This is a genomic window from Glaciimonas sp. GG7 (genome assembly GCF_052976905.1).
Genome location: NZ_JBRIIQ010000004.1, coordinates 57,672 through 102,434 on the forward strand (window position 1 = coordinate 57,672; position 44,763 = coordinate 102,434).

Below are 44,763 nucleotides of genomic sequence, written 5' to 3' on the forward strand. Positions count from 1 at the left end.
CAACTGTATGACGTGACGGTTGTGAGCGATGGCAGAATCGGTTCATTGCCGATGGTCATGCCGTATTTGATTCGCAGTGCGTTTAGCGACTTCCCGGGCAAAAGTGGCGTTCCGCGCCGGGTTGAGCTGAAAATAAAGAACGACAAATGAAGACGTAAAAAAGCGCATCGCACACTCAAGTGTGCAATGCGCTTTTTCTTATGCGCCTAAATTTGCTTCAATAGTCGCTTCTTTAAGAGTAAAACCACTCGCTGGCAAAGGTAATAAAACCAACCAAAATCACCATGAGCACTAACACAATCAACAAGCGACCAAACTTTGGCGTGCCGTCAGTGCCGGTCGGCTGTTCCTCTGGATGGCCCATCGGATTATCTTCACTGGCCATCTCTTGCTGGTTATTCGGGTGGTTTATTTTGTCGCTCATAGTTGCGTTACTCTAAAAAGAATTAAGGGATAAGGATGGTGGAGCCTGTGGTTTTACGTGCTTCCAAATCAATATGGGCCTGTGCCACATTTTCGAGAGCATACCGCTGATTGATCTCAATCTTGATTTTTTGGCTGACAATCATCTGAAATAAATCGGCCGCAGCAGCATCTAGCTCGGCCCTGGTCGCGACGTAACTTGGCAATGATGGTCGGGTGATGTAGAGCGACCCGCGTGAGGCCAGTTCATTGAGGCTAAACGGTGGGACCGGTCCTGACGCATTGCCAAAACTGACCATCGTGCCCAGCGGTGAGAGGCAATCCAGTGAACTGATGAAGGTATCCTTGCCGACCGAATCGAATACCACCGGCACGCCCTTGCCATTGGTAATTTCTTTGACGCGCTCAACGATATTTTGCGTCTTTGAATTGATGATATGCGTGCAACCGGCTGCCAACGCTAGCGCGCCTTTTTCATCCGAACTGACGGTCCCGATCATATTCACGCCGAGGGCACGCGCCCACTGTGCGGCGATCAAGCCGACGCCACCAGCGGCGGCGTGAAACAGAATCGTCTCACCGCCCTTAAGCGGAAATGTCCTGCGAAACAAATATTGCGCTGTCAAACCTTGCAACATTGCAGCGGCCGCCGTATCGAAAGAAATCGCATCCGGGAGCTTGACCAACGACGTCACTGGCATCACGCGGGCTTCTGAATAAGCGCCGTTCGGGCGACCTGCGTAGGCAACCCGGTCGCCAGGTGCGAAGTCTCTTACATCTGGGCCGACAGCTTCAATGACACCGGCAGCCTCTTGCCCCAAACCGCCGGGCAACGGCTGCGGATACAGGCCGGTGCGGAAATAGACGTCAATATAATTCAACCCGCATGCGGCATGCCGAATCCTGACTTCACCCGGCCCCGGATCACCGACTTCTACGTTGACATATTCCATCACCTCAGGGCCACCGGTTTTGTTGATTCTGATTGCTTTTACCATCATTGTTCTCGATTCAAAATGAATAGCTGATTTGTAGGATTGATGTTTAAGGTGCGTTTAAGGTGTGTTTAAGCGTTACTTCTTCTTTTTCGAAATTAAATAAATCCCGACCAATACCAAGCCAGTTCCGGCCAGTTGGATGCCCGTAATCGGTTCTTGCAAAATGATTGCTCCCAGAAATAGCGTTGAAACAGGCCCCACCATGCCAGCCTGCGCAGAACTCGCTGCACCGATACGCGCCACCGCGATCATGGTTAAAAACACTGGCAATACTGTGCACAAGACGGCATTAACAATCGATAATCCGTACACCGCTGTCGGCTGAGACAGCGCCGACACCGGGCGCAGAATGAAAAATTGCACCAGACACGCCACGCAAGAAATACACATCGCATACGCCACTAAGCGCATCGCCCCGACCCGGCTAACCAGCTCGCCGGACAGCAACAGATACAGCGAATAGCTAATCGCCGCCCCCAGCACCAGTGCGCTACCTAAACCGATGTTCGCGCCGCCAAGTCGGACATCGTGCAAAAACACGAGGACCGTGCCTAAATAAGAAAGCCCCAACGCGCCCCACTCCAACCAGGTAACACGCCGCTTGTAGAAGAAAAACGACAGTAATAAAACGAACGATGGGGTCAAAAACAAAATCAGGCGCTCTAACCCGGCAGAGATATATTGCAAGCCAAGAAAGTCGAGAAAGCTCGATAGGTAGTAACCGATCAACCCGAGCACGACAATCCGAATCCGGTCACGATTCGACAGCGGCAGCTCAGTCTTCGCCTTCCACACGGCCACCGCAGCAAACAACGGAAACGCAAACAGCATGCGAAACATGATGAGCGTGACAGCATCAACGTCGTAGCGATAAATCAGCTTTGCCACGATCGCCTTGGCAGAGAAAAGAACTGCGCCAACTATCCCGATGGCCAGACCGGTAAGGTAAATTTTGCGCTCGACTGACGGTAACGCAATCGCGGCGGGAGGTGAGGTAGTTGTCATTGCAGAATTGTAATGGGTATGAACGGATTGTGTTTTGAGCGCTTAATTTATGAAAAATGATCAGAATCAAGAGGCGTAAAAAGACTGTAAAAACGGCACTAAAGCCAAATTTTGAGAGGGTGCAATATGATAAAATGCGCCTCTGATTTAGCTAACCAACGCAAGAAAGAACCATCATGGCTGGACACAGTAAATGGGCCAATATCAAGCACAAAAAGGCTGCCACCGACGCCAAACGTGGCAAAGTATGGACCCGCTTGATCAAAGAAATCACGGTCGCCGCCCGTATGGGCGGTAGCGACCCTGACACAAATCCACGCTTGCGCCTCGCGGTCGACAAAGCCGGTGACGCCAATATGCCCAAGGACAACGTGGTGCGCGCAACGCAGCGTGGCGCGGGTGAACTCGATGGCGTCAATTACGAAGAAATCCGCTATGAAGGCTATGGCATCAACGGCGCGGCGATCATCGTCGAGTGCATGACCGATAACAAAATCCGCACTGTGGCCGAAGTCCGTCATGCGTTTTCCAAAAACGGCGGCAATATGGGCACCGAAGGTTCGGTCGCCTTCATGTTCAAACATTGCGGTCAGTTGCTGTTTGCGCCGGGCACGGATGAAGACAAGTTGATGGAAGCCGCTCTTGAAGCTGGCGCTGACGACGTCATTACCGACGAAGAAGGCGGGATGGAAGTGCTGTGTGCGCCGTTTGAATTTTCGGTGGTCAAAGCAAAGCTTGAAAAAGCCGGATTCAAGGCTGAAATGGCAGAAATCATCATGAAGCCAGCAACCGAAACGATGTTTTCGGGTGACGATGCGATCAAAATGCAAAAATTGCTGGATGCGTTGGAAAATCTTGACGACGTGCAAGAGGTATTCAGCAACGCCATTATTGAAGATCAGCATTAAATCTAACGGACGCCTCTGAACACTGTAGCCACACCGCAGCGTCGGATTATCGAGGTTTGCGCCTGGCAGGTTCTTCAAGGTAGCAAAGCCACAATCAGACTCAATCAGTCTCACTCAGTATAAAAGCGATATCCCATGAAAATTTTAGTCGTCGGCTCCGGTGGCCGTGAACATGCGCTGGCGTGGAAAATCGCCCAGTCGCCACGTATCCAAACCGTCTTTCTTGCCCCTGGCAATGGTGGTACTGCACTCGATTCCCGGCTTCAAAATATTGATATTACCGACTATTCGGCATTGGCTGATTTTGTTGAGCAAGAGCGCATTGCACTCACCGTGGTCGGCCCTGAAACGCCGCTCGCTGGCGGCATCGTCAATATATTCCGCGATCGTGGCCTGAAAATTTTCGGCCCCACTAAAGAAGCAGCCCAACTCGAAAGCTCCAAGGATTTCGCTAAAGCCTTCATGCAACGCCACCATATCCCTACGGCTGAGTATCAAACATTTACCGATGTCGAAGCCGCGCATCGCTATCTGGATCAAAAAGGTGCGCCCATCGTCATCAAGGCCGATGGCTTAGTCGCCGGTAAAGGCGTGGTCGTTGCGATGACATCCGAAGAAGCGCATGCAGCCGTCGATATGATGCTGGCCGACAACAAATTTGGTACGGCTGGCGCACGCGTGGTGATCGAAGACTTTCTGACGGGCGAAGAAGCCAGTTTCATTGTGATGGTCGATGGCCGAAATATCCTGGCACTGGCAACCAGTCAGGATCACAAACGTCTAAAGGATGACGATCAGGGCCCTAATACCGGTGGCATGGGTGCGTATTCCCCGGCCCCCATCGTGACCCCGGCGGTCCACGCACGCGTGATGCGCGACATCATTACCCCGACTATCCAAGGCATGGCAAAAGAAGGAATTCCCTTCACTGGCTTTCTGTATGCCGGGCTGATGATTGACGATAAAGGCATGCCGAAGACTATCGAATTCAATTGCCGTATGGGCGATCCTGAGACGCAACCCATCATGGCGCGCCTGAAAACCGATCTATTGATGGTGATGGAACATGCCGTCAATAACACGCTCGATACAGTCGAACTGGAATGGGATCGCCGTACCGCGCTCGGCGTGGTGATGGCGGCAGGCGGTTATCCCGATGCGCCACGCAAAGACGATCTGATTTCCGGCATTCCGCCTGAAACCGCAGATACTGTGACCTTTCATGCCGGTACGACCCTGACCGGAACCAAGCTGACTACCTCTGGCGGTCGGGTGTTATGCGTCGTTGGTATGGGTGACAGCGTGAAAGTTGCCCAAAAACATGCCTACAACGTGGTCGATACTATTCATTTTAGTGGCGCACAATTTCGTCGCGATATTGGTTGGCGTGCAGTTAAACGGCCGAGCTGATCCTTTGGCCGACCTTGCCATTGCGCTATCGTGGAGCGCCTTGGCAAGGTACAATCCGCCCTCTGACTGACATTGATTTAGGTGATGCGCGCACATCGATGCGCTTTTTTTATTGTTTGTAAGCCCTTTGTACGCTTTTTTGTACGCCATGGAATGACATCAACTACCCCAACCGCAGGCGCGGTGAAATCCTATCTACTTGATCTACAAGCGCGCATCGTCGCAGCGCTGGAGCATATTGACGGAAAATCGTTCGGCACCGATAGCTGGGAACGCGCAGAAGGCGGCGGCGGTATTTCGCGCATTATTGAAGAAGGCAATGTCTTTGAGCGCGGCGGTGTCGGCTTTTCCCATGTCATGGGTAAAACCCTGCCAGCGTCGGCTGCAGCCAATCGCCCGGAAATCGCCGGACGCCAGTGGGAAGCGATGGGCGTCTCGGTTGTCATGCATCCGCGCAACCCGCACGCCCCGACGGTGCACATGAATGTGCGCTTTTTCACCGCAATAGCCGAAGGCCAGGAGCCGATTTGGTGGTTTGGCGGCGGCATGGATCTGACGCCTTATTACGGCTCGGAGGACGATACCCGGCACTTTCATCGTACTTGCCGCGATGCGCTGGCCCCATTCGATACCGATGCGGATAAACATACCGATCAAGCCTTATACCCGCGCTTCAAGAAATGGTGCGATGACTATTTCTACTTAAAACATCGCCAGGAGCCACGCGGCGTCGGCGGCATATTTTTTGATGATTTCAATCACCGCGACTTTGTACAAAGCTTCGCGATGCTGCAAAGTGTCGGCAATAGTTTCATCCCTGCCTATGTCCCGATTTTGGAAAATCGCAAAGATACGCCATTCACCGAAGAACAACGGGATTTTCAAGCCTATCGTCGCGGACGCTATGTTGAATTCAATCTAGTGTATGATCGCGGCACTTTGTTCGGCTTGCAATCCGGTGGTCGCACAGAATCGATCCTGATGTCGATGCCGCCTGTGGTCAAATGGCGCTACAACTGGCAACCTGCAGCAGGCAGCGCGGAAGCGAAGCTGTACTCGGACTTCCTGATTCATCGAGATTGGGTCTGACATGCAACCCGATCAACATCCACGGTGCTGTATCGCAGTACTGGGCGGCAGTTTTGACCCGGTGCACAACGGTCATGTGGCTCTGGCGAAATACTTTGTAACGTTACTGACGCCAGATCTCTTACGCGTTATACCGACAGGTAATCCCTGGCAAAAGCATGGTTTGGAAGCTGGTGCGGTGGATCGGGTCGAAATGGTCCGACGCGCTTTTAGCGGACAAGCCGTTGAGGTCGTCATAGATCAGCAGGAAATCGAGCGGCAAACGGCGACGTTCACCATTGACACGCTGCAATCGCTACGGACTGAACTGGGTCCGCACGCATCCATCATTTTTTTAATGGGGGCTGACCAGTTACAACATCTGAATACTTGGCAGGGTTGGGACAAACTGTTCAATTATGCGCATCTGGGAGTTGCCTCCCGGCCCGGCTTTGCGCTCGATGCATCACAGGTACCGCCCGAGGTCACGCGCGAATTTACGCGCCGCGCAGCGACCCCAGAGCAGATTCGCCAGAGTCCGCATGGTTTGACTTATCTGGCGGAAAACCTATTTGTAGACATATCGGCAACAGAAATTCGTAGTGCATTGCACGCTGGCAATCATCCAGATTTGCTGGTCCCGGCAGCGGTGCTAGACTATATTGAACAACACCATCTTTATAAGAATTAAATGGAAATCAAAAAACTGCAAGGCCTCGTCATTGATGCTCTCGAAGACGTCAAAGCGCAAGAAATCCGCGTCTTTGATACATCCCATCTGACGAGCCTGTTTGACCGCATCGTGGTCGCCTCCGGCACCTCGAACCGCCAAACCAAGGCGCTCGCCGCATCCGTGCGCGACAAAGTCAAAGAAAACGGCGGCCATATTCTGAGCGTCGAAGGCGAAGGCACTGGCGAGTGGGTACTGGTCGACTTAGGCGACATGGTGGTTCACATCATGCAACCAGCGATTCGCGCGTATTACCGTCTGGAAGAAATCTGGGGCGAAAAAGAAGTCAAGTTTGGCGCTGCCAAACGGATTACTGACCGCACCGTCACTGCAGACGATGCTGCGCCGAAAAAAGTTTCGCGCCATTTGACAACTTCGCAAGCACTCGCGCCTGAAGTAGACGCCCCGCTGAAAAAAGCCCCACGCAAGAAGCCGGTAAAAACCGATGGCGCATCAAAAGCCGTCGGCAAAACCATCAAGGTTTCAGCCTCAAAAAGCGTGACGACCAAAAATGCTGCGCACAAAGCGTCTATTACGCCGAAAAAACCGTCTGTCAGAAAAGCGCCAACGACCGCCAAGCGCGCACCGGCAAAACCTAAAGACGCTGAGTAATAGCCTCACATGCAGCTCATCATCGCTGCGGTCGGCCATAAAATGCCGGCCTGGATTGAGACCGGATTCGGCGAGTATGCTAAACGCATGCCGCCGGATTGCCGGATCATCCTCAAGGAAATCAAACCGGTTGAACGCTCTGGCAGTAAAACAGCAGAAACGGCGATGGCACTCGAACGTAGCCGAATTGAAGCCGTATTGCCAAAAGGCGTACGCATCATTGCGCTCGACGAGCACGGCAAAGATCTGACCTCTATGCAGCTATCGCAGCAATTAACGCAATGGCAACGCGATGGTCGCGACATCGCCTTCATCATTGGCGGTGCCGATGGACTTGACCCGGAATTTAAAGCCAAAGCAGATACGCTGCTACGTATTTCCAGCTTGACACTCCCGCACGGAATAGTGCGCGTATTACTTGCCGAGCAACTTTATCGCGCTTGGTCAATCACCCAAAATCATCCGTATCACCGAATATAAATTTGCCGTGCGTAACTTTGCCATTGGTCGATACAAAATGATGTAAATTGGGCTAGGTACTTCGGGTCTACTTCGTTTAGCAAGAACACTTGGAAAACATTGCAACCCAAGCCATGACAAACCCGCATCAGAAAATATATCTTGCGTCCCAAAGTCCTCGCAGACGCGATTTATTACGTCAGATCGGCGTCGATTTTGAACTACTCCTATTACGCGACAAAGCAGCACGCGGACCGGATATCAGTGAAGCGGTTCTGGAACACGAAACCCCAACCGTATATGTAGCCCGCGTGACACTGGAAAAAGCCGCCTTCGCGCTCAAGGCGATGCATTGGCGCAAGCTACCTGTACACCCGATTCTGGCCGCCGACACCACCGTGACCATAGACGGAAAAATACTCGGCAAACCCAGCGATGCAGCCGAGGCCACCGATATGCTGCAACGCCTGTCGGGACGCACGCATCAAGTTCTGACCAACGTTGTTGTCCTGCATCAGGAACAGTGCTTGCAAATCACGCACACCTCGGAAGTCGTCTTTCAACCATTGAGCGAGCAAATGATCCGCGCTTACTGCGCTACCACTGAGCCTTATGACAAAGCTGGCGCCTATGGTATTCAAGGCATCGCCGCAGTCTTCATTAAATCCATTAACGGCAGCCATTCTGGCATCATGGGCTTGCCCCTGTTCGAGACGGCACAACTACTACAACAAGCAGGGATCCGTATTTTATGAGCGAAGACATCCTCGTCAACATCACCCCGCAAGAAACCCGGGTTGCCCTGATTTTTCAAGGTGCAGTGCAAGAACTGCACATTGAGCGCACCTTGTCACGCGGCCTGGCCGGCAATATCTATCTGGGCAAAGTCGTGCGCGTACTGCCCGGAATGCAATCGGCCTTCATCGATATCGGCCTGGAACGCGCCGCCTTTCTACACGTCGCCGATATCTGGGAGTCCCGCGCACGCGGGTTGACGACTGACAGTCCGCCACCGATACAAACACCGATTGAAAAGTTGCTGTTCGACGGTCAACCGTTGATGGTACAGGTTGTCAAAGATCCCATCGGCACCAAAGGCGCGCGATTATCTACTCAGATTTCTATCGCTGGTCGTATGCTGGTGTATTTACCGCAAGACAGCCATATCGGGATATCGCAACGCATTGAGAACGAAGCCGAAAGAGAATTGCTGCGCAGCAAAGTCCAACAGTTTCTTCCGGCGGAGGAAAAAGGCGGCTTTATCATCCGCACGATGGCCGAAGATGCATCCGACACTGATCTGCAAATGGATATTGAATATCTACGCAAAACCTGGTCATCGATCACGCTACTGGCAAAGAGCCGCCCGGCCCCAACCTTGCTGCATCAGGATTTAAGTCTCGCGCAACGCGTACTGCGTGATTTTGTGGATGACAAAACTACCAGTATTCAGGTTGACTCACGCGAGAACTTTCAAAAACTCCAGGAATTTGCCGCCATTTATACCCCTTCGGTGACGGCACGCTTATTACACTACACCGGCGAAAGACCGCTATTTGACTTGTATGGCGTGGAAGACGAAATTCTCAATGCACTGAGTCGGCGCGTGCCGCTCAAGTCAGGCGGCTACCTGATCGTCGACCAGACCGAAGCAATGACGACCATCGACGTCAATACCGGCAGTTTCGTCAATGGTCGCAATTTTGACGACACCATCTTCAAAACCAATCTGGAAGCCGCACACGCCATCGCCCGCCAGCTCCGCTTACGTAATCTGGGCGGCATCATCATTCTCGACTTCATCGACATGGAAAATGTCGAACATAAAACCGCCGTATTGTCCGAGTTAAACAAAGCCCTGTTACGCGACCGCACCAAAAAATCGGTATCCGATTTTTCCGCGCTAGGCTTAGTTGAAATGACTCGCAAACGCACGCGTGAATCATTGGCGCACATCCTCTGCGAGCCCTGCCCGGTCTGCAACGGTAAAGGCCAGGTCAAAACCGCACGCACCCTCTGCTATGAAATTTTGCGCGAAGTACTGCGCGAAGCCAAACAATTCAACCCGCGTGAATTCAGAATTCTGGCCTCGCAAGTGGTGGTGGATATGTTTCTGGAAGAAGAGTCGCAACATCTGGCGATGCTCGGTGATTTCATCCGTAAGCCAATTTCATTGCAGGTGGAAACTGTATATCCACAAGAGCAGTACGACATTATTTTGATGTAGGTTTTCAGGACAAATCAATGCACACCCATTTAAATGACATTCCTCAATTGCCCGCAGAAAAAGAAACCGACTCTTTTCATATCGCATTTTGTGTTGATGACCATTATTGCCGCAGCATGGGCGCGACCATCACGTCAATTATCCATCACAATCCTGGTACCACTTTTACGTTTCATGTATTTGCCTTTTCGATTTCCGAAGATAATCGCCAACGCTTTAATCAGTTAGCGAGCAAGTTTGGCGTGGCGACGCATATTCATATTATTGATCCGGTCATCTTTAAACCATTTGCGCATATCTCGCAATTTTCTTATTACTCACCGACTATTTTCACGCGCCTGTTAATTCCATCGACTTTGCGTGGAATAACCGACAAGGTTCTTTATCTGGACGCGGATATTTTGTGTATGGGAAGCATCGCCGAATTAATACAAATGGATTTTGGCAATAGTGCGGCGATTGTTGTCCCCGATGCAGACGAAACCACGCGCAGACGCTGCGCCGCGTTACAACTATCGTCGCAGCGCTATTTCAATTCCGGCGTGATGTATATGAACGTTGACGTATGGGAATCCCAACAAATTACTGAGAAAACTATCCACGCGATACTGGAAAATGGCAAAAATTATCGCTTCCCGGATCAGGATGCACTCAATGTCGTATTAGAAGGAAAAGTGCAGTTTATCGATAGGAAATGGAATTTTTTATACGATCTGATCCACGATCTCGAAAAGGATAAGCGCCAGATGCGCGCTATCGGCGATGTCGGATTTATTCACTTTGCTGGCGCGGTAAAACCTTGGAATAATTGGTGTCTGCACGCGTCAAGAGACTTGTTTGTCAAGCACCACGCCGTTTCGCCTTGGGCTGATGTCGCGCTTGATGCCGCACCAAGGAATTATAAAGAAATGCGCATGTTTTCTCGTTTTTTGATGAAACGTGGCCAGGTATTTAGCAGCTTTAAGTGGTTTATAAAATATTTGATAGCTAGATAGATGAACCATCTGTCTACATTACTAAACTACTTACTATTCAACTTTAAAATGGCATTAACAAGTTCACATATATTAATATGCCGCACCGATAATATCGGTGATGTCATATTAACGCTGCCGATTGCTGCTCGCATAAAACAACAATATCCGTCGATCAAGATAAGCTTTCTCTGTCGGGCCTATGCCGCATCTGTGGTACGGCATTGCAGCAGTGTCGATGAAGTCATAGAGGTCGAAGATATTTTGTCTGATGCCGCCGCCTATTTTGCCCAGTCAGACATCGACACCATCATATTTTCCCAACCGGATCAACATTTGGCGCGTGCGGCATTCAAAGCGCGCATTCCAAATCGCATTGGTAATTCTCGTCATAAGCTCTATCAATTACTGTATTGCAATCGCCGGGTACGTTTTAAGAAAGGGAACTCTGAGCACCACGAGGCGCAATTCAATTTTGAGTTTTTACGCCCCTTCGGCCTCAATGATATTCCTGAGATCACCGAAATTCCGGCCTTATACAGCTTCAACATTCCCGAAAATATCGAGATTAAGCAACTGTTAGCGCAATATCCATTCAATATCATCTTGCATACCAAGTCGAATGGACACGGCCGTGAATGGCCGATCGCGCATTATTTGACGCTCGCCAGGCAACTAAGCAAGGACAAGAATATCCAGTTATGGCTCACAGGAAGTGCCGCAGAAGGACAATGGCTCGCAGAAAATGCGGTAGAACTATTGGCATTGCCGAATGTGAGCAATGTTTGCGGCAGATTCACCCTTGATGAGCTCACCACCTTCATTAAGGCAGCCGATGGTTTAATCGCCAGCGGCACAGGACCGCTACATATCTCGGCGGCAATCGGGCAGCGCACGCTCGGTTTATTTCCACCGATTCGGCCCATGCATCCAGGAAGATGGGCGCCTGTCGGCACACAAGCTCAAACCCTATGCATACCAAGCAATTGCAGCGGTTGTAAAGACGCTGAAGCTGAGAATTGCGCCTGTATGAAAAACATTGCTCCTGCCACCGTTGAAAAAATAGTTTTGCAATGGTACAAGGAAGCGGCGCCAGTAGTTCTCTGATGAATGACTGTATTTAGCGCATCTTTGGTAAAGCTGCAATGACTTGGTCAACGGTAATCGCCTTGACCCAATCCCTGCGATTAAGCGCAGTAACGACTGTGCTGTTTTCTTTATCTATCGGCGCCCACTCTGGATTTTTTTGACGCATCAACGCAATCACCGGAACATGCACAGCGTTGGCCAGATGCATCACTGCAGTTTCAACAGAGATGATGACATCACACTCCGTCAATACCGCTGGCAATTGGAAGAAATTCTCCTGAGCACTAAACAATTGAAAACGATCTAATTTTTTATGATCGAAAAATGCTCTGGCCGTACGCATTTGCTCCGGTACAACGTTCATTACAATATCTGTATTACGCCAGTCGCCTTGCGCTCTTAATGCCGTAACCAGTTCCAGTACATGCTCTAAGGGCCAGCATCGTTTCCTGGTTTTTGCGTACGGATTAATAAAGACTAACCGGGTTGACGACGCCCCAATTTCACGTGCAAATCCCCATTCGATTAACTGCTGCTTTGCATATTGTTTCCATCGATCAGGAATCTCAACGAATGGCATGCGCGATGACGGCGTCGTTACAATCCCAAACAAGCGATTAAACCAAGCCGCATAAATATCGCTAATATGCAGTCCCGGCTGTGATGCTTCGTCAGGATCCAGGGCGCCATTTAATTTGCGATAGGCTAAATGTTTATGCACCGCAAAAAAACTTGCCGATTTTTTCATGCCGACCACAAACCCGCGTGGACTGATTTCACGCGCCATCGATGCATACATCGGCGGACGTAGAGTCGAGAGCGAAACAACCAACGGATAAGCTTCTTGTTGCGCTTCTTTGATCGATTGATGAAATAACGCCGGACTATACGTTTGCTTGTACAGCTTGGCGACAAACGGACATGCTGCTACCCAGTCATATAAAGCGTATTTTTTTAAATGTTCCCAACTTTCAACCCGATTTGTTCGCCGTACTTCATCGATCCAGATATGAATTTTAATGTGCGGATAAGCTTCTGAAAAAGACTGAAAACAATTTTGCAGATAAGTAAAATCACCTAAGGCAAGATGTGCGATAAACAGAATTTTGTCTGCCTTCTTTATTAATACATCGCTGGGAACCAGTTGTGTGAGCATGAAAAATTCTATGTACAGGTAATCGATTGATCTGATTGATCTCGGGCGAAAATGCCAAGATCGTGCGAATTACATCTGAATTACATCTCTATATTCGTCGTTTCCCGAGAAAACTGAAGTCGATATAAATTAGCGTAAGCGCCCTGCTTGTCGAGCAACTCATCGTGCGTTCCGATCTCGACTATGCTGCCGCCAGAGAGCACCACAATGCGGCTGGCACGCTCAATGGTGGAGAGCCGATGGGCGATCACGAACGTGGTCCGGCCTTCCATGAGTTGATCCAGCGCAGCTTGCACTGCACGTTCGGATTCGCTATCGAGGGCTGAGGTTGCCTCATCCAGAATCAAAATTGGCGCGTCTTTGTAGATTGCCCTCGCCATCGCCAGACGCTGGCGTTGACCGCCGGACAGGCGCGAGCCGTTATCGCCAATCTGCGTCTCTAATCCCTCCGGCAAACTGGCAATCATATCGGTCAGATATGCGGCCTCTGCAGCCGCCTCAATACGCTCCTGATTTGGCGCGCTGTCACCGTAAGCAATATTGGCGGCGATGGTGTCGTTAAACAAAATCACGTTTTGGCTCACCATCGCAATTTGCGCACGTAAGCTGATGAGGGATATGTCTTCGATCGCCTCCCCATCGAGCAAAATTTTCCCTTCGGTTACCTTATAAAATCCGGGTATCAAATTCACCAGCGTGGATTTTCCACCGCCCGACATTCCTACAAATGCAATCGTTTCACCCGGTGCGACGCTGAGGTTAATGCCATTTAATGCTCGCGCCTCTTGACCCGGATAAGAAAAACTGACGTCAACAAGATCGATTCTGCCGTGCGCACGTTGATCAAGCTGTTTGCCACTACTGCGTTCAACTGTGCTGTCAATCAGCGTAAAAACCGCTTCGGCTGCCGCCATGCCGCGCTGCAAAGGACCATTCACCTCAGCGAGTTGTTTCAGCGGTGCCAGCAATGCAATCATTGCAGTGAAAAATGAAATGAAGCCACCAACGGTAATCTCACCGTGGCTCGATTGCACCAGCGCCATCATGATCATGATCGACATGGCGCATGCGGTCATGATCTGCGTCACCGGCACAGTTGCCGCAAAGGTAGTTGTGAGCCGCATGCTGTAGCTGCGTAGATTTTCAGCTCCCGCTTCGAAACGCTTTTTTTCGTAATCCTGACCACCAAAAATCTTGATGACCTGTTGTGCCCGCGTAGTTTCTTCAATCACCTGAGTCAATTGCGCATTGACGCCTAGCGCATCTTTATTCAACTTTTTCAAGCGCTTGCCAGTTGTCCGAACCACCAACATCATCAACGGCATCAACACCAGCGCCACTATCGTCAAGCTCCAGCTGATATACAGCATGTAGGCCAGCAAGCCGAAAACAGTCAGAACACAACGCACGATGGAAGTAAATAACTTACTGATCATGTCGATGATTTGCTGTACTTCAAACATGATTGAATTAATCACGCGTCCCACCGAATGCGTCGCATGGAAGTCGATCGGCACGTTCAACAGACGACTGAACATTTGCTGCCGCAACGTATTGAGCACCCGAGTCGACACCCAGTTCGTCATATAAGTCGTTAAAAACGTTGAAGCTCCGCGTGCCACAAAAGCGCCGACTACCGCTACCGGCACCATCCACAGAGGAAATGAAGGCTTTTCGACAAAACCGTGATCCAGCAATACCTTGAAAATATAAGCGACTAACGGCTCGGTCGCGGCAGTGACAACCATGCCCAGAAAGGCTAGTGCCAGGCGTTTTTTATACGGCCGATGGTAGGTTGCAAGTCGTTTGAAATACGTTGAATACGTCGCAGCAATCATGGGTTGATCAACTCAATTTCTTTTTTTCGTTTAATAATACAGGCCATAAATACCGCTACGCTCATAGTATAAAATCCACCAAGAACAGTCCAAAAGAACATTAAATCAGTCAGACCGTAAATAAAAAACCCCACACACAAAACCAAACCTAAATAGGCAGCGGTCCGTATATCTTTGTCACCATGACGCCTATCGCGCATAAAGTAATAAGCCGGTACAACGTAAATTGACATACTCGCCAGTAATCCAAATATCCCCAAAATTGCCATATTGAATAAAATCTCATTATGCGAGTGCGCAAAGTGCGCCGCTGCCGGGGTAACTATTTTGCGGGTTACAAGTTCATTCACACCGCTGGTGTAGTTCTCTCTTCCTACACCAACGATCGGATGTTCTTTAAACAATATCAACGCCGCATTCCAAAGTTGGAGTCGTACACCCACTGAAGTGTCGACATCTGTGCCGCTGACATAAAGAGCAATCTCTGACTTAGCGTCAGCAACTCTTTGTTGAACAGCGCTGCTTAAACTAAATACGCCAATCAACATAGCAAGCGTCACAACAAAAATCGCTAACTTATGCCGAATACGTATCTTGTCAAAAAACATAAAGATGATAATCAGAAAAAATGGAATCGCAATCCAACTTCCTCGCGTTTTTGCCAGGATAGTTGTGTACACACCGATACAGCACACCAACACTTTTAACGCGAATACTATTTTTTGGCGACGATCATTCCAACCAAATGACAGTAATGCCATCACTCCCAGCAATAACGCTACGTTAGAAAAAGCAATGGTTGATAAAAATCCTATGTTGCCATCTCGATCGATACCTCCGTCGGTCATATGATAGGCCTTGGTCATCGCAAGTAACACACCGACAATGAAAGCCCATTGCACATTCTTCAAATACTTTAAAGGGGCACTCAGGACTATCCAGAAAACCGGTGCAAACACAGCAAGCCTGAGCGCCCTATCGTATTGTTTGATCTGATAATCACCGATAACAAGCTGGTTTATAAGTACTGCACAGGCTAATGAAACCATCGCCAGATGGAGCGGCCAATATTGTATTAACAGTTGGGTAAAGCTAGTCTCCATCGGTTTGCAGCGACCAACCAGCGCGACAATACTGCATGCCACAAGCAGATATAAACAAGCATTTCCTGCATTGTGCAGAACCAGTGATAAGGCGGAAAAAAGCGTAATCAGAAGGATCACGGGCCATTTTATGTAAGACAAATTTCTTCTCCAAATCTAATCTTTTGATTGCGCGTTCGCATGCACAAGCGTGCACTATTGAGGCTTAATACTCCACTATGACAGCATCCTTACCCAATCTCGCCGTCAAAGTAGCCTGCAAGCCATCGTTAGGCGAAATACGCCATCCGTCACCGAACGTGATATCGCACCCAATAGTTTCGCCCGAATAATGTATTGTCAATGGCAACCCACCCTCAGAACGATGGGGGGACAACATCTCTTTAAGCTCGATGACACTCATCTGAGGCGATGGTGTAGACAACGACAATGCAAACTGCTTTCCATAATGAATCCGTGCAGCAGCAATATCCATGACCTTTTCGGCTGACACACGCAAGCCGCCGTTAAAGCGATCTTCCGAAACTTTGCCTTGCACGATCAAAAACTCGTCTTCCTTAAAGAAGGCTTTATTCGGCTCGAACTGCTCGCTATAGACCGTCACATCGACCGTCGCGCTGCCATCATCGAGTGTGACGATCATCATTTTTCCACGCTGAGTCATTTGCGTGCGTAAGCCCGAAATGATGCCCGCTAAGGTTCGGGAATCACGCGAAGGCTCCAGGTTGCCTAGCGGAGTGCGGGCAAAGCGGCGTACTTCGGGTGCATAGACATCAAATAAATGGCCGGATAAATAAAATCCCAGCGCAGATTTTTCTTCGGTGAGTTTCTGTTTATCGGTCCACGGGGTCGCCTTGACGTACTCGGGTGGCGGCTCCAGATCACTATCATCTCCACCAAACAGACTGACCTGATTTGCAGCGGCCAGTTTCTGGTCTGCAGCTTCCATCGCCAGCGGTACGGATGCGAGCAAGATGCCGCGATCTACCTTGAAGCAATCGAACGCACCGGCCCGAATCAAGGACTCAATCGTGCGCCGATTGATCTGACGCTTGTCTACGCGCACACAGAAATCGAACAAATTGACGAAAGGTTGTTCTTTACGGGCGGCAACGATGGCCTCGATCGCATTTTGGCCGGAGCCTTTTACCGCGCCCAAGCCATAGCGAATAAAGGCGGCTTTTTTGCCAGCTTCGGCCTCGGGTGTAAAGCGGTATTCGGACAGGTTAATGTCCGGCGGCAACAAGGTCAGCTTGCAAATGTCTAAAGAATCGACGACCAGAATTTTGATTTTCTCTGTATCGTCCATCGCCAGTGACAAGTTGGCGGCCATAAAGGCGGCGGGGTGATGGGCTTTTAAATAGGCGGTGTGATACGACAATAAAGCATAGGCCGCAGCGTGCGATTTGTTAAAACCGTAGCCCGCGAATTTTTCCATCAAATCGAAAATTTCGTCGGCCTTGGCCTCGGTCAGACCGTCTTTAGCCGCACCGTCGCGGAAGATTTGACGATGCTCCGCCATTTCTTCGGCTTTTTTCTTGCCCATCGCACGTCGCAGCAAATCCGCACCACCGAGCGAGTATCCGCCGACCACCTGCGCCATCTGCATCACCTGCTCCTGATACACCATGATGCCGTAGGTTTCGGACAAAATACCTTCAGTACGCGGATCGGGATAGTCGAACCGTTCACCGTGTTTACGCTTACAGAAATCGGGAATCAGATCCATCGGACCCGGACGATACAACGCGACGAGCGCGATAATATCTTCGAAGCGATCGGGGCGCGCGTCCTTGAGCATGCCTTGCATGCCGCGGCTTTCTAGCTGAAATACCGCGACTGTTTTAGCCGCTGTGAGCAATTGATACGAAGCACGGTCATTGAGCGGCAGTTTTTCCAGACTGAAATCGGCCATCGCCGGATCAAGCTGTTTGATGTAGCGCACGGCGCGATCAAGAATGGTCAGCGTGGTCAATCCCAAAAAGTCGAACTTGACCAGACCGACGGCCTCAACGTCATCCTTGTCGTATTGTGAGACCACGCCAGCGTCGCCGCCTTGCGTATAGAGCGGACAAAAATCGGTCAATTTACCGGGGGCAATCAGCACGCCACCGGCATGCATCCCGATATTGCGGGCGATGCCTTCAACTTGTTGGGCCAGACTCAATAGCTGCTTGACCTCTTCCTCGTTCTCCAGACGCTCGGCCAGCATCGGTTCTTCTTTGATGGCATCGGCAATCGTGACGTGCTTGCCCGGCTTGAACGGAATGAGCTTGGAGATACCGTCGCAGAAGTTATAACCAAAATCGAGCACCCGGCCGACATCACGAATCGCGCCCTTGGCGGCCATGGTCCCGAAAGTCGCAATCTGCGAGACCGCCTCCTTGCCGTATAAATCCTTAACGTGTTGAATGACGCGATCGCGTCCTTCCTGGCAAAAGTCGATATCGAAGTCAGGCATGGAAACCCGCTCAGGGTTCAGAAACCGCTCGAACAGGAGGTTGTATTGCAGTGGATCAAGGTCCGTAATTTGCAACGAATAAGCTACCAGCGAACCCGCTCCAGAACCTCGGCCCGGCCCGACCGGCACGCCGTTGTCCTTGGCCCAGCGAATAAACTCAGCAACGATCAGAAAGTAGCCGGGGAAACCCATCTTGACGATGGTGTCGATTTCAAACTTCAACCGATCTTGATAGCGCTGACGGTTTTGCTCGCGCTTCTCTGGGTCTGGGAACAAATGCAACATGCGCACGTCCAGCCCATCTTTCGATTGCTGATCGAGAAACTCACCAATCGTCATTCCCTCCGGTGTCGGAAAATCCGGCAACTGGGGCTTACCGAGTTGTAGCGACAAATTGCAGCGTTTAGCGATTTCGACCGAATTTTCCAAGGCCGCCGGCATGTCGGCAAACAAGGCCGCCATTTCAGCTTGGGTTTTAAAACACTGCTGATCGTTAAAGCGGCGCACCCGGCGCGCATTGGCCAGCATTTCGCCTTCGGAAATACAGGTGCGTGCCTCGTGGGCAATGAATTCTTCTTTATCGAGGAACTGAATCGGATGGGTGGCGACGACCGGCAATTGCAGCTCCCCGGCTAGCGCCACCGCATGGCGCACGTGCGGCTCCATATTCGGCTGGTCGGCGCGCTGTACTTCGATATAAAAATTATCCGGAAAAATAGTCATCCAGCGCTCGGCACAACGCTTGGCGGCGGCCAGATTGCCGTTATCGATGGCGATACCAACGTCGCCAAAATGCGCGCCTGACAATGCGATGAGGCCGTTTCCGTTCGGTTGATGCTGAAGGTCGTCCAACCATTCGTGGCGGATTTCAGCACGGCCACGGTGCAGATTTTCCAGCCAGGCCTTGGATAACAATTCACAAAGTTGCAAATAACCGGCGCGGTTCTTGACCAGTAATAACAACCGCGATGGTTTGTCGCGCACGTCGTTATTGGTGATCCAGACATCGCAGCCAATAATTGGCTTAACGCCTTTGCTGCGCGCAGCCTTGTAAAACTTGACCATGCCAAACAGATTGGCAAGGTCGGAGATGCCAAGGGCGGCCTGATTGTCGTCGGCAGCGGCTTTAATGACGTCGTCGATGCGGACTAAGCCATCGACAATCGAGTATTCGGAGTGCAGGCGGAGGTGGGTAAATTGCGGTGTCGTCATGGGGCAGTATTTTACCCCGACAGCGGCCCTGAATCGGGATTCGCGCCGCAAATCGTCTTGAAAAGTCGGTGCGCGTTTATAATATTGCGAAATCAATGAACTACAGAGAAATCTGAGAAAATCAAGCTTATGTCGTCCACACCTACCTACGTCAATATCGCGGCTTACAAATTCATCACCTTTGATGATACTGCCGACAAACGCGCCGAATTTCTGGCAACGTGTACCCAATTAGAGCTAAAAGGCACTATTTTACTTAGCCCTGAAGGTATCAACATGTTTTTGGCAGGTTTCCGTGAGCAAATTGACCAGTTTTTGACATGGTTACGTGCCGATGCGCGCTTCTCAGATATTGAAGTCAAAGAGAGCTATTCCGAAAATCAACCGTTTACGCGCATGCTGGTCAAACTCAAGGCCGAAATCATTACGATGAAGCATCCCTTGATCAAACCGGAACTGGGTCGCGCGCCTTCCGTTGCGCCAAAAACCCTTAAGCGCTGGCTCGATCAAGGCCATGACGACAATGGTCGTCCGGTCGTCATGATGGATACCCGCAATGGATTTGAGGTCGATGTTGGCACGTTCGACAATACTCTTGATTATCGGATTGAGAAGTTTAGCGAGTTCCCCGACGTCATTGCTGCACACAAAGATGCGCTGGTCGATAAAACAGTCGTCACTTTCTGCACCGGCGGCATCCGCTGTGAAAAAGCCGCCATTCATATGCAGGAAATCGGCTTTGATAGCGTGTATCAACTAGACGGCGGGATTCTCAAGTATTTTGAAGAGTGCGGCGGCGCGCACTATCACGGTGATTGTTTTGTATTTGACTATCGGACGTCACTCAATCCCCAACTGGAAGAAACGACGACGGCGCAATGTTTTGCTTGTCGCACCGTGGTGACCCCGCGTGAGCAATTATCGCCGGACTATGTTGTGGGCATATCCTGTCCACACTGCCCATCCAAGCAAGTGGCAAAACAAGTACCAACGCAAGATTCTGTCGCAGCGCAAGCAACGCCGCATGCATGACCTGATGATGATCCAATCATAAAAAGCCCAGCGAGAATACCGCCGGGCTTTTTATTTGGCTTTTTACAAACTTCAAACGCAGATATTCCCTGGCACGCTTAATGCCTGTAGTTGCGTCAAATATTACCTTTACGCCCACCCACAATGCATAACCCAACGCACTACGTCGGCCGTTTCGCCCCATCCCCCACGGGACCGCTCCATGATGGTTCGCTTGTTGCCGCAATGGCAAGCTATCTTGATGCTAAAGCACATCAAGGTGCATGGTTGGTGCGCATGGAAGATGTTGATGAGGCGCATACCGCACCAGGTGCGGCTGAGGCGATCTTAAATGCGTTGACGACGTTACAGATGCATTGGGATGGCGCGGTGGCATATCAAAGTCATCGCAGCAATCTCTATCAAAACGCATTCGACAAACTTGGCCGACTGGCCTATCCCTGCGGTTGTACGCGTCGCGAAATTGTCGACTCTCAAATTGATGTCACGACCGATGGCGCAGCAGTGTATCCCGGTACGTGTCGGGATGGCTTACCGGTGGGCAAACCGACGCGCTCCTATCGCTTGGTGGTGCCGGAGATCGGGCAACCGACTGAACTCATTCGCTTTGAAGACCGGTTGCAAGGCTTGATCCAGCAGCATCTTGCAATAGAGGTGGGGGATTTTGTGTTGAAACGTGCGGATGGGTTTTGGGCCTATCAGCTAGCGGTCGTGGTCGATGATGCCGATCAGGGTGTCACGCATGTGGTGCGTGGAACCGATCTTTTAGACTCCACGGCAAGACAGATTTATCTGCAACGGCTGCTTCAGTTGAGAACACCAGCTTATCTGCATGTGCCGGTTATCACCAATGTCAGCGGCGAAAAACTCTCCAAAAAAAATGGCGCACAAGCACTGGATTTAACCCAAGGGCTTCCAACTTTGGTAAAAGCCGCGTGGTTCTTAGGTCTGGAAATCGGGCAGGTCGCTTCGATTGAAGCATTTTGGCCGCTTGCTACCGCTGCCTGGGCTCGCCAGCGGCATATCGGGCCGTACTGACTATGCAAAATGCCGACAGTTGCGTCGGCATTTGATCTATCTAAACAGTCACAGGGCGCTTAGGCATTCCACCCAATAACGCAGCAACCTTGCCTTTAGACTTGGTTGCGCTTCCGCCCGTCTGATGATTCTGGGCGATCTCAACAGCCGATAGAGTCGGCTCATATGGCTTCAAAAACCACGGATCTATCTTTTCCTTGCGCGGCAATGATGTATAAGCGCTACGGGTATGTTGGCTACTACGATCTGACGACGGCCCTGAACGGGTATCGGTGCGCGTATCTGCGCGATCGGGCCGTGCATGACTGCGCGGCGTTTCGCTCTCTTCCCGACGCGGCGCACGCTCACGCTCGGACACGCGTGACTTCGGTACAAAACCCACCAACTCAGCACGTACGAACTTGTGCTTGATCATGGTTTCGATATCGACCAACAAGCGTTCATCTTTTTCGGTGTAGAGCGAAATCGCATCGCCGGAAGCACCAGCGCGCCCGGTACGACCAATACGGTGGACGTAATCTTCAGCGTTATAAGGCAGATCGTAGTTAATTACGCACGGCAACTCGGCGATATCGAGACCGCGCGCGGCGACGTCGGTGGCAACCAAGACTTCAATCTCGCCTTTTTTGAACGCGTCTAATGCCGCCATCCGTTCATTCTGGCTTTTGTCGCCATGAATTGCAGAGGCGTTGACGCCTTCGTTCTCCAAATGTTTGGCTAGCTTCGATGCACCGATTTTGGTGTTAGAAAACACGATGACCTGCTTTAAATTACGTTCGCGAATAATGAACGATACCGCGTCCAGCTTGGCCTGATCATCTACCCGATACATGGTTTGGGTGACGTTATCGGCAGTGGCATTGCTACGCGCGACTTCGATGGTGACCGGGTTTTTAAGGAAACTGCCCGCGAGTTTTTTAATCTCAGCCGAAAACGTGGCCGAAAACATCAAGCTTTGACGCTCTTTTGGCAACAAATTAATGATGCGCTGCAAATCAGGAAGGAAACCCATGTCAAGCATGCGGTCAGCCTCGTCCATCACCAGAATCTGGGTCTGCGACAAGTTGATGGTTTTTTGCTGAACGTGATCCAGCAGGCGACCAGGCGTAGCGATCACAATCTCAATACCGGAGCGCAATGCTGCCGTTTGCGGGGCCATATCGATTCCACCGAAAACCACGGTCGCACGCAAGGCCGTATGACGACAATACGCTTTGACGTTTTCTGCAACCTGATCGGCCAACTCACGCGTCGGCGTCAAAATCAAGGCGCGTACCGGATGACGGGCAGGCGACGCGCTGGTATTCGCATGGGCCAGTAATAACTGAATAATCGGCAGCGCAAATCCCGCCGTTTTGCCGGTACCGGTTTGGGCAGCGCCCATCACATCGCGGCCTTGCAAAACAATCGGAATGGCTTGCGCTTGAATCGGCGTGGGATTGACATAACCTTGATCGCTCAGTGCGCGCAAGATCTCTGGTGACAATCCAAAATCGGTAAAACGAATGGCCTGCTCAGACGCTTGTACATCGGTCGCAGGAAGAATTTCTTGTTGCTTTTCAGACAGAGTGTCAGGCATGGTATTTGGCGGCCTTGCGCGCTATGCCGTTAAGATGATTAACGACCGGCGTGGGCACTATTGCTTTCAATGAATTCGTGATTTCGTGTCAACTTTTGCAAAAAAGCAAAATACAAGCTGAAGCGAAAGGGGTGCAAACTGCGGCTGAAAATGCACACTTTTGCATTACAGTCCAGCATTATACGCCTAGCCGAGACTTTTCTTAGATGACACTTTTCTTGGTGCCTATTGATAGGGACTTATATCCCTAATTGATCCAGCGGCCAGCGCGGGCGCACGTTAAATGCGTAATCGCGCTGCGCGACTTCTGGCCTGAGTTGCAAACGCATTGCCCCAGCAAAGGCAATCATGGCGCCATTGTCGGTACAAAACTCCAGCTCGGGATAAAACACTTTAAAGCGCCGTTTCACTGCTGCTTCATTGAGAGCATCACGCAATTGTTGGTTTGCGCCGACGCCGCCTGCGATCACTAAGCGGTTCAGGCCGGTTTGCCTTAACGCCGCCAGGCATTTGACCACCAGGACCTCCACCAATGCCTCTACAAAAGCACGCGCAATATTGGCTTTATCCTGCTCGCAAATTGGGGCGGTTTGCTTTTTCACTAAAGTAAGCACCGCTGTTTTGAGGCCGGAAAAACTAAAATCCAGGTTTTTGGAGTGCAACATCGGCCTTGGCAACTGATACACCGATGGATCGCCAGACTCTGCCAGACGCGATATCGCCGGGCCACCGGGATAGCCAAGACCGAGTAATTTGGCCGACTTGTCGAAAGCCTCGCCGGCGGCATCGTCCAGCGTTTCGCCTAGCAACGTATATTGCCCGACGCCATCGACTCGCATCAATTGCGTATGTCCGCCGGACACCAGTAAGGCCACAAATGGAAACTTCGGTGGATTACTGGCCAGCAGCGGCGATAAAAGATGACCTTCTAAATGATGTACGCCCAGCATAGGCTTATCTAGCGCTAATCCAAGGCCGCAAGCAACTGAAGCGCCGACCAGCAAAGCACCCGCTAAGCCTGGCCCCTGGGTATAGGCGATGGCATCGATTTCACGCATCTGTGTATTGCCGTCTGCCAATACTTGTTGCAATAACGGAATCGCCCGACGGATGTGATCACGCGAGGCGAGCTCGGGGACGACCCCACCGTATTGTTCGTGCATCGCCACTTGTGAGTGCAATGCGTGAGAAAGCAGACCGCGTTGCGTGTCGTATAACGCAATGCCGGTTTCATCGCAGGAGGATTCAACGCCGAGAACAATCATGGGGAAAATGAATATTGAGAATGCCGCATTGTAATGGAAAGTATCAGCAGATTTTGCTGCCAGCGACTACGGCGCTTTCAGTCCTTCCCCAAGCGTTGCATAGCGTCACGCAAAAAATGGAGATGGTGCGAGAAACGCGTGCAGGCCGTGCATGTCCATAAATGCACCCGAACGCGCGTCCGATGCAGTGGCGACAACGTACGATCCTGCGCCTCGGAGAGCAGACTTTGTGTTTCTCGGCAGGTAGGAAATAAACGGTGACGTGGCATGGATAGTGTGTCCGGCTAAGAGGTAATCGAATGGTAGTCGTGGGAATGGCGCAAAAATGACACTATGCTTGTCCGATCGACGTCCCAAACCAGTTTATTTGCAAGCATTCACGCAAGCGCGTGCGAGCCCGATACAGCAACACCCAGGCATTGGCGCTGGTGATATCGAGTTCCTTGCAGATCGCCTCGGTATCGAGTTCCAGCCATTCTCGCATCATAAAAATGCGGCCAGTCTTGGCGGGTAATTTATCGATGCATAGCTGCAAAATATCGAAGAACTCCTTGCGTTCAAGCGTCAGATGCGGATTGCCCCAGTCAGGCATCGCCTCTATCGCGTGATCCTGACTGTTGAACAATGCATCAACCATATCGGCATCGCTACGATCGTCATAGATATCGTCGGTAAATTGCACCTCGCGCTTGCCGCGCCGCAACTGGTCGATCAACTTATGTTTAAGTATGCCGATGACATAGGTTTTAAGAGAGGATTGGTGCTGAAATCTGTCAGTGTGCTCCATCACAGCAACAATGGTCTCCGAAACGGCATCTTCGGCCAGACTGAAATTACGCAATTGCAACTGCGCAAACCTCAGCAATTGCGGACGCAGCGTTTCCAGCTCACAAGAATCGACGGCCATATTTCATCCTGAAATAATCAATTAAAAGACTACGACTATCAACATAGTCATGTACATAAATCTATACGGCGGATTTTGCGTAAGTTCTTAGCTACACATTAACGCTATGATACGCATCGGCCTGGTGTGCAATCGCAATTGTGGGTCGGCGATTTTATTTGGCTCTGCCTGCCATTAATTTTTATACAATTTTACTATTGCCTACTTTCTTTATGCAAAATACATCAGCTCCAGAATCTCTCGAACCCTTCATCGCCGCCCGCTTCATTAAAGAAATCGGACGCGGTAAAGACGGCGCGCGTAGCCTCTCCCGTTCAGATGCTTTTGACTTGTATGCAGCCATGCTAGACGGACGCGTTTCGGATCTGGAAATGGGCGGTATTTTGCTGGCGATGCGCATTAAGGGCGAGTCGGTCGATGAAATCGCAGGCTTTCTCGATGCCGCAGAAGCATCTTTTATGCCGCTGCCAACGTCAAACGGGGTTGCAACGAAACAATCACTGTATGCACCAGTGGTGATTCCCAGTTACAACGGCGCACGTCACATGGCCAATCTCACGCCATTGCTAGCGCTGTTACTGGCACGCGAAGGAATTCCGACGCTGGTGCATGGCGTACTGACTGACACAGGACGAGTCACTACTGCAGAAATTTTTACTGCGCTTGAGCATACCCACGCCACCACCGTTGATCAAGCCGTCGAATGCTTCGAGCGGCATGCACCTGCTTTTATGCCCATCACTGCACTGGCCCCAAAAATGGCGCGCTTGCTAGCGATGCGCCGGATATTGGGGGTGCGTAATTCGACGCATACTTTAGTCAAAATTATCCAGCCGTTCAGCAGCCCGGCATTACGTCTGACGTCCTATACGCATCCGGAATATCTGACGATGCTAAGCACCTACTTTAAAACCACTGCAGCAGCCGAACGCGGAGACGTTTTTCTCATGCGCGGAACAGAGGGAGAAACCGTCGCGAACGCGAAAAGAGCGCAGCAAATTGCATGGTTTCACGATGGGACGCAGACAACCTTAGTAGAAAAACAGAACGTCGCCGAAGAAATTCCGGCGCTGCCTGAAGAGCGTGATGCCAGCGTAACCGCACGCTGGATAAGACAGGTATTGCGGGGCGATATTGCGCTGCCTAAACCCATTGGAGAGCAGGTCGCGCACTGCAAAGAGGTATGCAAAAGACTTAAAATCCGGCAAAATCTAGCCCATCTTGACTATTAATCATCCCGAAAAGTCCATGTAACAAGGCAAGAAAGTCACATTACTTCGTATGTAAAAACAGGTAATGCTGTTTTATTTTTTATCCGGATTTTCTTCTCAATCAATTTCTTGCGTCCCAGCTACCGGCACGAACAAAATCGATTACGCAACGATTGCACGGCAAAGCAAACACAGCAAGATCCATACACTAACCATCAGGAGTACGCATGGACTGGGCTCTCCCCTCGTTCGCCCTAGCCGACCCTCTTCAGTGGAATGCACTGTTGCTGTTTGGCAGCTTGCTGCTATTCGGATTGCTAGGCGGCTATATCGCGACCAAATCTCCTTGGGTGCCAAGGATTACCGGCTATTTAATCGTCGGTTTCATACTTGGCGTCGGCGGCCTTGATCTGCTATCAGGTGACGTTCTCAAACTGGCGAATATTTTTGCTGACGTAGCCGTAGCCCTGGTCGTCTATCAACTGGGGCGCTACGTCGACATTGGCTGGCTGCGGCGTGAAAAATGGCTGCTAGCAACAGTCTTGCTAAGTTCAGCACTCTGTTTTGTATTTGTCAGTGGTGCCTTGATGTGGCTGGGAACGTCAAGCGTATTGGCATTATTAGGCGGCGTCCTCGCCATCGCCACCGCCCCGGCGGTCATCATGGTCGTCGTCAGAGATCTCAAAGCAGAAGGTCAGGTCACCCGACGTTTGGCGGCCATGACTGCGTTAAATAATTTTGTGGCAATACTAGTGGCTTACGCGCTCTTGCCTGTCATCGCACATGAAGGCACGACACCGTTTATCACGCTGTTGACGCACACCGCGTATTCACTGATCGGCTCGTTATTGCTGGCCTATGTCACTTATCGCCTGATGATCCCGTTGGCGCGCTTGCTGGGTCGCCAACCTAGCCGCCAGTTCGTCCTCGTGATTGCGGTGATTTCGCTTGCTATCGGCGCTGCCCACGCCTTGCAGTTGCCTGTGCTGCTGACGATGTTGATCTTCGCGATCATGTCAAAAAATCTTGATCATCAATACGATTTGATGGAGCTAGAGTTTGGCGTTGCCAATGAATTGTTCATCGTGATGCTGTTCGTCACCGTCGGCGCCTCCATACGCTTAAACGACTTGTCGATGGTCGGCCTGTCAGTCATCGTATTAATCGGCGCACGCTTCCTGGCGATGGCCTGTGGGGTATTTACTTTTGCCCATTTCGCCAAAATGAAATGGAAGCAAGCCGCATTGATTACCTTGGGCACGCTACCGATGACGGAAGCTGGCCTGGGATTGATGCAAACCATTTCTTATCTTTATCCGCACACCACTGCTGACGTTCTGCCATTGCTGGCCGGTTGTCTGATCGTGTTGGAATTATGTGGACCGATCGCAACGCAATTTGCGTTAATTAAATCTGGCGAGAGTGGGCGCGAAGGCTAACGCCTTAACCGACCTACGCCAAAGGAGACAAATATGATGGCAAGCGACGATCAAAATATGTCAGTAACGTTACCCTTTACCTCTTCGACACCCTTTACGATGGGTATCGAACTGGAGCTGCAACTTGTCAATCGGCGCAACTACAATCTGGCTAGTGATGCTGTCGATCTTTTGACATGGATTGAGCCGCGCGATTTGCAAAAACAAATCAAGCTAGAAATGACGCAAGGCATGATCGAGCTTAATTCCGACATCCATACCAGCGTTGCTCCCCTGATTGAGGAGTTAAAAGAGTTGCGCTCTGCACTCAATAAAGGCGCGCAGTATCTCAACATTGACGTCTCCGGTGGCGGTGCCCATCCGTTTCAGCACTGGAACGAACAACGGATTACACCGAGCGAGCGGTTTAATCAATTGCATGAAAAATACGGTTACCTGGCTAAGACTTTCACCGTATTCGGTCAGCATATTCATATCGGGGTCCCCAGTGGCGACGATGCACTGTATTTAACCCATGCTTTTTCACGTTTCGTGCCGCATTTCATTGCTCTCTCGGCCGCATCACCGTTTTATCAAGGCGCAGACACCCAGTTCGAATCTTCGCGCAGCAACGTGGTGCGTGCGTTCCCGCTCTCGGGCACTGCGCCCGTGGTTCACCATTGGACGCAATTTGAAGCGTATTACAACGAACTGCTACAGATGGGCATCATCAGTAGCATGAAGGATTTTTATTGGGATATTCGACCTAAGCCCGAATATGGCACCGTCGAAATTCGTGTCTGCGATACGCCGCTCACCGTCGAGCATGCGGCCCATTTAGGCTGCTATGCGCAATTACTAGCGCGCTGGATATTGACTGAGCGACCATTCGCTATCACTGATGACTTTTATTTGTTATATCAATTCAATCGCTTTGAAGCCAGCCGCTACGGTCTGAACGGCTCCTACGCGATTCATGGCGAAACGCTGGCAGAATCATCGAAACAGCCGATTTATGCGCATCTGTTGACGCATTTGCAAGACTTGGAGTGCTATACCCAAAATGACGCTGAGCGATTAACGCTCAAACGTTTGCGCAACATGGCAAATAATCGTTTTAGCGACGCTGACTGGCTGCGAGAAACGTTCACGCAGCGCGGCTCTTTAAATGACATGATGCGGCTCTCATCCGAGTTGTGGATGGGGCAAACACCTCCACCATACTTTCAATAGACTAGTAACTTGAACGCCATTTGAATTTACCTGACACATAAATAGTATACAAATAACAACATAAATGATAAAACAATTTGATGTCGCCGTCATCGGCGCGGGCGCTGCTGGCATGATGTGCGCTGCAGTTGCCGGTCAACGCGGCAAAAAAGTAGTCCTGATCGATCATGCAACCAAATTAGCAGAAAAGATTCGCATTTCCGGTGGAGGGCGTTGCAACTTCACGAATATTGCCGCAGCCCCGCAACATTATCTTTCGCAGAATCCCCATTTTTGCAAAAGTGCGTTATCTCGCTACACCCCGCAGGACTTTATTAATTTGATAAAACGCTATCGCATCAGCTATCACGAGAAGCATAAAGGGCAACTATTCTGTGACGACTCTGCTGAGCAGATTATTGCGATGCTCAAAGCGGAGTGCGCTCTGGGCAACGTTAGCTGGCGCATGCCATGCAGCGTGGCTGGCATTGGCAAGGTTGGTGATGTGTTTCGAATCGATACGGATGCCGGAGAAATTTTGGCAAGTAACATTGTCATCGCTACTGGCGGATTGTCCATTCCAAAGATCGGCGCGACTGATTTCGCCTATCGTATAGCGCAACAATTTGACATAAAAATGATTGCACCACGCCCTGGCTTGGTGCCGCTCACCTTCGATGCTGGTGGCTGGGAACCATACATACCGCTTGCCGGGATCGCATTGCCGGTTGAAGTTGTGGCGGGAGATCAAAAGGCACGCGGCTACTTCAAAGAAGATTTGTTGTTTACGCATCGCGGTTTGTCCGGACCGGCAATCCTGCAAATTTCCAGCTTTTGGCAACCGGGCCAGCCACTTAGCTTGAATTTGTTGCCAGAAATTGATATCGCCGAAACACTGATTGAGGGTAAAACGTCCATCAAAAAGAATCTTGGAAATGTCTTCTCGCAATGGCTCCCTAATCGATTAGCGCTTGGTCTTCTTGAGGCGAATGGAATCGATCCTGCTGCACGCGTGGCCGATACGCCGGATCGTATTTTGCGTAAGTTAAGCGATACAGTGAATCGGTGGGTAATCACTCCCAATGGCTCCGAAGGCTATCGCAAAGCCGAAGTCACTCTCGGCGGCGTGGACACACGCGAATTGTCCCAGCAAACCATGATGGCTAATAAAGTCCCAGGTTTGCACTTTATTGGCGAAGCAGTCGACGTTACCGGCTGGTTGGGAGGCTATAACTTCCAATGGGCCTGGGCTTCAGGCACAGCGACTGGACTTTCTTTTTAATCATTTAAACAGAACGTTTTTGTTCAACGCAATGCCTGCGTTTAGTCCAATCACTTTCACTTTCAAGAGATGAACACTATGCCAAACAACTTGCCAAATAATCAACCCCGCATCACATCCCAGGAAACAGAGAACACAGGAGCCATTGATTTGATCCAGTTATGGAGCACGATCAAACAGCAATGGGTCATTGTGTCTACATGCATTGTCCTGGGCTGTGCAGCCGCAGTAGCGTTATGGCTAACATTGCCACCAAAATGGCAAGCTACGGCAATCCTTCAAATTGGCCAAATGCCATTAAGCATGTCATCTAAAGAGGCACCTCAGACCGTATTGGTGGAACCCCCGGCACAAGCTGTAGAACGTCTGAATCATCGCGAGCAGGAAGATAAAGCGCTCGCAGCATTAGGATTACCCATTGATAATGAAGTGGACAAAGGTACTGCTTTATTTCGTAAATCACTTAAAGGGACGGTAGTTAGAAATACCAATTTTATTGAGATTAGCGTAGCTGCCTACTCGATTGAGGACGGGAAAAAATATTTAAATGCTGCCATTCAATCGCTCATTGAAGTTCACAATCAACGGATGGCTCCGGTATTAGACAACGTTAATGCCCAGGTGAAAGAAAACACCGCACAGATGGCAGAGGCGCAATCGCAACTGGCAAACCTACAAAAAATAGTCCCCGCCATGCCAAAATCGGACAGCCAATTCGCTCCACGTGTCATCGCCGCAGATTTACTGGCAAAGCAGAACGAGCAAATACAACATCTGACGAAAGAGCGAAACGCACTGTCTGATATATTGCTGCCATCGAACACGTACCCTACATCGGTCATTGATGCAGTTTTTGTACCCGAACGTCCTTACTTTCCTAAACTGTCACTCATCCTTCCCATTGGCCTGTTTTTGGGTACTGCTATCGGTATTGCACTCGCACTGATGCGCAAACGCCGGCAGAATAATGACCTTAAAACGTCATAAATTACACGAGCAACGATTCCAATCGATCAGAGCACTTCCCTTTATTGTTTTCGCCTGCTATAATCGCCCTCTTCCTAATTTAACTAATGGTTTGAATTTACATGACCACAATTCGTCTTAAAGAAAACGAGCCGTTCGAAGTTGCGATGCGTCGCTTCAAGCGCACTATCGAAAAAACAGGTCTATTGACTGAGTTGCGCGCGCGCGAGTTTTACGAGAAGCCGACAGCTGAACGTAAGCGCAAGCTAGCAGCTGCCGTGAAGCGTCATTACAAACGCATCCGCAGCCAGCAATTGCCGAAAAAGCTGTACTGATTCCTCACCGCACTTGTTGCGGTGACAAGATAAGAATTACAAACCCGCTCCGGTGTTGTTCCGCAGCGGGTTTTCCCGTTTATTGATTTCATCTGGAGAATCACATGGGCCTTAAAGAGCAAATCACTGAAGACATGAAGGCCGCAATGCGTGCCAAAGAGACTGCGAAACTTAATACCATTCGCCTGATCACCGCAGCAATGAAGCAAAAAGAAATTGATGAGCGGATAACTCTAACCGACACGCTCGTCCTTGCCATCATTGAAAAAATGATTAAACAACGCAAAGACTCGATCACCCAATTTGAAGCTGGAAATCGCCAGGATCTGGCCGATATAGAAAAAGCGGAACTGATCATTCTTGCGGCCTATATGCCCGCCGGATTATCCGAAGCAGAAATCCTGGCAGAAGTTGCCGCAGCCGTTAGCGCAAGTGGTGCCACTGGCCCGCAAGATATGGGCAAAGTCATGGCCATACTAAAACCAAAATTAGCCGGCCGCGCCGACCTGACAGCAGTATCAGGTCTGGTGAAAGCCGCATTGAACGCAAACGCTTAAGTACGCATACCGCCGGTGATCCCACCATCCTTCATTCAGGATCTCCTTACACGCGTTGACATTGTCGACGTGGTGGGACGATACGTGCAGCTCAAAAAAGGCGGCGCAAACTTTATGGGTTTGTGCCCGTTTCACAACGAAAAATCCCCCAGCTTTACTGTCAGCCCTACCAAACAGTTTTACCACTGCTTCGGCTGTGGCGCGCATGGCACTGCGATTGGATTTTTGATTGAATATTCCGGCCTGGGCTTTGTCGAGGCCGTCAAAGATCTGGCACAAAATGTCGGTATGGTCGTACCGGAAAACGACGACAAAATTCCGCCCGCCCAACGCGCCGCCTATCAGGCGCAAAGCCTGGCTTTATCTGAAGCAATGACCATCGCCTGTGACTTTTATCGACAAAATTTGCGAAACGCCCCGGAGGCAGTCGCGTATTTAAAAGGGCGCGGACTGACGGGTGAAATTGCCGCCAAATTTGGCTTGGGTTACTCAATAGACAATTGGGACAGCCTGCGTACGGCCTTCCCGGATTATGAAGTAACCGCCTTGGTCGAATCCGGCCTGGTCATTGATCGCACCGACGAAGAAGGCAACAACCGTAAGCGCTATGACCGCTTCCGCGATCGCATTATGTTTCCCATCCGGAATACCAAAGGCCAGGTCATCGGATTTGGTGGTCGCGTAATGAATCATGGCGAACCAAAATACTTGAATTCGCCGGAAACACCCTTATTTCAAAAGGGCAGCGAGCTATACGGTTTGTTTGAAGCGCGCCAGGCAATTCGTGACGCAGGTTACGTACTGGTAACAGAAGGCTATATGGACGTAGTCGCTTTAGCACAACTAGGCTTTCCACAAGTGGTCGCCACTTTAGGGACCGCATGTACGCCAACGCATGTGCACAAACTACTACGACAAACAGACCAGGTTATATTCAGCTTCGATGGCGACAAAGCAGGACAACGCGCAGCAAGACGCGCGCTAGATGCATGCCTGCCGCATGCCAGCGACAATAAAATCATTAAATTTTTATTTTTGCCAAAAGAGCATGATCCGGACAGCTATGTGCGCGAATTAGGTGCTGAAGCATTCGAACGTCAAATCCAAGACGCCATGCCTTTGTCACAATTCTTGCTCAATGAGGTGACTGCAGAAGTCGATTTACGAACATCAGAGGGGCGTGCCCGTGCACAATTCGATGCCAAGCCATTGCTCCAAATAATGCCCCCGTCATCGCTACGACTTCAGATCGTACGAGGATTAGCACAGCTAACGCAATCAACCGCTGCTGAAATTGAGTCCTTGTTCGAACTAGCCAAACCGATTGCACGCGCCCGTCAAGCGCCACCGCGCAGCAATCGCCCGGCCCCAGTCGGGTTAGAGCGACAAATTATTCGACTCATGGTGGCCCATCCGTCACTGACATCGGAGCTAGACGACGCAGCACTAGAAGTAGTAGCAAATTTTGCCCCAGATTGCGCAGAAATGTTGGCACAACTCATTGGAGCGAGCCAAACGATGGGGGCGCAAGCTAGTTTTGCATCACTGGCCGAACACTTACGAGAAGGAGGCGCTGAGTTCGAATTGCTCATTGCTGAAATTGCAGCCGAAGCAGAATCCGACATCGACACTGCTCGCATGGAATTAGCCGACGCAATACGTCAGATAAAAATGAAGATACTTAAAGAAGAGTTGGCGCAATTAGCAGCGACCGGACTAGGAACCGACGATGCCCGCAATCGCTATCGTGAGTTAATTTTGCAGCAAGAACACCTACGGCGCCAGACTGAGGCAGAACTGGCACAACGTTAAACACCAGAAAACTGGTCACCAAAAGTGAAACTGAAGCCGTCTAAAGAGCAAAAAATCGAAATAATCTGCAAACGAACTTTGCTCTTGCATTGGAGGATAGCACCTCCATATGCTATACTTAAAAGCTTTAGATTCAACATCTTAGCGTATTTAATTTATTGTCAAGCTGTAGAGTTTGGAATGTTTTGAAGTGTTATTAGTAAAATTGAGGAATAGCGCGAGAGTTGTCCCTTCAACCTCAACAATAACCAATGCTCAAGCAAAACAGATGAGCATCAGTTGAGGATTCGACCGGAAACTACGAAAGCAAAAATATCGCGCAAATTAGTGTAACCAGTTTGGCAAATAATTCTATGGCAGACGCAATGAAGAAACTAGCGAAACCCCTGAAAATTTCCACCAAAAAAGTGACGCCGACAGCGACAAAATTAGCAGCGCACTCTTCAACTGTAAAACCAACCAAAACGACCGGTACTAAGTCGCTTAGTAAATTGGTAGAAAAATCGCCCGGCCAGAAGATTGGACCGGGTACTAAAAAACTAGCGCCTGAAGTAGCCGTCAACGCTGCTCCCAAGGCAGTTTCTAAGGCGGCTGCAACGCCTACGAAAAAAAGTGCACCAAGAACTGTTGCAAAGCCAGTATCTGCGAAATCGAAAGCCCCTGTGACAAACAAGAAACCTACCGTACTCAAAGTCGTCAAGTCGCCTAAAAACATCGCTCCCGAAGCAGTCGTCCCAAAGGACATGAGCGTGATGATCGGATCAGGCGTTAGTCAGACTACCGATGCCGCTACACTGGCAGCGATTGACACCTCCGGCTACATCTTACCTTCGGTCAAGGTACCCGGTCGTCGTGGTCGCAAGCCGAAAGAATTCCAGCCAGAAAACGATGAGATCGCCGCGCTCAATGCAGTTGAGCGCGCCGAACTTAAGGCCGTTGACAAAGCCAAGGCAAAAGACCGAAAAGCCAAGGAAAAAGCACTGCTGAAAGACGCGTTTTCCTCAGACACAGAAGCCTCTGAAGAAGAGCTCGAAGCGCGCCGTCAAAAGCTGAAAACGCTGATCAAAATGGGTAAGGAACGTGGTTTCCTCACCTTTTCTGAAATCAACGATCACTTACCTGAAAATATCATCGATCCTGAAGCGATCGAAGGCATTATCGGTACGTTCAGCGACATGGGTATCGCGATTTCCGAACACGCTCCCGATGCAGAAACACTACTCTTATCCGATAACGTAGCAACCGTTACCAGTGACGACGAGGCAGAGGCTGCCGCTGAAGCCGCGCTGTCAACCGTTGACTCCGATTTCGGTCGCACTACCGATCCAGTACGCATGTACATGCGCGAAATGGGTTCAGTTGAGCTTCTCACCCGCGAAGGTGAAATCGAAATCGCCAAGCGTATCGAAGACGGCCTCAAGGATATGATCCAAGCCATCTCCGCTTGCCCGACGACGATTGCAGAAATCATTCTGGCTGCAGAAAAAATCTCAAAAGACGAAACCAAAATCGACGAAATCGTTGATGGCCTCGTGGACTTAAACGCAACGGACGAAGCCGTCACCGCCAGCGCTGCAGCAAGCTCTGACGACGATAGCGAAGACGAAGACGAAGAAGACGACGAAGAAGAAGCCGAAGAGGAAGAAGCCAATAGCAATTCCGGTGCAGCAGGATTCTCTGCAGAGCAACTTGAGCAACTGAAACGCGATGCACTAGAGAAGTTTGCAACTATCTCGACGCAATTCGACAAGATGCGTAAAGCCTACGAAAAAGAAGGCTACAACTCTAAGCCTTACGTCAAAGCACAAGAAATTATTTCGAACGAATTACTTGGTATCCGCTTCACCGCCAAAGTTGTTGAGAAATTATGCGACACATTGCGCGGACAAGTGGATGAAGTTCGTAAGATTGAACGCCAGATTCTCGACGTTGCAGTCAACAAATGCGACATGCCGCGCCTGCATTTCATCAAAGTATTCCCAGGCAACGAAACCAACCTTGACTGGGTTGATGGCGAAGTCAACGGCAATCATCCCTACAGCATCGTATTGGGACGGAATGTTCCGGCGGTCAAAGAGTTGCAACAGCGCCTGATAGACCTGCAAGCGCGTGTCGTATTGCCATTACCCGATCTGCGCGGCATCAACAAAAAGATGGGCGCTGGCGAGAAAAAAGCACGTATGGCAAAGCGTGAAATGACCGAGGCTAACTTGCGCTTGGTGATTTCGATCGCAAAGAAATATACCAACCGCGGCCTGCAATTTTTGGACTTGATCCAGGAAGGCAATATCGGTCTGATGAAAGCTGTAGACAAGTTTGAATATCGTCGCGGCTATAAATTCTCGACTTATGCAACCTGGTGGATACGCCAGGCGATTACACGTTCGATCGCAGATCAGGCACGTACCATCCGAATTCCGGTTCACATGATCGAAACGATCAATAAAATGAACCGTATTTCTCGTCAAATTTTGCAGGAAACCGGTGCTGAACCAGACCCAGCAACATTAGCGATCAAGATGGAGATGCCGGAAGACAAGATCCGTAAGATCATGAAAATCGCCAAAGAACCAATTTCGATGGAAACACCGATCGGGGATGACGACGATTCACATTTGGGCGATTTCATCGAAGACAACAATACCTTGGCACCGGCTGATGCAGCATTGCACGCATCGATGCGCGGCGTAGTCAAAGATATTCTTGATTCCCTGACTCCACGCGAAGCCAAAGTACTACGCATGCGCTTCGGCATCGAAATGTCAACGGATCACACGTTAGAAGAAGTAGGAAAGCAATTTGACGTAACGCGCGAGCGTATCCGTCAAATAGAAGCCAAGGCATTACGCAAACTGCGTCATCCTTCGCGCTCCGACAAATTGAAGAGCTTCCTCGAAGGCAACTAGAAATATCTGCTACTTTTATATCCATATTCTTATAAGCAAACGCTAACAATAGTTGCTTTGAAGATGGAAATTCTTCTACAATGCTGATCGGCTTAAAAATAGATTTAAGTAGAAAATCGGCCCCCTAGCTCATGCTTGGTTAGAGCAGCGGACTCATAATCCGTTGGTGCGCAGTTCGACTCTGCGGGGGGCCACCAGAATTAGCATTAAAAACAAGGGGTTACGTTTTCACGTAACCCCTTTTTCTTTACATTTTATAATTTGCATAAGAGTTCAACGAAAGGTCGCTCGAGATTTATCAGTGTAAAGGATTCAGTGTCCAAGTTTCCTGAAGGCGCTCTGATGAGGGATGTGTAGTGCATAGCCATACTAATGACTATACACTTTTTCACGATGACTAATCTGGTGTCTACGGCTAGTAATATCATTCATCAAAGTCTGTCGAAATGCATATAAATTAAACTGATGAATAACAAAAAAGCGAATTACGTTGCCCGTAACTCGCTTTTTTATTTCTCAATACACCGTCAATCAATCCAAATACAAATTAAATCAATGACGGTTATTACACTCGCTTTGTAATTAAATCAAAGTCAGGGTCACGTCAACGTTGCCACGGGTCGCATTCGAATATGGGCATACGTGATGCGCTTTATCGACCAATGCCTGGGCTGCGGCTTTGTCCATACCTGGGATCGAAATTTTCAATTCCACTTCAATTCCAAATCCGCCTGGGATTTGGCCGATTCCAACCAGGCCGGTAATTGCAGTGTCGGCTGGCAAAGTGATTTTATCTTGGGATGCGACGAATTTCATTGCGCCAATAAAACACGCTGAATAACCTGCAGCGAACAGTTGCTCGGGATTAGTACCCTCACCGCCTGCGCCACCTAATTCTTTTGGCGTTGTCAGCTTTACATCCAGAACGCTGTCTGAAGAAGTAGCACGACCATCACGACCACCGGTTGCAGTAGCGGTAGCTGTAAATAGAATTTTTTCGACTGACATAATAATTTCCTTTGTATGAATTGAAATAAATGGCCGCTTAAGAAATCCGTTGAAAACTGATCAGTCGGCCTTACTGATAGTCGGGATATAGACACTACCTTACCGTGCAATAGACAATGAACGGTAATTAAAAATTTAATCACACAATAAAATTGCCAACAATCTAATGGCAATATTTCATCATCGATATGCTTACAATTAAACTAAGGAGTGCACAATTATGGAATGTTACTTGCCATTGCTCCGCGTAACCGCTGTAATTGTCCAGTCAATGCTTTTAGTTCATCTAACGAACATTGCGCGCTGCAACTTACCTGCTGCGGAATAGTTTGTGCCTGTTGACGCAGATTTTTACCCATATCAGTCAAGCTTACAATGACTTGACGCTCATCATTGACAGCGCGTTGCCTACGTACCAGACCATTCAACTCAAGTCGTTTTAACAGGGGCGTGAGCGTTCCGGAATCCAAATACAAGCGCTCGCCCACTTCCGAAACAGTGACCTTGTCACGTTCCCATAAGGTGAGCATGACCAAATACTGTGGATAGGTAATTCCCAGAGATTGCAGCAACGGCTTATAGATTTTAGTCATAGTCAATGACGCTGAATACAGAGCAAAACATAGTTGATTGTCCAATAACAAACTATCTGACCCAAATGCTTTCTCATTCAAATCGTTATGCATATTTTTGCCGTGATGTGTTTCCATGCTCATGATAATATACTGCTTAAAATTAAATTGCAAACAATTTAATTTCTAACTATTTTCCCTCTATACGACTATTACTAGCACCACGAAAAGAGCTGAGTGCCTTTAGGGCGATTTTGCGTAGTCTTAGAGACTTTTTTCTGAACCGCAGACTCAGCCATCGTCTGACCTAGCGTGAAGACAAGGTACACGAACCGCAGCAACCGGAATGAATTTAGACCATGATGATGGTGAGCATCGCGCAACGCAGTTTTGGCGAGGCGCAGTGAGTTTCGAAAGAAGTCTAATGAAGTCTTGATGGGACACGAACCGATCACTACCGCGCAGAAAAACTAAACGCGCCCGGATACGGCGCGTTTGAAGTAAACTTTCCGCCCATCCCTGCCAGTCTCTTACGGCTCAGTAAGGCCGAACCACAAGAACTGCCAGCCAGCGATGACTTTCACATTAGACCAGTTTTCCCCTGCTACAGATAACCTCAGACGCTCATACTCCCAACGTACTTGCAGCATGATAAGCCGCAACAAAAGTATCAAAATCACAGGTTTGAGTTAGCTCAATCTGCGCTTGCTCTTCCAATGACTTTGCAGCCATCTCGGTGAAGTAGGCGCTCTCTTCCGGACTCGGCGGTTTAGCACGAAACGCTTTGGCATGAAGCTGACTTTGGCGTAATGCAAATGCAGCAAATGTTTCCTTTTGTTCGCGCATCGTTGCCAATACGCGTGCGGACGGTGTCAGTTCTGGCGCGAGTAATTTGCGGCGCTGCTGTTCCAACGCGTCGCCATGCTGCGTATCGTCGCGCTGCACATCGAGCAATGTCGCAGCTGAAGTAATTTTTTCCAATAGATCAATGCCCCACGCTTGCAAAGTCACTGGTACACCGTTGCGTTGCAACTCCAGACCGGGACGACGCCCTTCTTTGACCGCTTTGGCGAAATTTTCAGCATTTTCGAGACTTTCTTCGCCAGTGGTACACGGACTGTCATCGAGCGCACAAAAGTGTAAAAAGGCATCCAGAAAACGGCCGGTTTCCAGGCTTATTCCGGTCGGCTCGAACGGGTCGATGTCCATACACCGTACTTCGATATATTGCACGCCGCGCGCTGCCAAGGCTTGTATCGGCCGCTCACCGCTATTAATGACACGCTTGGGCCGGATGGTTGAGTAATACTCATTTTCGATCTGCAAAATGTTGGTATTAATCTGAATCCATTCGCCATCCCGGTGCGTTCCAATCTCAGCGTACGGCGGATATGACTGGCTCACCGCCTGAGACAAGCTTTTGATGTAGCTGTCCAGATTATTGTAATGCGGGGTCAAATTTTCTTGCGCTTTGCTCTGATAGCCCAGATCGCTCATGCGTAAACTGGTCGCATAGGGCAGATACAGCGTGTCACCGTCGAACGTCTCAAGGAGATGCTCGCGCCCATCTAAAAAGTTGGCAGATAGCGCGGGTGAGGCCCCGAACAAATACATCAACAACCAGCTATAACGACGGAAATTGCGTATCAGCGCAATATAACCATCGGACTGAAACGCTTTTGCTGTGCCAGTATCTCCGACATCCTGTTGCAGCACCGGCCAGATGCCGTCAGCGAGCGAGAAGTTGTAATGAATACCAGCGATGCATTGCATACGCTTGCCGTAGCGCAGCGCTAAGCCCCGCCGATAAACGTGCTTTAGCATGCCGATATGCGAGGTACCGTAATAGCCAATAGGAATCTGTTCCTCAGCCGGTAATTCGCACGGCATCGAATCGCTCCACAACATTTCGTCACCCAATTGCGCATACACAAAGCGATGAATGACATCAAGCTCGGTCATCACGGTGGCGACATCATTTTCGGGTGGCGTGATGAACTCTAGTAACGATTCCGAATAATCGGTTGTGATCTGCGGCTGTGTCAATGCAGCCCCCAGAGCCCGCGGATGGGGCGTCAGCGCAAGTTTTCCATCGGGATTGACGCGCAACGTTTCACGCTCTATGCCACGCAAGCCTTTGCCAAGTAAAGCACGGTGTTGCTGTTGTCCGAGTAAGGCCAGACGGCGGGTGTAATAATCTGTCAATTCGGTATTCCTTTCAATTTTTTGCCTTCCCCGACTATTGTTTTTATGTGCGTAGAGCAGGATCAGACAATGCTGTAGTACGCGAGAATAGCCGAAAACACAAAAGTGCGTCAGCTGTCAGAACCTCCCTCTTAAGGAGCATAAATATGCATCATGATTAATCTGATATACAGAACTAAATACAGCACTAAATACCGAACTAAATCAAAAGATAAATGAAAGATTACTTCATCTGGTGTGCTTTTATAACAACTGTATGCCGCACAAATACATACGTGTATTGCAAAATCGTTCTAGGAATATATAACAACAAAATCGCGATACAACCGTAATTTAGGTGCCGGGAATCAAAGGCCGACAAACTCCCAAGCCAAGCGACGCTTTATAATCTCGTTTTAATTAGCCTTTGCACCCCGCCCCACTATGCCAGCTCAGCTTATCAACGGAAATATCCTCTCACAACAACTACGCGCCGAAGTCGCCATACGCGCCGCAGCATTGACGGCTCAAGGCAAGCGCCCGGGCCTCGCCGTCATTCTGGTCGGGGAAAGTCCAGCGTCGCAAGTGTATGTCCGCAACAAGGTGAAGGCCTGTGAAGACAACGGCCTCTACTCAGTATTAGAAAAATACGATGCCGATCTGACTGAGGCAGCCTTACTCACCCGCATTGACGCCCTCAACCATGACCCAAAAATCAGCGGTATTTTGGTGCAATTGCCTTTGCCTGCGCATATCGATGCCAACAAGGTCATTGAAGCGATTGCCGCTGAAAAAGATGTGGACGGTTTTCATATCAGCAACGCCGGTTTATTGATGACAGGGAACCCATTATTTCGCCCATGCACGCCCTATGGCGTGATGAAAATGCTGGAATCAATCAATTACCCGGTACGCGGTGCGCATGCCGTCATCGTTGGCGCGTCCAATATTGTCGGGAAACCGCAATCGATGCTGCTCTTGCAAGCTGGCGCGACTGTCACCATTTGTAATTCCAAGACCCGCGACCTAGGTCATCACACGCGCCAGGCAGACATTTTGGTTGTCGCCACAGGCAAACGCAATATCGTCACCGCCGACATGGTCAAGCCGGGTGCCGTTGTCATCGACGTTGGCATGAATCGCGATGACGACGGCAAGCTCTGCGGCGACGTCGATTTTGCCAACGTGAAAGAAGTTGCGGGTTATATCACCCCGGTGCCAGGCGGCGTCGGGCCGATGACTATCACTATGCTGCTAGTCAATACGATTGAAGCCGCAGAAAGAAACTAAGCTCATGACCTCACCATTGACCCATCAAGACAATCCCCTGTTAGATTTCTCAGGTTTAGCGTCCTTCGACAAGATTCGGCCAGAACACGTCACGCCAGCCATTGCCGAATTATTAGAGCAGGCAAGCATCGTCGTGGGGCTATTAGAAGTGCCTGAAATATCGGTAAGCTGGGAGTCATTCGTCGCACCACTCGAAAATGTTACCGAAAAACTCGGACGGGCATGGGGCATCGTGGGGCACTTGAACGCCGTGATGGATAGCCCTGAACTGCGTGCGGCTTACAACGAAAATCAGCCTAAACTGATCGAATTCTGGACTTCGCTGTCACAAAATCTGGCGTTATTCGAGAAGTACAAAACCCTCAGCACCAGCACTGCATTCGCCACCCTTTCGTTAGCGCGTCAGAAAATCATTGGCAACGCCGTGCGCGATTTCAGACTTGGCGGAGCTGACTTGGGAGATGTTGATAAAGCACGTTTCGCCGAGATTCAAGAGAAATCCGGCGCACTCACCACGCGATTTTCAGAAAATATTCTCGACGCCACCAACGACTACGCCTTATTCATTACCGACGAAGCCGAATTAGCAGGCATGCCAAATGACGTGAAACAAGCGGCCCATGCAGCCGCCCTGCAAGACGCCAAAGAAGGCTACAAATTTACGCTGCACTTCCCGTCCTATTTTCCGATTCTGCAATACGCCGACAGCCGGGCTCTGCGCGAAAAGATATATCGCGCCAACGCCACCAAGGCGTCGGAACTGGGCAGTAAACCGGAATGGGATAACACCCAAAACATCGTCGACATTTTGAAATTGCGCAATGAAGAAGCGGCGTTACTCGGACTGAAGAGTTACGCTGAATTGTCGCTCGTGCCAAAAATGGCGCAAACCCCAAAAGAAGTCATCGATTTCCTCGAAGACCTCGGCCAGCGCGCACGCCCTTTCGCCGAAAAAGACTTAGCAGAGTTGCGCGCCTTCGCCAAAGATCAGCTTGGCATTGCGACCCTGGAAGCCTGGGACAGCACTTACGCGTCCGAAAAATTGCGCGAGCAACGCTATGCCTTTTCAGAGCAAGAAGTAAAACAATACTTTCCCGAATCCAAAGTCGTGCAAGGCTTGTTCGCTCTGGTACAGAAGTTATTTTCAGTCGATATCAGCGCAGATCAGGCACCGGCCTGGCATCCTGATGTGAAATTTTTCAAGATACAAAAAGACGGCAAATTGCTCGGTCAATTTTATCTGGACCTTTATGCACGCAAGGGTAAGCGCGGTGGTGCGTGGATGGATGATGCGCGTGCCCGTCGTCGTCTGGCCGATGGCATTCAAACCCCGATCGCTTACCTGACCTGCAATTTTTCTGCCCCTGCTGTCGTCGATGGCAAGGCCAAACCGGCGCTATTTACCCACGACGAAGTCATCACGCTATTTCACGAATTTGGCCACGGCTTGCATCACATGCTTACTCAAGTCGATGAAATCGGCGTCTCCGGCATCTCTGGCGTGGAATGGGATGCGGTTGAATTACCCTCCCAATTCATGGAAAACTTCTGCTGGGAGTGGGATGTTCTGCAAGACATGACCGCCCAAGCCGCATCGGGCGAGCCGTTGCCACGTGCGCTGTTTGACAAAATGACTGCCGCCAAAAACTTCCAGTCCGGCCTGCAAACTCTGCGTCAGGTCGAGTTTTCATTAGTTGATATGCATCTGCACGACCAATACGACCCCCATGGCGCACAAACCGTGCAAACACTGATCGACCAGGTGCGCAGCCAAATCGCCGTGCTAACGCCGCCTGCCTTTAATCGTTTCCAGCATTCCTTCTCCCATATTTTTGCCGGCGGTTACGCGGCGGGCTATTACAGCTATAAATGGGCCGAAGTGTTGTCAGCTGATGCATACAGTGCATTTGAAGAAGCAGCGAATGGCGGCAACGTGATTTCAGCGGAAACAGGCCATCAATTTCAGCGCGAAATCCTGGCGGTAGGCGGCTCCCGACCAGCGCTTGAATCGTTTAAAGCTTTTCGTGGTCGCGCACCAAACATTGATGCATTGTTGCGGCATAGCGGTATGGCTGGCTGATTGACGCAAAAGATTGCCGGGCAGATACATTCTGCACGGAAATCATCGAGTCGGTGCATCACTTTATACAAGGAAAATCAGATGAAACTGGCGGCGTCCTTATTGTCAATTGCAGGCTTGGTGGTCTGCCTGTTGGCCACACCAAGTGGTCAAGCGGCGCTCTACAAATCCGTGGGACCAAACGGCCAGGTCACCTATAGCGATATCCCGCCAGAGTCCGGCAAAATTGTCGAAAAAAAATCCCTCACAACCAGCAATGAGAGCGATACGAGCGGATTGCCATACCTACTCGCCCAAGCAAAAAAAAATAGCCCCGTTACCTTATACACATCGGCTGTGTGCATCCCTTGCGACGACGGACGTCAGTTACTCAATCGGCGTGGTATTCCATTCAGCGAAAAAACGGTCAATAACAACGAGGACATTGCGCGCGTAA

The 44,763-nt window shown here is 50.1% G+C and carries 40 protein-coding genes and 1 tRNA gene (1 of these 41 cut by a window edge); 26 read left to right on the forward strand and 15 right to left on the reverse strand.

The window, feature by feature from the left end; genetic code table 11:
• On the forward strand, nt 1–150 hold the 3' portion of the coding sequence (locus ACVBEF_RS02425; protein ID WP_447122351.1) for a DUF4136 domain-containing protein. The gene continues 492 nt to the left of window position 1, outside the view; 150 of the gene's 642 nt are visible here — the last part of the coding sequence; the start codon falls outside the window, past its left edge; it ends in the stop codon at nt 148–150.
• An 82-nt stretch (nt 151–232) separates the two neighbouring features.
• Here the strand turns inward: ACVBEF_RS02425 and ACVBEF_RS02430 are convergent, their stop codons facing one another.
• The 3 genes from ACVBEF_RS02430 to ACVBEF_RS02440 form a co-directional block, all read right to left on the reverse strand.
• Entirely contained in the window at nt 233–424 is a 192-nt protein-coding gene (locus ACVBEF_RS02430) for a hypothetical protein (protein WP_447122388.1), read from the reverse strand.
• Between the two features lie 22 nt (nt 425–446).
• Nucleotides 447–1,421, reverse strand: coding sequence for a quinone oxidoreductase family protein (locus ACVBEF_RS02435; RefSeq protein WP_447122352.1), 975 nt, complete (start codon nt 1,419–1,421; stop codon nt 447–449).
• A 75-nt stretch (nt 1,422–1,496) separates the two neighbouring features.
• Nucleotides 1,497–2,426: a DMT family transporter gene (locus ACVBEF_RS02440; RefSeq protein WP_447122353.1), complete on the reverse strand. Its 930-nt coding sequence runs from the start codon at nt 2,424–2,426 to the stop codon at nt 1,497–1,499.
• A 176-nt stretch (nt 2,427–2,602) separates the two neighbouring features.
• Here ACVBEF_RS02440 and ACVBEF_RS02445 point away from each other — a divergent pair, with 176 nt between their 5' ends.
• The 10 genes from ACVBEF_RS02445 (at nt 2,603) to ACVBEF_RS02490 (ending at nt 11,921) form a co-directional block, all read left to right on the forward strand.
• The gene (locus ACVBEF_RS02445) at nt 2,603–3,334 is read left to right on the forward strand and encodes a YebC/PmpR family DNA-binding transcriptional regulator (protein WP_447122354.1); all 732 of its coding nucleotides are present in this window, start codon (nt 2,603–2,605) and stop codon (nt 3,332–3,334) included.
• A 135-nt stretch (nt 3,335–3,469) separates the two neighbouring features.
• Entirely contained in the window at nt 3,470–4,744 is a 1,275-nt protein-coding gene (purD, locus tag ACVBEF_RS02450; RefSeq protein ID WP_447122355.1) for a phosphoribosylamine--glycine ligase, read from the forward strand.
• A gap of 153 nt (nt 4,745–4,897) precedes the next feature.
• Nucleotides 4,898–5,833, forward strand: a complete 936-nt coding sequence (hemF, locus tag ACVBEF_RS02455; protein WP_447122356.1) for an oxygen-dependent coproporphyrinogen oxidase — start codon at nt 4,898–4,900, stop codon at nt 5,831–5,833.
• 1 nt (nt 5,834) lies between these two features.
• Nucleotides 5,835–6,503: a nicotinate-nucleotide adenylyltransferase gene (locus ACVBEF_RS02460; protein ID WP_447122357.1), complete on the forward strand. Its 669-nt coding sequence runs from the start codon at nt 5,835–5,837 to the stop codon at nt 6,501–6,503.
• Nucleotides 6,504–7,154 carry a ribosome silencing factor gene (rsfS, locus tag ACVBEF_RS02465; RefSeq protein ID WP_447122358.1) on the forward strand — a complete coding sequence of 217 codons (651 nt, stop codon included), beginning with the start codon at nt 6,504–6,506 and terminating at the stop codon, nt 7,152–7,154. It abuts the gene before it with no gap.
• 9 nt (nt 7,155–7,163) lie between these two features.
• A complete protein-coding gene (gene rlmH, locus ACVBEF_RS02470; RefSeq protein WP_447122359.1) occupies nt 7,164–7,634 on the forward strand; it encodes a 23S rRNA (pseudouridine(1915)-N(3))-methyltransferase RlmH in 471 nt (156 codons plus the stop codon).
• 113 nt (nt 7,635–7,747) lie between these two features.
• Nucleotides 7,748–8,368, forward strand: coding sequence for a Maf family protein (locus tag ACVBEF_RS02475; protein ID WP_447122360.1), 621 nt, complete (start codon nt 7,748–7,750; stop codon nt 8,366–8,368).
• On the forward strand, nt 8,365–9,840 hold the full coding sequence (gene rng / locus ACVBEF_RS02480) for a ribonuclease G (RefSeq protein WP_447122361.1): 1,476 nt from the start codon (nt 8,365–8,367) through the stop codon (nt 9,838–9,840). Before ACVBEF_RS02475 ends, rng begins: the two co-directional genes overlap by 4 nt.
• A gap of 17 nt (nt 9,841–9,857) precedes the next feature.
• A complete protein-coding gene (locus ACVBEF_RS02485) occupies nt 9,858–10,835 on the forward strand; it encodes a glycosyltransferase family 8 protein (RefSeq protein ID WP_447122362.1) in 978 nt (325 codons plus the stop codon).
• Between the two features lie 48 nt (nt 10,836–10,883).
• Nucleotides 10,884–11,921 carry a glycosyltransferase family 9 protein gene (locus ACVBEF_RS02490; RefSeq protein WP_447122363.1) on the forward strand — a complete coding sequence of 346 codons (1,038 nt, stop codon included), beginning with the start codon at nt 10,884–10,886 and terminating at the stop codon, nt 11,919–11,921.
• A gap of 13 nt (nt 11,922–11,934) precedes the next feature.
• Here the strand turns inward: ACVBEF_RS02490 and ACVBEF_RS02495 are convergent, their stop codons facing one another.
• From ACVBEF_RS02495 to dnaE, 4 genes are all read right to left on the reverse strand, one after another.
• Complete coding sequence (locus ACVBEF_RS02495) at nt 11,935–13,059, reverse strand: glycosyltransferase family 9 protein (protein WP_447122364.1); 1,125 nt, start codon at nt 13,057–13,059, stop codon at nt 11,935–11,937.
• An 80-nt stretch (nt 13,060–13,139) separates the two neighbouring features.
• Nucleotides 13,140–14,897 (reverse strand): lipid A export permease/ATP-binding protein MsbA, encoded by a 1,758-nt coding sequence (gene msbA / locus ACVBEF_RS02500; protein WP_447122365.1) that lies wholly within the window; start codon nt 14,895–14,897, stop codon nt 13,140–13,142.
• Nucleotides 14,894–16,141, reverse strand: coding sequence for an O-antigen ligase family protein (locus tag ACVBEF_RS02505; protein WP_447122366.1), 1,248 nt, complete (start codon nt 16,139–16,141; stop codon nt 14,894–14,896). Before ACVBEF_RS02505 ends, msbA begins: the two co-directional genes overlap by 4 nt.
• Before the next feature lie 64 nt (nt 16,142–16,205).
• The gene (gene dnaE / locus ACVBEF_RS02510; RefSeq protein WP_447122367.1) at nt 16,206–19,673 is read right to left on the reverse strand and encodes a DNA polymerase III subunit alpha; all 3,468 of its coding nucleotides are present in this window, start codon (nt 19,671–19,673) and stop codon (nt 16,206–16,208) included.
• A 129-nt stretch (nt 19,674–19,802) separates the two neighbouring features.
• Here dnaE and ACVBEF_RS02515 point away from each other — a divergent pair, with 129 nt between their 5' ends.
• Both ACVBEF_RS02515 and gluQRS read left to right on the forward strand, forming a co-directional pair.
• Nucleotides 19,803–20,705: a sulfurtransferase gene (locus ACVBEF_RS02515; RefSeq protein ID WP_447122368.1), complete on the forward strand. Its 903-nt coding sequence runs from the start codon at nt 19,803–19,805 to the stop codon at nt 20,703–20,705.
• Between the two features lie 144 nt (nt 20,706–20,849).
• Nucleotides 20,850–21,743, forward strand: coding sequence for a tRNA glutamyl-Q(34) synthetase GluQRS (gluQRS, locus tag ACVBEF_RS02520; RefSeq protein ID WP_447122369.1), 894 nt, complete (start codon nt 20,850–20,852; stop codon nt 21,741–21,743).
• A 40-nt stretch (nt 21,744–21,783) separates the two neighbouring features.
• On the opposite strand, the gene ACVBEF_RS02525 is transcribed toward gluQRS, so the two are convergent.
• From ACVBEF_RS02525 to ACVBEF_RS02540, 4 genes are all read right to left on the reverse strand, one after another.
• Entirely contained in the window at nt 21,784–23,322 is a 1,539-nt protein-coding gene (locus ACVBEF_RS02525) for a DEAD/DEAH box helicase (protein ID WP_447122370.1), read from the reverse strand.
• A 239-nt stretch (nt 23,323–23,561) separates the two neighbouring features.
• A complete protein-coding gene (gene tsaD, locus ACVBEF_RS02530; RefSeq protein ID WP_447122371.1) occupies nt 23,562–24,587 on the reverse strand; it encodes a tRNA (adenosine(37)-N6)-threonylcarbamoyltransferase complex transferase subunit TsaD in 1,026 nt (341 codons plus the stop codon).
• A gap of 77 nt (nt 24,588–24,664) precedes the next feature.
• Nucleotides 24,665–24,856, reverse strand: a complete 192-nt coding sequence (locus ACVBEF_RS02535; protein WP_447122372.1) for a zf-HC2 domain-containing protein — start codon at nt 24,854–24,856, stop codon at nt 24,665–24,667.
• Between the two features lie 62 nt (nt 24,857–24,918).
• On the reverse strand, nt 24,919–25,494 hold the full coding sequence (locus tag ACVBEF_RS02540; RefSeq protein WP_447122373.1) for a sigma-70 family RNA polymerase sigma factor: 576 nt from the start codon (nt 25,492–25,494) through the stop codon (nt 24,919–24,921).
• Nucleotides 25,495–25,706: 212 nt separating this feature from the next.
• Here ACVBEF_RS02540 and ybiB point away from each other — a divergent pair, with 212 nt between their 5' ends.
• The 8 genes from ybiB (at nt 25,707) to dnaG (ending at nt 34,287) form a co-directional block, all read left to right on the forward strand.
• Entirely contained in the window at nt 25,707–26,726 is a 1,020-nt protein-coding gene (ybiB, locus tag ACVBEF_RS02545) for a DNA-binding protein YbiB (protein ID WP_447122374.1), read from the forward strand.
• 206 nt (nt 26,727–26,932) lie between these two features.
• Nucleotides 26,933–28,144, forward strand: a complete 1,212-nt coding sequence (locus ACVBEF_RS02550; RefSeq protein ID WP_447122375.1) for a cation:proton antiporter — start codon at nt 26,933–26,935, stop codon at nt 28,142–28,144.
• A gap of 33 nt (nt 28,145–28,177) precedes the next feature.
• Nucleotides 28,178–29,356, forward strand: a complete 1,179-nt coding sequence (locus tag ACVBEF_RS02555) for a YbdK family carboxylate-amine ligase (RefSeq protein WP_447122376.1) — start codon at nt 28,178–28,180, stop codon at nt 29,354–29,356.
• 64 nt (nt 29,357–29,420) lie between these two features.
• On the forward strand, nt 29,421–30,617 hold the full coding sequence (locus ACVBEF_RS02560; RefSeq protein WP_447122377.1) for an NAD(P)/FAD-dependent oxidoreductase: 1,197 nt from the start codon (nt 29,421–29,423) through the stop codon (nt 30,615–30,617).
• A 78-nt stretch (nt 30,618–30,695) separates the two neighbouring features.
• Nucleotides 30,696–31,604, forward strand: a complete 909-nt coding sequence (locus ACVBEF_RS02565; protein WP_447122378.1) for a Wzz/FepE/Etk N-terminal domain-containing protein — start codon at nt 30,696–30,698, stop codon at nt 31,602–31,604.
• A gap of 101 nt (nt 31,605–31,705) precedes the next feature.
• A complete protein-coding gene (gene rpsU, locus ACVBEF_RS02570; RefSeq protein ID WP_005665410.1) occupies nt 31,706–31,918 on the forward strand; it encodes a 30S ribosomal protein S21 in 213 nt (70 codons plus the stop codon).
• A 104-nt stretch (nt 31,919–32,022) separates the two neighbouring features.
• Nucleotides 32,023–32,475 (forward strand): GatB/YqeY domain-containing protein, encoded by a 453-nt coding sequence (locus ACVBEF_RS02575; RefSeq protein WP_447122379.1) that lies wholly within the window; start codon nt 32,023–32,025, stop codon nt 32,473–32,475.
• A gap of 15 nt (nt 32,476–32,490) precedes the next feature.
• Nucleotides 32,491–34,287 carry a DNA primase gene (gene dnaG / locus ACVBEF_RS02580; protein ID WP_447122380.1) on the forward strand — a complete coding sequence of 599 codons (1,797 nt, stop codon included), beginning with the start codon at nt 32,491–32,493 and terminating at the stop codon, nt 34,285–34,287.
• A gap of 298 nt (nt 34,288–34,585) precedes the next feature.
• On the opposite strand, the gene ACVBEF_RS02585 is transcribed toward dnaG, so the two are convergent.
• Entirely contained in the window at nt 34,586–35,032 is a 447-nt protein-coding gene (locus ACVBEF_RS02585) for a hypothetical protein (protein ID WP_447122389.1), read from the reverse strand.
• Between ACVBEF_RS02585 and rpoD the strand changes: the two genes are divergently transcribed.
• Both rpoD and ACVBEF_RS02595 read left to right on the forward strand, forming a co-directional pair.
• Entirely contained in the window at nt 35,031–37,193 is a 2,163-nt protein-coding gene (gene rpoD / locus ACVBEF_RS02590; protein WP_447122386.1) for an RNA polymerase sigma factor RpoD, read from the forward strand. The two genes, ACVBEF_RS02585 and rpoD, sit on opposite strands and share 2 nt — an antisense overlap.
• 118 nt (nt 37,194–37,311) lie before the next feature.
• Nucleotides 37,312–37,390, forward strand: a tRNA-Ile gene (locus ACVBEF_RS02595).
• Between the two features lie 385 nt (nt 37,391–37,775).
• On the opposite strand, the gene ACVBEF_RS02600 is transcribed toward ACVBEF_RS02595, so the two are convergent.
• The 3 genes from ACVBEF_RS02600 to gshA form a co-directional block, all read right to left on the reverse strand.
• Nucleotides 37,776–38,201 (reverse strand): organic hydroperoxide resistance protein, encoded by a 426-nt coding sequence (locus ACVBEF_RS02600; protein ID WP_447122381.1) that lies wholly within the window; start codon nt 38,199–38,201, stop codon nt 37,776–37,778.
• A 218-nt stretch (nt 38,202–38,419) separates the two neighbouring features.
• Entirely contained in the window at nt 38,420–38,887 is a 468-nt protein-coding gene (locus tag ACVBEF_RS02605) for a MarR family winged helix-turn-helix transcriptional regulator (protein ID WP_447122387.1), read from the reverse strand.
• 510 nt (nt 38,888–39,397) lie between these two features.
• A complete protein-coding gene (gene gshA, locus ACVBEF_RS02610; RefSeq protein WP_447122382.1) occupies nt 39,398–40,978 on the reverse strand; it encodes a glutamate--cysteine ligase in 1,581 nt (526 codons plus the stop codon).
• A 423-nt stretch (nt 40,979–41,401) separates the two neighbouring features.
• Between gshA and folD the strand changes: the two genes are divergently transcribed.
• From folD to ACVBEF_RS02625, 3 genes are all read left to right on the forward strand, one after another.
• A complete protein-coding gene (gene folD / locus ACVBEF_RS02615) occupies nt 41,402–42,247 on the forward strand; it encodes a bifunctional methylenetetrahydrofolate dehydrogenase/methenyltetrahydrofolate cyclohydrolase FolD (RefSeq protein WP_447122383.1) in 846 nt (281 codons plus the stop codon).
• A gap of 4 nt (nt 42,248–42,251) precedes the next feature.
• A complete protein-coding gene (locus ACVBEF_RS02620) occupies nt 42,252–44,327 on the forward strand; it encodes a M3 family metallopeptidase (protein WP_447122384.1) in 2,076 nt (691 codons plus the stop codon).
• Between the two features lie 81 nt (nt 44,328–44,408).
• On the forward strand, nt 44,409–44,763 hold a 355-nt coding region (locus ACVBEF_RS02625; protein ID WP_447122385.1), incomplete at its 3' end, for a DUF4124 domain-containing protein.

Bases quoted from the DNA above. Each gene is read 5' to 3' on its own strand.
- ACVBEF_RS02430 (WP_447122388.1), bottom strand. From the start codon at position 424: ATGAGCGACAAAATAAACCACCCGAATAACCAGCAAGAGATGGCCAGT.
- ACVBEF_RS02435 (WP_447122352.1), bottom strand. From the start codon at position 1,421: ATGGTAAAAGCAATCAGAATCAACAAAACCGGTGGCCCTGAGGTGATG.
- ACVBEF_RS02440 (WP_447122353.1), bottom strand. From the start codon at position 2,426: ATGACAACTACCTCACCTCCCGCCGCGATTGCGTTACCGTCAGTCGAG.
- ACVBEF_RS02445 (WP_447122354.1), top strand. From the start codon at position 2,603: ATGGCTGGACACAGTAAATGGGCCAATATCAAGCACAAAAAGGCTGCC.
- purD (WP_447122355.1), top strand. From the start codon at position 3,470: ATGAAAATTTTAGTCGTCGGCTCCGGTGGCCGTGAACATGCGCTGGCG.
- hemF (WP_447122356.1), top strand. From the start codon at position 4,898: ATGACATCAACTACCCCAACCGCAGGCGCGGTGAAATCCTATCTACTT.
- ACVBEF_RS02460 (WP_447122357.1), top strand. From the start codon at position 5,835: ATGCAACCCGATCAACATCCACGGTGCTGTATCGCAGTACTGGGCGGC.
- rsfS (WP_447122358.1), top strand. From the start codon at position 6,504: ATGGAAATCAAAAAACTGCAAGGCCTCGTCATTGATGCTCTCGAAGAC.
- rlmH (WP_447122359.1), top strand. From the start codon at position 7,164: ATGCAGCTCATCATCGCTGCGGTCGGCCATAAAATGCCGGCCTGGATT.
- ACVBEF_RS02475 (WP_447122360.1), top strand. From the start codon at position 7,748: ATGACAAACCCGCATCAGAAAATATATCTTGCGTCCCAAAGTCCTCGC.
- rng (WP_447122361.1), top strand. From the start codon at position 8,365: ATGAGCGAAGACATCCTCGTCAACATCACCCCGCAAGAAACCCGGGTT.
- ACVBEF_RS02485 (WP_447122362.1), top strand. From the start codon at position 9,858: ATGCACACCCATTTAAATGACATTCCTCAATTGCCCGCAGAAAAAGAA.
- ACVBEF_RS02490 (WP_447122363.1), top strand. From the start codon at position 10,884: ATGGCATTAACAAGTTCACATATATTAATATGCCGCACCGATAATATC.
- ACVBEF_RS02495 (WP_447122364.1), bottom strand. From the start codon at position 13,059: ATGCTCACACAACTGGTTCCCAGCGATGTATTAATAAAGAAGGCAGAC.
- msbA (WP_447122365.1), bottom strand. From the start codon at position 14,897: ATGATTGCTGCGACGTATTCAACGTATTTCAAACGACTTGCAACCTAC.
- dnaE (WP_447122367.1), bottom strand. From the start codon at position 19,673: ATGACGACACCGCAATTTACCCACCTCCGCCTGCACTCCGAATACTCG.
- ACVBEF_RS02515 (WP_447122368.1), top strand. From the start codon at position 19,803: ATGTCGTCCACACCTACCTACGTCAATATCGCGGCTTACAAATTCATC.
- gluQRS (WP_447122369.1), top strand. From the start codon at position 20,850: ATGCATAACCCAACGCACTACGTCGGCCGTTTCGCCCCATCCCCCACG.
- ACVBEF_RS02525 (WP_447122370.1), bottom strand. From the start codon at position 23,322: ATGCCTGACACTCTGTCTGAAAAGCAACAAGAAATTCTTCCTGCGACC.
- tsaD (WP_447122371.1), bottom strand. From the start codon at position 24,587: ATGATTGTTCTCGGCGTTGAATCCTCCTGCGATGAAACCGGCATTGCG.
- ACVBEF_RS02535 (WP_447122372.1), bottom strand. From the start codon at position 24,856: ATGCCACGTCACCGTTTATTTCCTACCTGCCGAGAAACACAAAGTCTG.
- ACVBEF_RS02540 (WP_447122373.1), bottom strand. From the start codon at position 25,494: ATGGCCGTCGATTCTTGTGAGCTGGAAACGCTGCGTCCGCAATTGCTG.
- ybiB (WP_447122374.1), top strand. From the start codon at position 25,707: ATGCAAAATACATCAGCTCCAGAATCTCTCGAACCCTTCATCGCCGCC.
- ACVBEF_RS02550 (WP_447122375.1), top strand. From the start codon at position 26,933: ATGGACTGGGCTCTCCCCTCGTTCGCCCTAGCCGACCCTCTTCAGTGG.
- ACVBEF_RS02555 (WP_447122376.1), top strand. From the start codon at position 28,178: ATGATGGCAAGCGACGATCAAAATATGTCAGTAACGTTACCCTTTACC.
- ACVBEF_RS02560 (WP_447122377.1), top strand. From the start codon at position 29,421: ATGATAAAACAATTTGATGTCGCCGTCATCGGCGCGGGCGCTGCTGGC.
- ACVBEF_RS02565 (WP_447122378.1), top strand. From the start codon at position 30,696: ATGCCAAACAACTTGCCAAATAATCAACCCCGCATCACATCCCAGGAA.
- rpsU (WP_005665410.1), top strand. From the start codon at position 31,706: ATGACCACAATTCGTCTTAAAGAAAACGAGCCGTTCGAAGTTGCGATG.
- ACVBEF_RS02575 (WP_447122379.1), top strand. From the start codon at position 32,023: ATGGGCCTTAAAGAGCAAATCACTGAAGACATGAAGGCCGCAATGCGT.
- rpoD (WP_447122386.1), top strand. From the start codon at position 35,031: ATGAGCGTGATGATCGGATCAGGCGTTAGTCAGACTACCGATGCCGCT.
- ACVBEF_RS02585 (WP_447122389.1), bottom strand. From the start codon at position 35,032: ATGTCCTTTGGGACGACTGCTTCGGGAGCGATGTTTTTAGGCGACTTG.
- ACVBEF_RS02600 (WP_447122381.1), bottom strand. From the start codon at position 38,201: ATGTCAGTCGAAAAAATTCTATTTACAGCTACCGCTACTGCAACCGGT.
- ACVBEF_RS02605 (WP_447122387.1), bottom strand. From the start codon at position 38,887: ATGCATAACGATTTGAATGAGAAAGCATTTGGGTCAGATAGTTTGTTA.
- folD (WP_447122383.1), top strand. From the start codon at position 41,402: ATGCCAGCTCAGCTTATCAACGGAAATATCCTCTCACAACAACTACGC.
- ACVBEF_RS02620 (WP_447122384.1), top strand. From the start codon at position 42,252: ATGACCTCACCATTGACCCATCAAGACAATCCCCTGTTAGATTTCTCA.